The sequence below is a fragment of the Methylotuvimicrobium buryatense 5G genome, assembly GCF_000341735.1.
In the GTDB taxonomy this organism is placed as follows: domain Bacteria; phylum Pseudomonadota; class Gammaproteobacteria; order Methylococcales; family Methylomonadaceae; genus Methylotuvimicrobium; species Methylotuvimicrobium buryatense.
In genome coordinates, this window is the sequence record NZ_KB455575.1 from 230539 (window position 1) to 288209 (window position 57671).

Annotated in this window: 50 protein-coding genes, 1 tRNA gene, 1 pseudogene and 1 CRISPR repeat array; of the genes and pseudogenes, 39 read left to right on the plus strand and 13 right to left on the minus strand. The window is 47.3% G+C overall.

Features of this window, described 5'->3' with window-relative positions:
- Positions 1-154: 154 nt before the first annotated feature.
- From METBU_RS23040 to METBU_RS0101110, 7 genes are all read left to right on the plus strand, one after another.
- Positions 155-1312 carry a tetratricopeptide repeat protein gene (locus METBU_RS23040; protein ID WP_017838862.1) on the plus strand — a complete coding sequence of 386 codons (1158 nt, stop codon included), beginning with the start codon at positions 155-157 and terminating at the stop codon, positions 1310-1312.
- The gene (locus tag METBU_RS0101085; protein ID WP_017838863.1) at positions 1312-2061 is read left to right on the plus strand and encodes a J domain-containing protein; all 750 of its coding nucleotides are present in this window, start codon (positions 1312-1314) and stop codon (positions 2059-2061) included. Before METBU_RS23040 ends, METBU_RS0101085 begins: the two co-directional genes overlap by 1 nt.
- Positions 2062-2085: 24 nt before the next feature.
- Positions 2086-2841, plus strand: a complete 756-nt coding sequence (locus METBU_RS0101090; protein WP_014148785.1) for an ATP-binding protein — start codon at positions 2086-2088, stop codon at positions 2839-2841.
- 88 nt (positions 2842-2929) lie between these two features.
- Positions 2930-3175: a hypothetical protein gene (locus METBU_RS0101095; RefSeq protein ID WP_144053568.1), complete on the plus strand. Its 246-nt coding sequence runs from the start codon at positions 2930-2932 to the stop codon at positions 3173-3175.
- Between the two features lie 401 nt (positions 3176-3576).
- Entirely contained in the window at positions 3577-4524 is a 948-nt protein-coding gene (locus tag METBU_RS0101100; protein ID WP_138767182.1) for a hypothetical protein, read from the plus strand.
- Entirely contained in the window at positions 4521-4676 is a 156-nt protein-coding gene (locus METBU_RS27875; protein ID WP_017838866.1) for a hypothetical protein, read from the plus strand. The genes METBU_RS0101100 and METBU_RS27875 overlap by 4 nt, the downstream gene beginning before the upstream one ends.
- A 355-nt stretch (positions 4677-5031) precedes the next feature.
- Positions 5032-5913, plus strand: coding sequence for a three-Cys-motif partner protein TcmP (locus tag METBU_RS0101110; RefSeq protein WP_017838867.1), 882 nt, complete (start codon positions 5032-5034; stop codon positions 5911-5913).
- Here the strand turns inward: METBU_RS0101110 and METBU_RS0101115 are convergent.
- A complete protein-coding gene (locus tag METBU_RS0101115; RefSeq protein ID WP_017838868.1) occupies positions 5897-6637 on the minus strand; it encodes a DUF5131 family protein in 741 nt (246 codons plus the stop codon). The genes METBU_RS0101110 and METBU_RS0101115 overlap by 17 nt on opposite strands.
- Before the next feature lie 330 nt (positions 6638-6967).
- Between METBU_RS0101115 and METBU_RS0101120 the strand changes: the two genes are divergently transcribed.
- A complete protein-coding gene (locus tag METBU_RS0101120; RefSeq protein WP_017838869.1) occupies positions 6968-7210 on the plus strand; it encodes a ribbon-helix-helix domain-containing protein in 243 nt (80 codons plus the stop codon).
- Positions 7195-7533 (plus strand): type II toxin-antitoxin system PemK/MazF family toxin, encoded by a 339-nt coding sequence (locus tag METBU_RS0101125; RefSeq protein WP_017838870.1) that lies wholly within the window; start codon positions 7195-7197, stop codon positions 7531-7533. The genes METBU_RS0101120 and METBU_RS0101125 overlap by 16 nt, the downstream gene beginning before the upstream one ends.
- Before the next feature lie 471 nt (positions 7534-8004).
- Here the strand turns inward: METBU_RS0101125 and METBU_RS0101130 are convergent, their stop codons facing one another.
- A complete protein-coding gene (locus METBU_RS0101130; RefSeq protein WP_017838871.1) occupies positions 8005-8706 on the minus strand; it encodes a ComF family protein in 702 nt (233 codons plus the stop codon).
- A gap of 120 nt (positions 8707-8826) precedes the next feature.
- Here METBU_RS0101130 and bioB point away from each other — a divergent pair, with 120 nt between their 5' ends.
- The 10 genes from bioB to METBU_RS0101185 all read left to right on the plus strand — a co-directional run bounded on the left by bioB (position 8827) and on the right by METBU_RS0101185 (position 19095).
- Positions 8827-9807: a biotin synthase BioB gene (gene bioB, locus METBU_RS0101140; RefSeq protein ID WP_017838873.1), complete on the plus strand. Its 981-nt coding sequence runs from the start codon at positions 8827-8829 to the stop codon at positions 9805-9807.
- Positions 9804-10967, plus strand: coding sequence for an 8-amino-7-oxononanoate synthase (gene bioF, locus METBU_RS0101145; protein WP_017838874.1), 1164 nt, complete (start codon positions 9804-9806; stop codon positions 10965-10967). The genes bioB and bioF overlap by 4 nt, the downstream gene beginning before the upstream one ends.
- Positions 10964-11728: a pimeloyl-ACP methyl ester esterase BioH gene (gene bioH, locus METBU_RS0101150; RefSeq protein WP_017838875.1), complete on the plus strand. Its 765-nt coding sequence runs from the start codon at positions 10964-10966 to the stop codon at positions 11726-11728. Before bioF ends, bioH begins: the two co-directional genes overlap by 4 nt.
- Positions 11725-12525 (plus strand): malonyl-ACP O-methyltransferase BioC, encoded by an 801-nt coding sequence (gene bioC, locus METBU_RS0101155; RefSeq protein ID WP_017838876.1) that lies wholly within the window; start codon positions 11725-11727, stop codon positions 12523-12525. The genes bioH and bioC overlap by 4 nt, the downstream gene beginning before the upstream one ends.
- A complete protein-coding gene (bioD, locus tag METBU_RS0101160) occupies positions 12518-13183 on the plus strand; it encodes a dethiobiotin synthase (RefSeq protein WP_017838877.1) in 666 nt (221 codons plus the stop codon). Before bioC ends, bioD begins: the two co-directional genes overlap by 8 nt.
- 171 nt (positions 13184-13354) lie before the next feature.
- Positions 13355-13750: a bacteriohemerythrin gene (locus METBU_RS0101165; RefSeq protein WP_014148778.1), complete on the plus strand. Its 396-nt coding sequence runs from the start codon at positions 13355-13357 to the stop codon at positions 13748-13750.
- Between the two features lie 732 nt (positions 13751-14482).
- Positions 14483-15652, plus strand: a complete 1170-nt coding sequence (gene coxB / locus METBU_RS23045) for a cytochrome c oxidase subunit II (protein WP_017838878.1) — start codon at positions 14483-14485, stop codon at positions 15650-15652.
- A gap of 52 nt (positions 15653-15704) precedes the next feature.
- Positions 15705-17321, plus strand: a complete 1617-nt coding sequence (gene ctaD / locus METBU_RS0101175) for a cytochrome c oxidase subunit I (RefSeq protein ID WP_017838879.1) — start codon at positions 15705-15707, stop codon at positions 17319-17321.
- Positions 17322-17667: 346 nt separating this feature from the next.
- Complete coding sequence (locus METBU_RS0101180; protein ID WP_017838880.1) at positions 17668-18219, plus strand: cytochrome c oxidase assembly protein; 552 nt, start codon at positions 17668-17670, stop codon at positions 18217-18219.
- A 9-nt stretch (positions 18220-18228) separates the two neighbouring features.
- Positions 18229-19095 (plus strand): cytochrome c oxidase subunit 3, encoded by an 867-nt coding sequence (locus METBU_RS0101185; protein ID WP_017838881.1) that lies wholly within the window; start codon positions 18229-18231, stop codon positions 19093-19095.
- A 198-nt stretch (positions 19096-19293) separates the two neighbouring features.
- Here the strand turns inward: METBU_RS0101185 and METBU_RS0101190 are convergent, their stop codons facing one another.
- The gene (locus METBU_RS0101190) at positions 19294-19551 is read right to left on the minus strand and encodes a twin transmembrane helix small protein (RefSeq protein ID WP_017838882.1); all 258 of its coding nucleotides are present in this window, start codon (positions 19549-19551) and stop codon (positions 19294-19296) included.
- An 80-nt stretch (positions 19552-19631) separates the two neighbouring features.
- Here METBU_RS0101190 and METBU_RS0101195 point away from each other — a divergent pair, with 80 nt between their 5' ends.
- From METBU_RS0101195 to rpoH, 6 genes are all read left to right on the plus strand, one after another.
- Positions 19632-20369, plus strand: a complete 738-nt coding sequence (locus METBU_RS0101195) for an SURF1 family protein (RefSeq protein ID WP_017838883.1) — start codon at positions 19632-19634, stop codon at positions 20367-20369.
- Positions 20362-20958, plus strand: coding sequence for a hypothetical protein (locus METBU_RS0101200; RefSeq protein WP_017838884.1), 597 nt, complete (start codon positions 20362-20364; stop codon positions 20956-20958). The genes METBU_RS0101195 and METBU_RS0101200 overlap by 8 nt, the downstream gene beginning before the upstream one ends.
- 3 nt (positions 20959-20961) lie before the next feature.
- Positions 20962-22962: a signal recognition particle-docking protein FtsY gene (ftsY, locus tag METBU_RS0101205; RefSeq protein WP_026129960.1), complete on the plus strand. Its 2001-nt coding sequence runs from the start codon at positions 20962-20964 to the stop codon at positions 22960-22962.
- Between the two features lie 4 nt (positions 22963-22966).
- A complete protein-coding gene (gene ftsE, locus METBU_RS0101210) occupies positions 22967-23623 on the plus strand; it encodes a cell division ATP-binding protein FtsE (RefSeq protein ID WP_017838885.1) in 657 nt (218 codons plus the stop codon).
- A gap of 93 nt (positions 23624-23716) precedes the next feature.
- Positions 23717-24634 carry a permease-like cell division protein FtsX gene (ftsX, locus tag METBU_RS0101215; protein ID WP_235726364.1) on the plus strand — a complete coding sequence of 306 codons (918 nt, stop codon included), beginning with the start codon at positions 23717-23719 and terminating at the stop codon, positions 24632-24634.
- A gap of 186 nt (positions 24635-24820) precedes the next feature.
- Positions 24821-25687: an RNA polymerase sigma factor RpoH gene (gene rpoH / locus METBU_RS0101220; RefSeq protein WP_017838887.1), complete on the plus strand. Its 867-nt coding sequence runs from the start codon at positions 24821-24823 to the stop codon at positions 25685-25687.
- A 525-nt stretch (positions 25688-26212) separates the two neighbouring features.
- Here rpoH and METBU_RS0101225 read toward each other — a convergent pair.
- Complete coding sequence (locus METBU_RS0101225; protein WP_017838888.1) at positions 26213-26785, minus strand: DNA-3-methyladenine glycosylase I; 573 nt, start codon at positions 26783-26785, stop codon at positions 26213-26215.
- 45 nt (positions 26786-26830) lie between these two features.
- Entirely contained in the window at positions 26831-27697 is an 867-nt protein-coding gene (locus METBU_RS0101230) for a WYL domain-containing protein (protein ID WP_017838889.1), read from the minus strand.
- A 367-nt stretch (positions 27698-28064) separates the two neighbouring features.
- Here METBU_RS0101230 and cas1f point away from each other — a divergent pair, with 367 nt between their 5' ends.
- Positions 28065-29012, plus strand: coding sequence for a type I-F CRISPR-associated endonuclease Cas1f (gene cas1f / locus METBU_RS0101240; protein WP_017838891.1), 948 nt, complete (start codon positions 28065-28067; stop codon positions 29010-29012).
- Between the two features lie 56 nt (positions 29013-29068).
- Here the strand turns inward: cas1f and METBU_RS0101245 are convergent, their stop codons facing one another.
- Both METBU_RS0101245 and METBU_RS0101250 read right to left on the minus strand, forming a co-directional pair.
- Positions 29069-29479 (minus strand): type II toxin-antitoxin system VapC family toxin, encoded by a 411-nt coding sequence (locus tag METBU_RS0101245; protein WP_017838892.1) that lies wholly within the window; start codon positions 29477-29479, stop codon positions 29069-29071.
- Positions 29476-29706, minus strand: coding sequence for an antitoxin (locus METBU_RS0101250; protein WP_017838893.1), 231 nt, complete (start codon positions 29704-29706; stop codon positions 29476-29478). The genes METBU_RS0101245 and METBU_RS0101250 overlap by 4 nt, the downstream gene beginning before the upstream one ends.
- A 78-nt stretch (positions 29707-29784) precedes the next feature.
- On the opposite strand from METBU_RS0101250, the gene METBU_RS0101255 reads away from it, so the two are divergent.
- From METBU_RS0101255 to METBU_RS23055, 6 genes are all read left to right on the plus strand, one after another.
- Positions 29785-32751 (plus strand): CRISPR-associated endonuclease Cas3'', encoded by a 2967-nt coding sequence (locus tag METBU_RS0101255; RefSeq protein WP_017838894.1) that lies wholly within the window; start codon positions 29785-29787, stop codon positions 32749-32751.
- A 66-nt stretch (positions 32752-32817) separates the two neighbouring features.
- Entirely contained in the window at positions 32818-33810 is a 993-nt protein-coding gene (cas7fv, locus tag METBU_RS0101260; RefSeq protein ID WP_017838895.1) for a type I-Fv CRISPR-associated protein Cas7fv, read from the plus strand.
- Positions 33811-33813: 3 nt separating this feature from the next.
- Positions 33814-35049, plus strand: a complete 1236-nt coding sequence (cas5fv, locus tag METBU_RS0101265; RefSeq protein ID WP_017838896.1) for a type I-Fv CRISPR-associated protein Cas5fv — start codon at positions 33814-33816, stop codon at positions 35047-35049.
- Positions 35049-35600 (plus strand): type I-F CRISPR-associated endoribonuclease Cas6/Csy4, encoded by a 552-nt coding sequence (gene cas6f / locus METBU_RS0101270; RefSeq protein ID WP_017838897.1) that lies wholly within the window; start codon positions 35049-35051, stop codon positions 35598-35600. Before cas5fv ends, cas6f begins: the two co-directional genes overlap by 1 nt.
- Positions 35601-35854: 254 nt before the next feature.
- A complete protein-coding gene (locus METBU_RS0101280) occupies positions 35855-36271 on the plus strand; it encodes a TA system antitoxin ParD family protein (RefSeq protein WP_017838899.1) in 417 nt (138 codons plus the stop codon).
- Positions 36272-37181: 910 nt separating this feature from the next.
- A CRISPR array of direct repeats spans positions 37182-41171; the repeat unit is 28 nt; unit sequence GTTCACTGCCGCACAGGCAGCTTAGAAA.
- Positions 41172-41688: 517 nt separating this feature from the next.
- Positions 41689-42711: a L,D-transpeptidase family protein gene (locus METBU_RS23055; protein WP_017838900.1), complete on the plus strand. Its 1023-nt coding sequence runs from the start codon at positions 41689-41691 to the stop codon at positions 42709-42711.
- A gap of 10 nt (positions 42712-42721) precedes the next feature.
- On the opposite strand, the pseudogene METBU_RS23060 reads toward METBU_RS23055, so the two are convergent.
- Positions 42722-43583, minus strand: a pseudogene (locus tag METBU_RS23060) (IS1595 family transposase).
- Between the two features lie 367 nt (positions 43584-43950).
- A complete protein-coding gene (locus tag METBU_RS0101300) occupies positions 43951-44313 on the minus strand; it encodes a DUF2024 family protein (RefSeq protein ID WP_328285765.1) in 363 nt (120 codons plus the stop codon).
- Between the two features lie 99 nt (positions 44314-44412).
- Between METBU_RS0101300 and METBU_RS0101305 the strand changes: the two genes are divergently transcribed.
- From METBU_RS0101305 to METBU_RS0101320, 4 genes are all read left to right on the plus strand, one after another.
- Positions 44413-44973 (plus strand): MarR family winged helix-turn-helix transcriptional regulator, encoded by a 561-nt coding sequence (locus tag METBU_RS0101305; RefSeq protein WP_017838903.1) that lies wholly within the window; start codon positions 44413-44415, stop codon positions 44971-44973.
- Between the two features lie 1427 nt (positions 44974-46400).
- Positions 46401-46574 carry a hypothetical protein gene (locus METBU_RS27880; RefSeq protein ID WP_017838904.1) on the plus strand — a complete coding sequence of 58 codons (174 nt, stop codon included), beginning with the start codon at positions 46401-46403 and terminating at the stop codon, positions 46572-46574.
- A gap of 63 nt (positions 46575-46637) precedes the next feature.
- Positions 46638-47000: a hypothetical protein gene (locus METBU_RS0101315; protein ID WP_017838905.1), complete on the plus strand. Its 363-nt coding sequence runs from the start codon at positions 46638-46640 to the stop codon at positions 46998-47000.
- A 114-nt stretch (positions 47001-47114) separates the two neighbouring features.
- A complete protein-coding gene (locus tag METBU_RS0101320) occupies positions 47115-48887 on the plus strand; it encodes an SLC13 family permease (RefSeq protein ID WP_017838906.1) in 1773 nt (590 codons plus the stop codon).
- 776 nt (positions 48888-49663) lie between these two features.
- On the opposite strand, the gene METBU_RS0101325 is transcribed toward METBU_RS0101320, so the two are convergent.
- On the minus strand, positions 49664-50317 hold the full coding sequence (locus METBU_RS0101325; RefSeq protein ID WP_017838907.1) for a class I SAM-dependent methyltransferase: 654 nt from the start codon (positions 50315-50317) through the stop codon (positions 49664-49666).
- A 558-nt stretch (positions 50318-50875) separates the two neighbouring features.
- Here METBU_RS0101325 and METBU_RS0101330 point away from each other — a divergent pair.
- A tRNA-Asp gene (locus METBU_RS0101330) sits at positions 50876-50952 on the plus strand.
- An 8-nt stretch (positions 50953-50960) separates the two neighbouring features.
- On the opposite strand, the gene METBU_RS0101335 is transcribed toward METBU_RS0101330, so the two are convergent.
- Both METBU_RS0101335 and METBU_RS0101340 read right to left on the minus strand, forming a co-directional pair.
- A complete protein-coding gene (locus tag METBU_RS0101335) occupies positions 50961-51725 on the minus strand; it encodes a Nif3-like dinuclear metal center hexameric protein (protein WP_017838908.1) in 765 nt (254 codons plus the stop codon).
- A gap of 3 nt (positions 51726-51728) precedes the next feature.
- Positions 51729-52235 (minus strand): NUDIX hydrolase, encoded by a 507-nt coding sequence (locus tag METBU_RS0101340; RefSeq protein ID WP_017838909.1) that lies wholly within the window; start codon positions 52233-52235, stop codon positions 51729-51731.
- Between the two features lie 607 nt (positions 52236-52842).
- On the opposite strand from METBU_RS0101340, the gene METBU_RS0101350 reads away from it, so the two are divergent.
- Together METBU_RS0101350 and METBU_RS0101355 are read left to right on the plus strand one after the other, a co-directional pair.
- Positions 52843-53775 carry a LysR family transcriptional regulator gene (locus METBU_RS0101350; RefSeq protein WP_017838911.1) on the plus strand — a complete coding sequence of 311 codons (933 nt, stop codon included), beginning with the start codon at positions 52843-52845 and terminating at the stop codon, positions 53773-53775.
- A gap of 323 nt (positions 53776-54098) precedes the next feature.
- Positions 54099-54689, plus strand: coding sequence for a TetR/AcrR family transcriptional regulator (locus tag METBU_RS0101355; RefSeq protein WP_017838912.1), 591 nt, complete (start codon positions 54099-54101; stop codon positions 54687-54689).
- Positions 54690-54889: 200 nt separating this feature from the next.
- Here the strand turns inward: METBU_RS0101355 and METBU_RS0101360 are convergent, their stop codons facing one another.
- Positions 54890-57028, minus strand: a complete 2139-nt coding sequence (locus METBU_RS0101360; RefSeq protein WP_017838913.1) for an AMP-binding protein — start codon at positions 57026-57028, stop codon at positions 54890-54892.
- Positions 57029-57671 lie beyond the last annotated feature (643 nt).

Here is a 57671-nt window from a genome sequence, read left to right on the forward strand (position 1 = left end):
GGGGCAGGCTAAAAATTACGCCCGAATTGCCGTTTTTTTCAACGAGATCTAAATACTTAGTGCAACCACATTTTAAGCTCGGTACACTCCGATATTGCCAACTTTACGAACGACTCAAGTTTTCTAATCATGAAGTACTATCAAGGAAATAGACATGGCTGAACGATTGCCCTCCGTCAGCGTGCAGCGCAATCTCTCTTCCCCTTTTTCGTCATCGACAAGCATGGTCGGACGCGGATTGGAGGCCATCCGTAACCCTCGACCCAATGACCCAGCGGTTAATTCGGACGAGCGTTACCGCTTAGCTCGCGACAGTTATAATCGCATTACCGATGACGGCAATGAAATCCGATTTAACTGCGATGCGACGGCTACAGTCATAAACGGCAATGAAAGCGAATCGCTGCGGCCCTTGTTTTCGATGAGGCAGCAGCTGAAACAAGATTTCTCGACGTTCCAAGAATTAGCCGATCAAGATTACGGTAAGGCCTATTTTCCGCTTGCGAGAATGTATTTGGGCGGACAAGGGATTCCTCGAAATGCCGAAAAAGCCGAATATTATATGCGCATGGCGTTCAACTGGTGTACGTCTCATCAAGCGCTTGCCGATCCGGAAATTTGGATGGACCTGGCCGAAATGTACGGTAATGGTTTTGGCATTGAACAGAATCCGGTTCAGTCATTGTCATGGTGCCGAAAGGCTGCCGAAGCAGGTTTGGCCTGCGCTCAATATAATTTAGGTTTAAAAAACGAATATGGACTAGGCGTCAGGCAAGATGCAATTCAGGCCGTTTTTTGGTACCGCAAATCGGCCGATCAAGGCTATGCCGGAGCGCAATGCAACCTTGGGTTGAATTACGAATGCGGTTACGGGGTCGAGCAAGATACAGTGCAGGCGGCATTCTGGTACCGCCGTGCCGCCGAACAAGGCTACGTTTATGCGCAAATCGAGCTGGGGGCGCTCTACGAGTTCGGTGTAGGTGTGGCGCGAGATGGCGAGCAAGCAGCGTTTTGGTACCGAAAAGCGGCCGAACAAGGTCATCCTTATGCGCAAGATTTTTTAGGCGAATTGTATTGGGCCGGTTTGGGAGTGGCGCAAGATTATGAAAAAGCCGTGTTTTGGTATCGACAAGCCGCCGAACAAGGCGCGCCGAGAGCGCAAGATATGCTGCATCGAGTTTATCCGAACGGTCCGGTGGTTGAAGCCGTTGATCAGCAAGCCTTGTATTGGTATCGCAAGATTGCCGGTCGCGGGCATGTGAAAACGCAAGAATTTCTGTCGAGATTCGGCATCAATTGGAAGAATCGTTAATGCTACCGGAAGAACAAGAACTCAAGCGCTTGGAGTGTGAAGAAACCGAGCTTGAAGAGCAGGTCGCATCCGCTGAGTTGGCGTTGGAAACGTTAAAAACCGAAATGTCGCAGTTTCATTACCGCTACTACCGCTTGGTGGGGTATTTGTATGTCGAAATGGATGAGTTGGGTGCCAGAATTACATCGGAAGAGGCCGAGCGCTATCCCGACAATATCGAGTTGCAAGCGCGGGCCCATGACGCCGAGCAGCAGGCGCGGCGATCGGCCGAAGAAGCCGGTTTAACCGAAAATCAGGCGCCGCCGGCCAAAATTACGCCGGAAATCAAACAAGCCTACCGTAAAGCGACTAAGCTGATGCATCCCGACCGCGCCACCAACGAGATCGAACGTGAACGCCGCACAATCATGATGGCCCGAGTCAATCGTGCCTACGAGGCCGGCGATTTGGCGGCAATCGAACAATTGGTTATCGATTTCGGCGAAGATTCGGAAGCCGTCGAAGGTAGCGATACCGGCGCGCGCTTGGTCAAAGTGATTCGCCGTATCGCACAATTGCGCCGGCGTTTGTCCGAGGCCGAACAGGAACTCAGCGAACAAAAGCAAACGGAATTATACGAATTGATGAGCACGGTCGGCGAGGCCGAAGCGAGCGGCGAAGACCCGCTCGGCGACTTGGCCAGGCAATTGACCCGGCATATCAACGAGCGCAAGGTTCGTTTGGAATTGCTTTGCCAACCGGCGAGTTAAGCGCTAATTGAAGGAGGGACGGTCATGATCGATTGGAATCAAACTCACGCCGCTATTTGGCGGCGGCGGAAAGAATGTCTGCGGCCGGTCAAGCAACTGGATGCGATTCGACTCGATGATTTGCTCGGTATCGATCGGCAAAAGCAATGCTTGATCGACAATACCGAGCGCTTTTTAGCGGGAAAACCGGCCAATAACGCCTTGCTTTGGGGCGCGCGAGGTACCGGTAAATCGTCGTTGATCAAGGCCTTGCTCAATGAATACAAGGATCGGGGTCTGCGGGTCATTGAAGTGGACAAACAAGATTTGATCGATCTGCCCGAAATCGTCGACGACATTCGCGAACAAGAGCAGCGTTTCATCGTCTATTGCGACGACCTTTCCTTCGAAGCCGATAACGGCTTGTATACCGCATTGAAGAGCGTCATGGAAGGTTCCATCGAATTGCCGCCGGAAAATGTATTGCTCTATGCCACATCGAACCGGCGCCATCTGATGCCGGAACAGATGCGCGACAATCTCGACACCCGCTTGGTCGACGGCGAAGTTCATTATTCCGATGCGGTCGAACAAAAAATATCGCTTTCCGACCGCTTCGGCTTGTGGTTGTCGTTTTACCCGCCGAATACCGAAACTTTTCTGGAAATCGTCGATAGTCTGTTCACCAGTTACGACGGCGACAGCGAACAACTCCATCAAAAAGCCCTGGAGTTTGCCAAGCTCAGGGCATCGAAAAGCGGCCGAACCGCAAAGCAGTTTTACAATGCCTATAGCGAATGACAGGGCATTCGCCCTAGTTTTTCGGGTTCCGGCTTCATGCCGGATGATGCTACAGGATGGATTATTAAAGAAGCAACTTGAGCGATTTATGAGAATAGAACTCGACAGCAGAGAGAAAGAGCTTATTCATAAGTATTGGTACGTCGTTCCTAAAAACATAAAGTCGCAATTGGTTAATAAACGGCGTAAAACCGTTGATATTGAACCGGATGAACTTAAAGATTTGATCGGCTATTTGTCGCTAGAGTGCAATCATTGTAACAGCAATAGTTTGGCTTTCGAGCTTGATGAGCTATGCGAGAAGCTTGAATACTACGATCATTACAGGCATTAAGCATTAAGATCGGGTGGCTTGTATTTGACGTTCAGATCTTTTTGTTCTTGAGCGGAAGGGGTTTGCGGCTTCGGGGTCTTGCATCAAACATTTTTAGCCATTCGTTATAGATGCAAATTGTTTAAATTTGATTAGCGATGACCAACCGCTATCATGCCCTAGAAAAGGGTTCGGTTTGCTTTTGTTATCGCATGCCATCAGCCAAAAAGTAATCCCCCTTTTTTTCGCCCCTTTCCCTTTCCCTGTCGTTGAATGTTGGGCTTTAGGTGTTAGCCTTGCTTAATCAAGTACTTAGGCGCTTAAGGTGGCGCTTATGGGGGAATCCGGAAGTGCCATAGTATTTCGTCCATATGCAGTAAAATGAGAACGCCAAGTTGTTGATATTAGACATATTACTTGTAGTGGCTGTATTGATTTTGATATATGTTCTTAGAAAGCCGATTTTTAAAAAACTGGTCAAGGCATATTTAGCCGTCATTAGAAGTTTTCTATACAAGATACTCGTAAAACCTGTTGTCTTGGCCTTGCCAAGTGCGGTGTTAGCAATCTACAAAATAGACTCTGCGAAAAACGCTATGCCGCCAATCATTATAGAAAAAATTGATGCGCATATAGTTATTATTGTATTTGGGCTTGTTATTGTTCCAATACTGTCCAGTTTTGAAGATTTCATAGACTCCAAGTCTTCAAAGTATGATGACAACATTTCAACAGAGGGGCTTTTTCTTCTACTATCTGCACTCGATTCACCAGTCGATAAAAAGATGGATAGATTTCTTACGGCGCTGAACAAAAGTACTTGCGCAACCAGTCCTGGAAAAATTTTTAACAAAATTACAGAACCCGAAAAACAGCTTGCCGAGATCACAAGAGCCATTCATATTTTATTAGAAGGACTGTACAAAATCGAAAACAAAGACAAAGTCGATATCGTAACCGTTGTCTTCCGAATGAAGAACAATCGATCGAGAGACGTATGGAGCTATTATCCTGAATCACAAATACCAGAGTCAGATCTCATTAGCGACCAAAAATCTTTAGCGTCATATTCAGCCAAAAACAAGAGAATGACTATAATTTCTGATATCAAAGCCGAAAAAAAGAAAAAGAACCGCAAAATCTCAGAATATTGCAATTTAGAAGAAGGGTCGGCAATTTGCTATCCCATAAATACAGGTCACACAAAAGAAATCCCTCTTGTCATAAGAATTACCGCAAACAAACAGTTTTTCGATGAAGAAAAACGAGAAATATATATAAAGGTACTGGAAGTTTTTAAAAAGAGAATATTAATAGAATATGCGCTTAGCGAATTAAAAGATCGCGCGACCGATAAGGCAAATATATGAAAAAATTAACAAGACAATCGATCCCAGTCCTCGTCGAACTAGGGAACAGCAGCAAAGAGCAATTAAAAAAAGAAGCCGCACAGTGGGTTGCACAGGCCAAAAAAGATTCAAAAAATTGGAATAAAGCATTTAATCGTCATCCGGCAAAGTAAAACGAAAACAATCCTCCGGCAAAGCAACAACAAGCGCGCCAAGATTTTTCGCGAAAGCTGAAATGGGGTCCGTCCGATTTCAGCAGCGAAAAATGACTTGGCGATTATTGCCTTCGGCGGCCCCGATTCGCCCTGCGTCCGTGCCACTACGCCACATCATCGTAAACTCGATGCGGCTCCGTAGCACTCCCACAAATGGCTTTACGCCGTGTCGCGATGCCTTGTATTTTGCCTCCGCCTGCGCTATTCGCGCAGACTCCGGCAAAACACCCGGCGCTACGGCTATCGGGGACTAAAAATCTTCACTTCGCTAACGCTCCGTTTCCAAGATTTTCAGCGGAGGAAGGAGAGCAAAATGCACATACCCACTTCCCCGCCAAACAACGATCATTACTTTGGCGGCTCATGGACGGAAATTAAGCTGGATATTTTGAGGAAATACTTGCAGTTTTACACCACGGCATTGAAAAAGCAGAATTTCGAATTGCTTTATATAGACGCCTTTGCCGGATCCGGAAGCCGATCTGAGAACATTCCCGAAGCGCCATTTTTTAACGAATCCGCACAAAAACTAACCTATGACGGCTCGGCAAAAATAGCCCTTGATATCGACCCGGCATTCGATCGTTACCTGTTCGTCGAAAAAGACGCCACCCGTTGCCAAGCCCTAAACAGCCTAAAACAAGCCCATCCTGAACGACACATTCAAATCGACAATAACGATGCCAATCAAGTCATACAGACCCTAGCCAAGAAACCGATTTGGGACAAAAACAAATACCGGGGCGTTATTTTCTTAGATCCTTATGGAAATCAAATCGAATGGAGATCCCTTGAAGCCATCGCATCGACCAAAGCCTTCGATGTTTGGCTGCTCTTTCCATTAAGCGGCGTTTACCGGCAAACGCCGCGAGACTATCGAAAACTGGAAGACTACAAAAAAGACAACCTGAACAAGCTGTTCGGCACCGACGAATGGGAAACTGCCTTTTACCCGTCATCCAATCAAACGCACTTGTTCGACGAAGAGGTAAAGCACCGGATCCCCGTCAAAGAAATCGAGCAATGGATCAAAGCGCGACTGAAGACTTGCTTTCCCTATGTTTTCGATCCGCTCCCACTGCCCCAAAAAGGCGCTCAACTGTTCTCGTTGTTTTTTTGCGTCTCGAACGATTCCGGAAAAGCGATCGGGCTGGCGTTAAAGGCCGCAAATCATCTGCTTAAGCAGCATGAATAGGATACTGATCCCAGGTCTTGCCTTGTAATAATCGGCCGTTATTTTTTTTATTACGCTTGACGCCATCGTCGCCCCACATTCCCCATTGCTTAAAGAAAAAAGCAACCCCGGCGCGCTCGCATTGATTTTTGATCGACAACACCCAATGCTCACTCATGGGCCTGGCATTCGCGCCGCTTTCGCCGCCGACGATTACCCAATGAATGCCGCCGATATCCATAACGCCCAAATCTTCCAGGAGCGGTTCGCAAGACAAAAACCGAACCGCCGCATCGATGCGCTTCAGCACCTCTATTCTCGGTAGACCGTACCGCTTGTCCTCCACGCTCACCCCAAGCCAGGCATTGCGCGGTACCGGCCGCGCGGCGAAATAGTCGGCCATCCTTTCCGCGCGCTTAGTCAATATCTGATACGTATGCTGCGGGGTTTGCTCAATGACGGCGAATACCCGATCAAGATAATTGTAAGGAATTTGCTCGTGAAACAAATCGCTCATACTGTTTACGAAATAGAGCGTCGGCTTCTTACGGTGTAACGGTTGATCGAGCCTATTCGGCATCAACGACAACGCGAAACCGTTGTCATACCCAGGCGCGCGCATCGCCTGAAGACGCAGCGCCATCACTTCGGCATAACAATGCTTGCATCCGGGACTGATCTTCGTGCACCCCGTCGTCGGATTCCACGTCTGCTCGGTCCATTCAATAGGTGTTTTATTACTCATAACCTCCTCCTGCTGCGGTAATTGATCACACTGTTTGGGCATCGATAGTCTCAGTCTAGCACCAAACTCGCCCGAAGAAACCCCCAAACGGCAGCAAATGCCGGCCACGCCTGGAACGAGAGGGGTCATGAAGATAGGGGGCAGGTCTTTAATTTTGCACTTATTGAATTGAAAACCGGAACAGGTGTTTATGTGTTTCACTAATTGGGGTCAGTGTAAAAAAATGCCTAGCTGATCGTCGCGCCCCTTACTTTAACGTTAACCGCATCGCCTTGCCACTTTCTCATCTCGGGAGTATGATAATCCATCATACCGTTAAGGGTAATGATCATGAGTCAGATGAAAGTAGCAATAACCATTGAGGAAGGGGTTCTCGCCAAGGTCGATGCCCTGGTGAAGCGCAAAGTATTTAGCAATCGTAGCCGCGCCATCCAGGAGGCTGTGCTAGAGAAGTTGGAGCGCCTTGAGCGCAATCGCTTGGCCGAGGAATGTGCCAAGCTGGATCCTGCTTTCGAGAAGGCCATGGCTGACGAAGGATTGTCTGAGGATCTGGATGCATGGCCAAAATACTGAGAGGCGAGATTCGCTGGGCTGATCTCAATCCTACGATAGGTCGGGAGCAGTCTGGCGAGCGCCCGGTTCTTATCCTAAGCCAAGATATATTCAACGAGCGCTCTGGTACTGTCATAGCGATGGCACTTACAAGTCAAGAGCAGAAAGCGGGCTTTCCGCTTACACACGAAGTTCTTGCCTCAAAGCTGCCAAAGCGTTCATGGGTGAAAATCAGTCAGATTCGTACGCTCTCAACTGAGCGTATCGGCAAGAAGATCGGGAATCTCGCACCGGATGAGCTTGCGCATGTAATCGAAGGTTTGAATGATATTATCGGCGGTTAATAAACTGTAACTTTGCTATGCCCCAGGTTATTCAATTCTTCGGTGAGCAAGACAGATGGAAACAGAACAACATACAAAGATGGTTTCGCCTTTGGAACTTAATCTAGGTAATCGAGTAATGACTACTTCAGCAAGACCTTTAACTGACGTTACAAATAAAGCCCTCCATGTTGAAAACACCCACCAATTCCGGAAGCGCTAAAAACTCAAAGTGAATCGTAGGGTACGCTACGCCTACCTAATGCCAGCACAAGGCAATACATGAGGTCTCATTAAACTGCTGGTGGGGTTGCTGTGGTACGCACAGCGTAGCCTAAACTCTTCAAGTTTCAACATTGGCGTAGTATTCATTTTTTCAACTATATTAACGCGAACATAGCCTTTTTCAAAAGGGGAGATATGTTACCAAGCGTTTTAAAGTACAGTTAGCTGAATAATTACAACCTTTTGTCTTTAAAAAATCGCGTTTTCTCATGCCCGTGCGCAAACCCAAACGTCGACCCGGGCCGCACCGGCTTTTTTTAGCGCTCGCGCCAGTTCGGAAACGGTCGTGCCGGTGGTCATTACGTCATCGACGATCGCAATATGATCGAATCTTAACGGTCCGTTGACGGTAAATGCGTTTCTCATGTTTTTACGCCGTTCTTTGGCGGGCAAATCGATTTGGTGTGGCGTATTACGGCTGCGAATGCAACAGTCGAGATCAATCGGTATCGCTAGTTCGCGGCTTAGCGTGCGGGCGATTTCGATCGATTGATTAAAGCCGCGTTCCCGGTAGCGGCGAGGGTGCAACGGCACCGGCACCAGGCAATCGGGCATTTCGGCGGATATTTTCAAGTAGTCCGCCATCAACAATCCTAGCAGTCGCGCATTTTTGAATTGGCGGCGAAATTTCAATCCTGAGATTAAAAAACGGATAACGCTTTGATGTTTAAAAGGCGCATGCGTTTCGTCGAAGCCGGGCATGCGTTTTTGACAATCGCCGCATAATATCGGCCCGGTTGGCGCGTGTACGAAAGGAATGCCGCAGCGGTAACAGCAATAAGGGTTAGTGACCAGTAACGCCGCGCAAGGCTGACAAATATCCCTCGAAGCCTGTCCCTGATTGCCGCATAAAATGCAGGTGGGCGGCAATAAGTAATTCTGTATAATATCGAGCCAGTTGTTTACCATTATAAAGCGGTCAGGTTGACAAGCGGTGCGTCATTGAAAAAGATCGGTACCGGGTGCAGCTCGAATCCGACAAAAGCCTGATCGATATCGCTCAATTTTTATAATCCGGAGATTAACAGAATGTCAGCAAACCCAGCAATAAGCACGATTCGCCACGACTGGCGCACTGAGGAGGTTCAAGCCTTATTCGCGTTGCCTTTCAACGATTTGATATTTCGTGCCCAATCGATTCATCGCGAACATTTCGACCCGAACGAGATTCAGATTAGTAGCTTATTGAGCATTAAAACCGGATCGTGTTCGGAAGATTGCGCTTATTGCCCGCAAAGCGCGCGTTATGATGCGGATTTGCAACCGGAAGCCTTGATGCCGGTCGATGACGTGTTAAAGGCGGCGCGGCGCGCAAAAGACGAAGGCGCTTCTCGGTTCTGCATGGGCGCGGCCTGGCGACAACCGAAAGACAAAGATGTCGCGCGCGTCGTCGAAATGATTCAAGGCGTTAAAGCGTTAGGCATGGAAACCTGTGTGACCCTGGGTATGTTGACCGACACTCAAACCGCGACGCTCAAGGATGCCGGTCTCGATTATTACAATCATAATCTGGATACTTCGGAAGATTATTATTCGGAAATCATCACGACCCGTACCTATCAAGACCGTCTCGACACCTTGGCGAGGGTTCGGGATGCCGGTATCAATGTCTGTTGCGGCGGCATTGTCGGCATGGGCGAGAGCGAACAAGACAGAGCGAAACTGTTGATCGAATTGGCTAATTTACCGAAGCATCCGGAAAGTGTGCCGATCAACATGCTGGTTCAGGTCGAGGGTACGCCGCTGAACGGTACCGAAAAATTGGATCCCATCGTATTTGTTAGAACGATTGCGGTCGCGCGTATCCTAATGCCGACTTCCCGCGTGCGTTTGTCGGCCGGCCGTAATGCTATGAGCGACGAAATGCAGGCTCTATGTTTTCTCGCCGGCGCCAATTCGATTTTCTACGGTGAAAAACTGTTAACGACCGACAATCCGATGACCAATCAAGATCTAGCGTTATTCGAACGCTTAGGCGTGCGTTCCGGCGGGTCTTGTCACGTTCAATGATCGGTATCGAATCCGGGCTGGATGCCGAGCTCGAGCGCTTGGCGCGCGAAGATTTGTACCGGACGCGCCGAGTCGTCGAATCCGCTCAAGGCGTCGAATTACAGTGCGGCGGACGAAAGCTGATTAATTTTTGCAGCAACGATTATCTCGGCTTGGCCAATCACCCTGCGGTCGTCAAGGCCTTTCAAGACGGCGCGGCTCGTTACGGCGTGGGCAGCGGCTCCGCGCACTTGATTTGCGGTCACGGCCGCGCGCATCATGCCTTGGAAGAAGAACTTGCGGAGTTCACCGGCCGCGACCGTGCACTACTGTTTTCGACCGGTTACATGGCCAATATCGGCGTCATTTCGGCGCTGACGGGTAGGGGAGATACGGTTTTCGAAGACCGGTTGAATCATGCCTCTTTATTGGATGGCGGTTTGTTATCGGGCGCGCGCTTTAAGCGTTACCGCCATGCCGACGCGGAAGGTTTGCTCGACAGTTTGAGCCGTACCGAAGGGCGGGCGATGATCGTAACCGACGGCGTGTTCAGCATGGATGGAGATTTGGCGCCGCTCGACGTCCTGTCGCAAATCGCGAAAGATCAGGACACCTGCTTAATGGTCGACGATGCGCACGGTTTGGGCGTGATCGGCGACAAAGGGCGGGGAATCGTCGAGCATTTCGGCTTGACGCAACAACAGGTGCCGATTTTGGTCGGAACGCTCGGCAAGGCTTTCGGTACCTTTGGAGCCTTTGTCGCCGGCTCCGAGACGCTGATCGAGACTTTGATTCAAAAGGCTCGAACCTATATCTACACGACCGCATTGCCGCCCGCCGTCGCCGAAGCAACCCGTGCTGCTTTGAATATCCTTATCGAAGATCAGTGGCGCAGGGAAAATTTAAACGATTTGGTGCGACGTTTTCGCCGAGGCGCCGAACAGCTCGGTTTTCCGTTGATGCCCTCGAATTCGGCGATTCAGCCTATCCTGATCGGCGATAGTCGAAGGGCGGTCGAAATCGGCAAGCGTTTGCTCGATGACGGGTTTTGGGTCGGTGCAATTCGGCCGCCCACCGTTCCGCAAGGCAGCGCTCGGCTGCGCGTGACTTTTTCGGCGCTACACGACGAGCAACAAGTCGATCGTTTGCTCGAATCCTTGGCAAAATCTATATCGCAATGACTATTCATTATCAAGTTTACGGCGATGGGGAGCCTGTCGTCTTGGTCCATGGTTGGGCGATGCATTCGGGCATTTGGCGCAATTTTGCCGAGCAATTGGCGCAAACCCGCCGCGTCGTTTGCGTCGATTTGCCGGGGCATGGCTTAAGCGCCGAAATACCCGAGTTCACGCTCGAGTCGGTATGCGAGCAGTTGAGCAAAATTGTCGATAGTAAAGCTTGCTGGATCGGTTGGTCGTTGGGCGGGTCGGTGGCCTTGGCAATGGCTAGGTTGTTTCCGGAAGCCGTCTCGTCGGTCGTTTTGCTGGCCAGCAATCCTTGTTTTGTCGAAAATGCGGATTGGCCGGGTATGCCGGAAAATCAGCTCGATCTATTCGCCGAGAATCTCAGCGCCGATTGCGAATCGACGCTATTGCGTTTCTTGTCATTGCAAATCAATGGTTTGCCAGAGTTTAGGAAATTGTCTAAAAAACTCGCGGCCGTGCTTCGCGAATCCCGCATGCCGACGGAAAAAACGCTGCAGGGCGGCTTAGCTGTTTTAAAGCAGACCGATTTAAGGTCGGCGCTTGCCGATCTTCGCGTACCGGTCGCGGCGATGTTGGGCGAAAAAGATACCTTGGTTCCGGTTGGCATCGGCGAAGCAATGCGGGTAATCAATCCGGACCTGCATTTGAGCGTGATTAAAAATGCCGGGCATGCGCCGTTTTTATCGCATCGACCGGAATTGATCGAGAGTCTTATCGATTTTTGGGAGTCGAGGTGAGCGCGGTATTTGAACTGGATAAGACCAAGCTCAGAGAATCGTTCGGTTCGGCGAGTCTGTCTTATGATCGTGTTGCCGGTTTGCAAAGAACGGTTGGTTTAAATCTATTGCAAAGAGTAGCACCGGCACAATTGACGGGCACCGTTGTCGATTTGGGCTGCGGCACAGGATTTTTGACTAAATCCTTGCTCGATGCCGAAAATGTCGAGCGAATTGTTGCGCTCGACATTGCCTTGCCGATGCTGCATGCGGCAAGGCAAAAGCTCGGCGATACCAGTCGTTTGCATTATGTTTGCGGCGATGCGGAAAGCCCGCCGTTAAATACGAACTCGGTCGATACGGTGGTTTCCAATCTGGCCTTGCAATGGTGCCGCGATTTAACGGCGGTTTTCTGTGGTCTGCATCGTATTCTCAAGGCGGACGGCGAATTGGTATTTTCGACCTTCGGTCCGCATACGCTCTGCGAGTTAAAACAGGCTTGGGCCGCAGTCGACGACTATCATCATGTCAACGAGTTTTACCGCGAAACGGAAATAAGGCGTTGCCTGGCCGATGCCGGATTTAAGGAAATAGCGGTGCAATCCGAAATTTATCGGCCGGTTTACGGTTCCGTATTGGCTTTAATGAAAGAGCTTAAATCGATGGGGGCACATAATGTGTCTTCCGGACGTAATAAAAGGCTAACGACAAAACAGGAAATGACAAGCATGATCGAGGCTTATCCGCTTAATGATGCCAATATTGGGGCGACATTTGAGGTTTTTATCGTTTCGGCGAGAGTAGAAAACAATGACTAAAGGGCTATTTATAACCGGCACAGATACGGGTGTCGGAAAAACCTGGGCGACGGTCGCGTTGATGCGTCATTTCAAAAATCAAGGGCATACGGTTATCGGCATGAAGCCGGTCGCCTCGGGTTGTCTCGAAATCGACGGCAAACTGAGAAACGAAGATGCGCTGCTATTACAGCAAAACGCCTCGATACCGGTGCAATACGAATGGGTTAACCCTTACGCCTATCGCATGCCGGTTTCGCCGCATTTGGCTGGAGCAGAGCATCCGCCGGTTTTGGATGATATATGTTCGATTTTTCAAACACTGCAACAAAATGCCGATATCGTTTTGGTCGAAGGCGTCGGCGGTTGGCGGGTTCCGTTGAATGCCGACTCCGATGTCTCCGATTTGGCGCGCGTACTGGGCTTGCCGGTAGTCATCGTGGTGGCGATAAGACTGGGTTGTATCAATCATGCAAGATTAACTTATGAGTCGATTGTGCAGTCCGGACAAGCTTGCGCCGGTTGGATAGCCGTTTGCTCCGATAACAACATGCTGCTGCGCGAGGAAAATATCGCCACGATTAAGGCAATGATCGACGCACCGTTGCTAGGAGTATTTCCTTTTATGCCCGAACCCGACTTCGATGATCTGTCGGCGGCATTCGAGAAAACCCTATAAAAAATATTGAAATTAAGTTCCAAATAAACCATAATTCTTTTGCGGTTATTTCGGCATGCAAAACAGTTTGCAATGCAAGGGGAGGGCGAATGCGCCGCATTCTCATAATTCAAAGCCTTGACGAGTGAAAAGGCTCAAACAAGGCAATTAATCAACACAGGAGAGGAAATTATGGCTTTAATCACTTGGACGGCAGATCAATTCGGCACCAATGTCGGTTTTGCCGACGATGAACATAAAGTTTTGTTCGACAAACTCAATAAACTTTACGATTTGGCGACAGGCGGGGCGGAAAGATCCGCAATCGGCGCGCAACTCGATGATTTAATTGCCTATGTCGTAGGGCATTTCGCGCATGAAGAAAAAGAAATGGAAGCGGCCGGTTTTGCCGGTTTGGCGGCACATAAAGCCGAACACGAGGCCTTAGTGGGAACTTGCGCCGATCTACAAAAAAAATTCCATGCCGGCGAAGCCGATGTAACCGATGAAGTGGGGCAAATGGTTAAGAGTTGGTTGGAAAGTCACATTCCGACTTTCGATAGAGGCTATGCTGCCGTTTTGAGTTAATTGATCACGCTCTTTCCCAAGCTCCAGCTTGGGAAAGACACCCCGGAAGCTCCAGCTTCCTGAACAGGTTGGAGCTTGGGTAACAGCATATTTTAGTTTTTGCGACTACGGCTGGCCCCTGCTCGGATACTTGGCTTCGGCAAGCTGAAGCATCTTGCTAATCAGAAATGGTTAAGAGTTGGTTGGAAAGTCACATTCCGATTTTCGATAGAGGCTATGCTGCCGTTTTGAGTTAATTGATGAAAAAATGAATTGAGGATTTTTCAACAAAGAGTCGGCATTTTTTCCAAGATTTTCGGTACGGTTGTGGTTTAAATTGACGGTTGAAGTCACTGTCGATGAAGACTGTCAGTTCGGGGCGATTAGTGAAAATGCAGACCATCGAAGCCCGTGAAGGAGGAGTCACGGGCTTTTTTGTGCGCGTTAGTTTTAAGGCATCGGCAAAGCTCTTCTGGCTTACCGTCGCATCATGGGTTAAAATTCTCGTTTTTTAAAATAGCTATTATAAAAACAGGGAAATTAGTGAATGTTGATTTGCTTTGAACCCCGGCTAAGAGTAGCTGATCAGCGAGAGAAACTTTTTCTCTATTTCATTGACTTAGGATAGGGTGCTTGCCGTTAGAAAGCCAAACTGAACAAGTCTTGATTTTAAAACAGACTGGCGCTGATGACGTTACTAAAAATTTATCAATTGCATACAAGAGTTTCTAACTACCACCGGGAGGCTGCTCCGTGAAGAAAACCAAGCAACTGTTCGCAAGCCTGTTCTTGATGTCCTTGGGACTAGGGACTGCACAGGCCGAATATACCCTGAATCTGAGGCAAGGCGTAACTCAGATCAGTCAAGAAGTCTACGATTTGCATATGTTGATTTTATGGATATGCGTGTTAATCGGTATTGCTGTCTTCGGCACAATGTTCTACTCGATTTATCACCATCGCAAATCGAAAGGGCATGTCGCATCTCAATTTCATGAGAGCACCAAAGTCGAAATTATCTGGACGATTATTCCGACTTTGATTTTAATCGGTATGGCGATTCCGGCCACAAAAACGATGCTCGATTTGGACGATGTTCAAGATGCGGATATGTCGATCAAAGTCACCGGTTGGCAATGGAAATGGGAATATGAATACCTGGATAACGGCATTCACTTTTTCAGTTCCCTGGACGAAGCCAGCAATAGAGCGCGACAGCTGGGTTCCGGTATCGATCCGAGGTCCGTGCCTCATTACTTGCTTAATGTTGATCATCCGTTGGTTGTTCCGGTCAATACGAAAATCCGCTTTTTATTCACCGCGGCCGATGTGCTGCATTCCTGGTGGGTGCCTGATCTCGGTTGGAAGAAGGATACGATCCCCGGATTTATCAACGAAGCTTGGACATACGTTGAAAAACCAGGAACTTATCGCGGGCAATGCGCAGAACTCTGCGGAAAGGATCATGGTTTTATGCCGATCGTCGTGATCGCGATGGAGCAAGGGGACTACGATGCATGGGTTGAATCTCAGAAGGCGGGGGCCGAAGTCGAAAAACAACAGGCGGATAAGGAATGGACCACAGACGAGTTGATGGCTAAGGGCGAAACCGTTTATGCCAATAACTGCGCTTCCTGTCATATGGCCGACGGTGCCGGCATGGAAGGCACATTCCCGGCTTTGACCGGTAGTTCTGTCGTCACGGGCGATATCGATGCTCAAATCGAGCTAATGTATAACGGGAAAGGAATGATGCCGGCATTTGGACAAATGCTGAGCGAAACCGAATTTGCCGCAGTCGTCACCTATACCCGCAATGCCTTAGGTAACTCGGTGGGCGATTCGGTTCAACCCGCTGCGATAAAGTCATTAAAATCATCCGCACCGACGGATGAAGAGGAAGATGAGGATGATGAAGAGTAATGCTTAACTTTATTCAAATTCTAATCTTTTTAAAATTTATAGAGGTAACAATATGTCTGCGGTAGTAGCTGAACATGACGATCATCACGATCATCACGACCATGGTCCGGAAAAGGGGCTGTTAAGATGGATCATTACCACAAATCACAAGGACATCGGTACATTGTACTTGGTGTTTGCTTTAGCGATGTTTTTTCTAGGCGGCGCGATGGCTTTGGTTATCCGCGCGGAGTTGTTCGAACCGGGATTGCAGTTTGTTGAGCCCCAGTTCTTCAACTCCATGACGACAATGCACGCGCTGATCATGGTATTCGGCGCGGTCATGCCTGCATTTGTTGGATTAGCCAACTGGATGATCCCATTAATGATCGGTGCGCCCGATATGGCGTTACCACGTATGAACAACATGAGTTTCTGGCTACTCGTGGCCGGTGCATTGATGCTCGCGAGCACTTTGTTCATGGAAGGCGGTGCCCCAGCCTCGGGTTGGACCTTGTATCCCCCATTGGTGTTGCAAACCGGCGCCGCGCTACCGTTCGCGATCTTCTCTGTGCATTTGCTCGGTATTTCATCGATCATGGGCGCGATCAACATCATCGCGACGATCTTCAATATGCGCGCACCCGGCATGACGCTGATGAAAATGCCATTGTTCGTATGGACCTGGTTGATCACTGCATTTCTGCTGATTGCGATCATGCCGGTTTTCGCCGGTGCGGTGACTATGCTATTGACCGACCGTTTCTTCGATACCAGTTTCTTCGATGCAGCCGGCGGCGGCGATCCTGTCCTTTATCAACACATTTTCTGGTTCTTCGGTCATCCGGAAGTTTATGTAATGATTCTGCCGACCTTCGGTGTCGCTTCGACAATCATTCCTGTCTTTGCGCGTAAACCGTTGTTCGGTTACAGCTCGATGGTCTATGCGACCGCATCGATTGCATTTTTATCGTTCATCGTATGGGCTCACCACATGTTTACGGTCGGTATGCCGGTCGCCGGAGAGCTTTATTTCATGTATGCAACGATGCTGATTGCGATTCCGACCGGCGTCAAAGTTTTCAACTGGACCGCGACCATGTGGAAAGGATCGATGACCTTCGAAACACCGATGCTTTTTTCGATTGCATTCGTCGTGTTGTTTACGATGGGCGGTTTCACCGGATTGATGATGTCAGTCGCGCCTTCGGATTTCCAATATCACGACACCTATTTCATCGTTGCGCATTTCCATTACACGCTGGTTCCGGCTTCTATCTTTATATTGATGGCGGCAGGTTACTTCTGGCTGCCGAAATGGACCGGCAATATGTATGACGAAAAATTGGGACAACTGCATTTCTGGTTGTCGGCGATTTCGGTCAATGTATTGTTCTTCCCTCAGCATTTCTTAGGCTTAGCCGGGATGCCGCGTCGTATTCCTGACTATGCGGTGCAATTCGCCGATTGGAACATGGTATCGAGTATCGGTGCATTCGTTTTCGGATTCAGTCAGTTGTTGTTCTTGTATATTGTTATCAAAACGATCAGAGGCGGTACCGGCGAAGAAGTCACCAGCGAAGTTTGGGAAGATGCATCTAAACACAGCTTGGAATGGACACTGCCTTCTCCATTGCCATACCATACATTCACAACGCCGCCGAAAGAAATACCAACCGAGCATTTCTAAGCGGGCTTCGGTTGGTTGTATACCCTTTGCTTGTCAAATTTCGGTGCCGGGGTGCCCGTCAAAGGACGCCGTAAATACGTCCATGTAGGCTCTATGATAGCATCCATGCTATCAAAGCCTTTGCCGAACACCCCGGCACCTCCATAGGCAATGCCGAAATTTGAAGTGCGAAAGGTATAAACCGTTTCGGTACAGGGATAGACTTTTCTCAGAAACTTTGCCCGCTTGACGGCGGGCAAAGTGGTGGTGATATGAAGACGAAGACAAAGAATATTTTGACAGCAGTTGTGCTGGTCGCTGTCGCGGTCGCGATATACGTTTTTGCGGTTTTAAGAGCTATTTCGCAATGAATGATGATACGAAGCAAAAAAACAGAAAACTGGTTCGCAATTTAGTATTGATTGCAGTGGGCATGTTCGGTTTCGGTTATGTGCTGGTACCGATTTACGATGTATTTTGCGACATAACGGGTCTGAACGGCAAAACGGCCTCGGTTGCGGTAGCAGAAACGGCACGCGAAGTCGATGAAAGCCGTGAAGTGACTGTTGAATTTGTCACTTCGTTGAACCAAGCCGCGCCGATGGCATTTCGTGCCGAGACGTATAAAATGAAGGTGCATCCCGGACAATATTATACGGTTAACTTTTATGCCGAAAACCTTACCGATAAGCCGATGATTGCCCGGGCGATACCCAGTATTACGCCGGGTCAGGCTGCGGAATTTTTCACAAAGACGCAATGTTTTTGTTTTGACGAACAAAGTTTCGAAGCCCATGAATCTAAAACGATGCCGGTTCGTTTCGTCGTAGATCCGAAACTGCCTGAAAAGTACAAAACAATCACGCTTGCATACACATTTTTCGATAACACTGAATTAACAGCAAAAAAGCAAAAATAGGGGAAGGTTATGTCTACAAACGCTTATTACATTCCTCATAAGGCGACCTGGCCGATTATCGGTACGGTTGGTCTTATGATGACTCTGGCAGGATTTGCCAATTTGTTAAATGGCTCCTCGATCGGCCCTGCGATGATGATTATGGGTTTCGTCGTGTTTATTATCATGCTGGCCGGCTGGTTTACGCTTCAGTCCGTTGAAAGCGAATCGGGAATGTACAGCACTCAAGTCGGTATTTCCTACCGTATGGGAATGATGTGGTTCATTTTTTCGGAAGTCATGTTCTTTGCCGTATTCTTCGGAACCTTATGGTATACGCGAAACCTTTCAGTGCCTTGGCTTGGCGGTTTTGGTGACGGTCCCGGACGTGCGACTCATGAAACCTTGTGGCCGGCATTCGAAGCGATGTGGCCGACTAACGGTCCGGGTGAAATCGGCGGCGAATACGAACCGATGGGGGCTTGGGGTTTGCCGTTTTTAAACACACTGATTTTGTTGACAAGCGGCGTCACTTGTACTTGGGCGCATCATGGTTTACTGGCAAAAAACCGCGATCAACTTATTAAAGGTCTGATTGCAACGGTTGCGTTGGGTTTTCTGTTCGTCGGATTTCAAGCAATAGAATATCACGAAGCCTATACCGAAATGGGCTTGACCTTAGGTTCAGGTATTTACGGGTCGACATTCTTTATGCTAACCGGCTTCCATGGGTTCCACGTTTGTGTCGGTGCGATTATTCTTTCTGTGGTATTGTTCCGCAGCTGGAAAGGTCATTTTAAACCGGAGAATCATTTCGCATTCGAAGCGGCCGCCTGGTACTGGCATTTTGTCGATGTCGTTTGGTTGGGATTATTTGTCTTCGTTTACATGATGTAAGTCGATAACAGGGCATCAAATTAAAGCGCTGCCTGCCAGGTAGCGCTTTTTTTTTGTCGTTTGATTTGACGGAAAGGCGGGCTGGATTGGCTTTGCGGGACGGGTTATTTAACCATCCCTAGTGTTTCGAATTGGTTTTGCTACGGTCGAAACGCTTAGGACAGGCTTACAAACCCCGTCCTGCTTGAGAGATGGGTTTTATTGGCTTTGTTCCGCTTGGGGCGGTTTTTTTGCATGAATGGCCGAGCCGATACCGTGAGGTTTTAATAAGCCGAAGGCCATCGCCAGAAACAATAAAATGAATAACACGATTGATAATGAAATTCGGACTGTTAATGCTTTGACGGCTTTATCCGACCGGTCTTCCGGTTTGCGGACAACGATATGATAAAGTGCGGAGCCCAGGCTGATAAGGATTGCAGCAAACGCAATAATGAAGATAGTTTTAATAAGCATAAAAAGTCTAAAAGCGATCGGTGATAATCGGGTATTCTCAACGATTAATCGACGCTTGCCAATAGGACAATCCAAAAACCATGACGATCAAAATCGGTCTTTGTAATCTTAGACTCACATTAATTCCATCAATCGCCTATGTGTTGTTGATGGCGCTACTGATTTCGCTAGGAAATTGGCAATTATCCAGATCTTCGGAAAAAGCCGACTATCTGGCCGTGCAGGAGAAACAAAGCCAATTACCTCCGTTGTCGTTAACATCGGAGTTGCCGGCCGATGCCGCGAGTATTCGTTATCGAACTGTCGAATTAACCGGGCGTTACGATACCGAGCGTCAATTTTTGCTGGATAATCGAATTAGACACGGAAAAGCCGGTTATTTCGTGATGACGCCGCTGTTGCCGGAAAACTCCAATACGGCAGTCTTAGTTAATCGGGGATGGATTGAAGCGGGTCGCGATCGACAAACGCTGCCTGATATTACCTTGCAAGAAAGCAAGGTTACCATCCAAGGACGAATCAATACTTTTCCTGATGTCGGTTATCATCTGGAAGGCGCGGAGATTCCGACCGATACTTGGCCGTCTCTCGTGCAACTGATCGACAGCAACGTTATTGCTGAGAAACTGGGTTATCCGTTGGCCGATTATCAAATTGAACTACACCCAGCCGAGGATCAAGGTTATTTGCGGGAATGGCATATCGCGACTGTCATACCGCCTGAAAAGCATGTGGCCTATGCGGTGCAATGGTATGGCTTGGCTTTAACTTTAACGGCTTTATTTATATGGTACGCGTGCAAAACAAAACATGAATAATCAACAGAAAAAAAATCGCAACCTAATTCTGATTATTTTCGGAATGTCGATCATCCCGTTTCTTTTTGCGTGGTATTTAAAAGAACATCCCAATCTACTTAAAGGCGCAACCAATCATGGCGAATTGATTATTCCGCCGTTACTGACCGAGCGCCTCGATCTAATCGGTATCGATTCATTCTCGGCCGAAAATATTGACGAATTAAAAGGCCGCTGGGTTTTAATCAATGTGGTGCCTGATGCGGATTGCGATCAAACCTGCCTTGATGCCGTTTATAAATCCAAACAACTCTTATTGATGATGGGCAAGGAGTTAACTCGTATCCGTAGAACAGTGATATTGCTGAATCCCGATGCCGAACAGCATATAAAGACGTGGTGGCAGGACGACGACCGGCTGTTAAAGACTCGCCCCAGTTCGGACTTGCAGAAGCAAATGACTAAGCTCAACGGAACCGGGATCGCGAACGGTATGCTGTTGATCATGGATCCATTGGGCAATATCATGATGCGTTATCAGCCCGGATTTAACCCTTATGATGTAAAGAGCGATCTCAGAAAATTACTTAGTGTTTCGCAAATCGGATAAACCATGTTTAGAAAAATTACCTTTGTTTCCGCCTTTTTGGCTTTATTGCTTATCGTAGCCGGTTCCGTCGTCAAGTTGACCGGAGCAGATTTGGCATGCCCGGACTGGCCTGAATGCTACGGTCAATGGTTTATCGCCGATAGTGCCGAGTTTAAAGCTTCGGCCGAACAGCTTTATCCGGGAAAAGCGGTCGATGTAGGTAAAGCTTGGCAAGAAATGGCGCGACGCTATGTATTCGGCTTATCGATGTTGACCGTCGTGCTGTTGGCATTGATCGCATGGCGCCAGAAGTATCAACGTTCCGTGGCGACAACTGGCGCGGTGGCGCTGCTTATCGTGGCGGCTGCGCAAGTATGCACGGCCGTCAAAGCGGTCGAATTGAATGCGATGCCGATTATAGTCATTGCTCAGGCATTGCTTGGCTTTATCCAGTTCTGGCTATTGAGTTGGCTATTTTTACGATTAAATCCTGCCTTAAATAAACTGGATCGAATAAGCGGTCCCATCTGGCTAGCCGGTTTCGCCGGCTTGTTGGTGTTGGTGCAAACCCTATCCGGTTTATGGGTTAACGCCAATCATGCGGGACAAGTCTGCAGCGGTTTTCCCCAGTGTAACGGGCAATGGTGGCCGCAAGCCGATTACCGTGCCGCGTTGAATATATTCAATGGTCTTGTCACCGGTTATCAAGGGATTTTATCCTACGACGCACAGGTGGCTGCCCATTGGTTGCATAGAGTCTTTGCCCTGCCGATTTTTGTTGTTTTAACTTGGCTGGTGCTGCGAGCCACTTCGGTTAACTGCGCCAAACCGGTCAGAAAAGCCGGCATGATGCTAAGTATTTTATTATTCGTGCAAATCGGCTTTAGCGTTATTGCGGCAAAATACGGACTACCGGCATGGTCGGCCATTGTGCATAATTTTGTTTCGGCAATATTGATGCTGCCGTTGCTCGCGATCGCCGTTTATAGCCGTTACGGATATGCGGGCGAAGTGTTGGCCGGCGAAACGGTCGAGCGTCCTGTCGCCGAGTTTGAAGCTGCCGAAGCAGTAATCGAAGTCGGCTATGTCGAGCCGGAACCGGAATCGCTGGCGCGCCGCCTTAAATCGCAGCTGCAAAAAACTCGGTCCGGCCTTAGCGGATTGATGGCAACGATTCCCATTGGTCAAAAAGCCATCGACGATGATTTGCTTGAGGAAATCGAAGCCCGATTATTGATGGCCGATATCGGTTTCGAAGCGACGACAGCAATCATTCGGCGATTGACCGATAGTCTCGAACGGCATCAATTAAACGACGGGGAAGCATTGGAAAATGCGCTGAAACAAGAATTATTGGCTATTCTTAAGCCTTGTAACCACCCCCTACAGATTCCCGAACAAGATAAGCCGTTCGTGATTTTGGTAGTCGGCGTCAACGGTGCCGGCAAAACTACGACGATCGGTAAAATGGCCAAGCGCTTTCAATCTCAAGGCCATAGCGTGATGCTGGCTGCGGGCGACACCTTCAGGGCAGCGGCAGTCGAACAGTTGCAAACCTGGGGTGAACGCAACAACATTCATGTCGTCGCACAGCACACCGGCGCCGACTCTGCCTCGGTGATTTATGACGGTGTGCAATCGGCGCAAGCTAAAGGTATCGACGTATTGATTGCCGATACCGCAGGACGTTTACACACCAAGTCCAATCTGATGGACGAACTGAAAAAGGTTAAACGCATTATCGGAAAGCTCGATGAAACCGCGCCGCACGAGGTTTTGTTGGTTTTAGATGCGGGAACCGGACAAAATGCGCTGTCTCAGGCGAAACAATTTAACGAAACTGTAGCATTGACCGGGATCGCATTAACCAAATTGGACGGCACCGCGAAGGGCGGCGTTATTTTTGCGTTGGCTAAGCAATTCAGCGTGCCGATTCGTTTTATCGGTATCGGTGAAGGGATCGACGATTTGCAGGATTTCGATGCGGAACAGTTTGTCGACGCCTTATTTGCCAAAGATCAATAGGATTATGCTCAAATTCGATCATGTCAGTAAACGTTATCCCGATGCCGGCGATGCATTGCTGGATGTCACGTTTCATCTACAGCGCGGAGAATTCGCTTTTTTGACCGGCCATTCCGGAGCCGGTAAAAGCACTTTGTTAAAGTTGATAGCGGTCATGGAAAGATGTTCGCGCGGTCAAGTTTTGTTGGACGGGCAAAATCTGAACACGGCGTCCGATCGGCAAATACCCTATATACGGAGGAAGCTGGGCTTAATATTTCAGGATTATAAATTGCTGCAAGATAGAACCGTTTTCGACAATGTCGCATTGCCGTTGGTGGTGGCGGGTTACAGTCATTTTGATATCGGTCGGCGTGTTCGAGCTGCGCTCGATAAGGTCGGCTTGCTTGGTAAAGAAAAAAAGCTGCCGCAGACTTTGTCCGGCGGCGAACAGCAGCGCGTCGGTATTGCCCGCGCCGTTATAAACAAACCGCCTTTGATTCTCGCCGACGAGCCTACCGGTAATTTAGATCCGGAATTGTCGTCCGAGATTATGAAATTATTTGAAGATTTTCAACAAGTCGGCGTAACGGTATTGATTGCCACGCATGATATCGCTTTGGTTGAGCGAATGGGACATCGTGTATTGCAATTGGATCATGGCCGCCTGGTCGCAAGTTAACAGATGAAAAAGCCGAATATCAACCACAGAAGACCGCAACCCCGACAGAAAAAGGAAGTTCGACGAAAAGTTGTTTCCGGTAAGCTAAGTGTTATGCTGCAGGCTTACCTGGATATTCATGCGCAAGCCTTGTTTTCCAGTCTAGGCCGATTGGCGCGCGCGCCGGTGACATCGCTGATGACCGTCAGCGTATTATCCATTGCAATTTCGTTGGCTGCCGGATTTTATCTGTTGGTCGCCAATATTCAACAATTAACCGGCGGGCTCGAAGATAGCAATCAAATTTCGTTGTTTTTAAAAGATCAAGTCACCGATGATGCCGGCGTAAAGTTAGCCGAGAAAATTAAAACATTCGTTCATGTACAGGATGCCAAGGTCATTACGAAAAACCAAGGGCTCGCCGAATTTCGCGAATATAGCGGTTTCGGCGACGCACTGAAAGCACTGGATAAAAACCCCTTGCCGACCGTTATTCAGGTTATGCCGGAACATAGCCTCGAAGAAGGGCCGCAACTTGACGAATTGTTTAAAAACTTAACGGATTTACAAGAAGTCGATTTTGCACAATTGGATATGCAATGGGTCAAACGCTTGTATTCGATCATGGAACTGGCGGATCGTGGCGTTACGCTGCTCAGTTTCATATTGGCCCTGGCCGTATTATTCATTACCGGGAATACGATAAGACTGGAATTACACAATCGGCGTGACGAAGTTATTATCGCTAAGCTGGTTGGCGCGACCAACCGGTTTATTCAAAGGCCTTTTCTGTATACCGGTTTTTGGTTGGGTTTTAGTTCCGGCATTTTGGCTTGGATTGCTGTGACGGTCATGCTTTTTATACTACAACAGCCGATCGATCGATTGTCGGGTCTTTATGACGGCGTATTTTCGATGCGCTATTTGAGTTTCGGAGAAATGATGTCGTTAGTTGCGATTTCTTCACTGCTTGGAGTAGCTGCTGCCTGGGCGGTGCTTTGCTATCAATTAAGACTGACCAAGCCCGAATAAACTGAGAGTAAGTTTCAGTCCTTGAATCCAAGAAGTTATTTATCGCGAAATCCCTAGAGAATCAGAGTCGCTCCGAGCCCTATCGATAATGAATGGACTCACAAAACAATGCGGAACTTATAAAAATTTTAGCACTCATAACGCGAGAGTGCTAAAATCGAGAAAATCAAAAAATGAGGGGAAATCATGAGTAACGCATTAGCCTTTGCCTTACCAACCAATCTTTCCGTAGGAACATTCGACGCTTATTTGAATGCGGTCGCGCAAACGCCGACTTTGTCGCACGACCACGAACGCAAACTGGCGCTTCGCTATCGCGATGAAGGCGACTTGGAAGCAGCGAAGGAACTGGTTATGTCGAATCTTCGTTTTGTTGTTCATGTCGCGCGTGGATACAGCGGTTACGGACTGCCGTTGCCCGACATCATTCAAGAAGGCAACGTCGGTTTAATGAAAGCCGTCAAACGCTTCGATCCTGATGTCGGGGTTCGCTTAGTGACCTTTGCCGTACATTGGATCAGAGCGGAAATCCATGAATATGTCATCAAAAACTGGCGTATCGTAAAAATTGCAACAACCAAATCGCAGCGTAAACTGTTTTTCAATTTACGCAAATCGAAAAGCGACCTAGGCTGGTTGTCGCACGACGAAGCAAAAGCTGTCGCCGACGATTTAGGCGTTGATCTCAAAACCGTTTATGAAATGGAAAAGCGTATGGACAGTTCGGATATGGCTTTCGACATGCCGCATGACGAGCCATCCGACGAAAGCACTTACGCCTTTCCAGTCAGTTACTTAGAGCAACATAACGCAGACCCGGCTGATCTGCTGGAAAACGAGCAATGGCAAGGTTATGAAGAAAACATGCTAAGCGAAGCAATGGCGGAACTCGACGAGCGTAGTCTCGACATTCTCAATAGCCGCTGGCTAAGCGAAGAAAAAGCGACATTGCATGATTTAGCTGCACGCTACAACGTTTCAGCCGAGCGCATCCGGCAGCTGGAAAAAAACGCCATGAACAAGCTGAAAGCCGCATTCGTGCTGGAAGCATAATACGCCGGGCACTACACGCGTGGCGGGTTGTTCAACCCGCCCCAAACGTTTTCCGGTTTCCATAATCCTCCGTGAGAATCCATATTTTGGCAGGACGGGGTTTTATAACCCCGTCCGAAACGTTTCAACCGTGGCCGAAGCAAGCCGAAACGCTTAGTCCAAACCGAAACGTTGGGGACGGGTTAAATAACCCGCTCCGCAGGAATATACCTGACGTGCAAAAAGAAGCGCCCGATTGCTAGAAGATTGCCACGTTGTGTGAAAGGCTATTGGGGGTTTAGTGTTAGCGGCTTCGATAGCCGCGACGAAGGCGTCGCTTACACAACGATTGTAATCCCTTGTGGGAGCGATCCCCTGATCGCGATTTCGAAGCCACGAGAGTTAGGTGGCAATAAGGGGTATCGAGGCCACATTAGCTAAAAGACAGCAAGACAGAGTATCTACCGCTTAAGTATTACGACGAGTGGTCCTCCGTGGGAATCCATAAGAGTAGGAAATAATCACCTTCTCGTAACCGGAAGTCTATCAATCCGAAATCCGCGCAATCTCCCCATAACGGAAACAATCGACGGTATGATCGTTAACCATGCCGACGGCCTGCATGAACGCATAGCAAATCGTCGAGCCGACGAATTTAAAACCGCGTCTTTTCAATTCCTTACTGAGCCGATCCGATAAAGGCGTATTCGCCGGCAACTCGGCGTGCGTCCGCCACGCGTTTTGGACTGGCCGGCCGTCGACAAAATCCCATAGAAACGCATCGAAACTCCCGGTTTCTTCTTTGACGTTCAAAAAAGCGCGAGCATTGGTCACAGCGGCATTCACTTTGAGCCGGTTGCGTATGATGCCCGGATTCGCCAGCAACTCCGAAATTTTTGCCTCATCATAGCCGGCCACCGATACCGGATCGAAATTGTCGAACGCCGCCCTGAAATGGTCGCGTTTTTTTAAAATCGTCGACCAACTCAAGCCCGCCTGGGCGCCCTCCAAAACCAAAAACTCGAACAACAGACGGTCGTCATGCACCGGCACGCCCCATTCGCGGTCGTGATAGTCCTCTTCAAGCGGGCTGGACAAAGCCCATCGGCATTTGTTCATGTCAAATGAAAGATATGCTTAGATTTCAAGGAAGGATACCGTGCGTTAAAAAAAGATAAAGTCCTTGATCTCATCGCGATTCAAAAGCACGATTTGCTGCTCCATCGCTTCCCGATGCAGATCGTCCTTGCCGATTCGCATACTCAAAAGAAAATACGACAACAAGGCAGCCCGAATTTGAGTAACGCATTTACCGTCGACCATCCCGAAATCGCGCTCGATCACGCTTTTTTGCGCATCGTTCAACCCCGGATGCGGACCGATTTCGACAGTCAACCACTTGTTCCACAAAGTGTCTGTAAAAGGGGGCTCGTCAGCCTTACCCAAAATAGAGACGCGATGAATACGTGCCAGAACGAAATCGCGGTAGTCGTTGTGAGTTACGCTAAAAGACCGAACGTGCCAACGCAAACCGTCGAACACCAAAGTATGAGGATTGATTTGCAAAGTCTTAGGCTCAGGACTGGACAACGATTGATATGAAATCTCCAGCTCGAATTTAAAACGCACCGCCTGCACAATGCCGCGCAAGACTCGCGCATCGATTTGCCGTGCCAACGGATTGACAATTTCAACGGTTGGAAGGTTACCGACTAATGCGATCAGGGTTTCGTAACCGTTTTGTTGCTGTAATTTTAAAACCTGTAACAGCTCGCCGGTCGTTCCATCCATGAAACCCGGTTTAAACGAATCGTCGACCACATAGCGTTTCAAATACTTATCGTAACGAATATTTCCCGGACACAACGATTGATAAAGCGTCAAATCCTTCGATGCCTGTACTCGACTAATGCCGAAATAATTAATCAACGTACCGGTCGAAATTTCACCGCTCCAAAACACCGTTGCTTCCAGCAAAGTTAATCGATGACGCTGTTCCCACTTTAAATTCGGTTGCAAGAGATTACCCATGGTGTTAGAGTCATGAAAACTAAATTTATATGTTTATTGTGGAATGGTTAAGAATTCTATCAGTAGCTTAGCAGTTAACAAAGATTAGAGCGGAGAAGAGATAAAAAATTTCTTTTCGAATACAAGTAATGGTTATTAACAATGATATTCGATAGGCGATAGCATGTTTATATACCTGTCGTAGATCAAAATTCGGCGTCTGTGGGTGTCCGCCAAAGGACGCCGTGAATACGTCCCTGTAGGCTCTATGCCAGCTCCATGCTGGCAAAGCCTTTGTCGGACACCCAGGCGCCTCCTTTGGCACTGCCGAAATTTAAAGTGCGAAAGGTATAGATACGAATTTGACTGGCATAGTAGGTACTTAACAATGGAACAACTCACCGATCTAAAAGCGATATTGCACTCCAAACGCGCCAATATTTACTACCTGGAAAAATGCCGGGTCATGCAAAAGGATGGCCGCGTACTCTATCTGACAGAAGCCAAGGAAGAAAAACAATACTGGAATATTCCGATCGCGAATACCACCGTCATCTTGCTCGGTACCGGTACCTCGATCACACAAGCTGCTGCTCGCATGTTAGCTTCGGCCGGGGTACTGATCGGTTTTTGCGGAGGCGGAGGTACGCCGTTGTTAATGGGCAATGAAATCGAATGGCTAACGCCGCAAAGCGAATACCGGCCCACGGAGTATGTACAAGGCTGGCTTTCCTTTTGGTTTGATGCACAAAAGCGTTTGGAAGTCGCCAAGCAGTTTCAACACGGACGCATCGACTATTTGCGCCGTATATGGGGTAAAGACAAGGATCTTAAAACCGAAGGATTCGACAGCGGAGACGAGGACATAGCAGGCGCGTTAGCCAATTGCGCCGCGAAAATAGACAATGCCAAAAACGTCACCGAATTATTGGTCGGTGAGGCGCAACTGACCAAAAGCCTGTACAAAGCCGCTGTCAAACGCACCCAACTCGGCGATTTTAGCCGCAATGCCGAAAGCGTCGACGACGCTAATATCTTTCTAAACCACGGTAACTACCTGGCCTACGGCTTGGGCGCCACCACGCTATGGGTGCTCGGCATCCCGCACGGTTTTGCAGTGATGCACGGCAAAACCCGGCGCGGCGCATTGGTATTCGACGTCGCCGATCTAGTCAAAGATACCTTGATCTTGCCGTGGGCCTTCATCAGCGCCAAGGAAAAAACAACCGAACAGGAATTCCGCCAGCAAATCCTGCAAAAATTTACCGAACATAAAGCGCTGGATTTTATGTTTGACACTGTTAAGGATATCGCCTTGCAGGGAGATAAGGCATGAGTTTAGCGGGTCGAACCATTCCTACGCGTCCGCGTGAAAACGCTCAAAGCTTAAAATCACTCAACCCAATTTTCAAGCCGCAAGCCATCAATACGTCTAAACTCCCTTGTGTTATTAGTGACCAATGTCAAATCCAAAGCAACTGCGTGAGCGGCGATCCAAAGGTCATTGCCCCCAATCAGACAACCTTTTCTTTCCAAGTCACTGCGAATAGAAGCATAAACCTCCGCAACCTCAACCAGCATAGGTTGCACCGGCAAACGAGCAGCCAGCAGTTGGACATTCATGATGGCCGCTTCTTTTTCTCGGCTTTTCAATGCGCCCGAAAACAACTCACCATAGGTAATCATCGAAATCACTACCTCGCCATGCCGCAATTGCCTGAACCTCTCTGCTATGCAAGCCGGACGGCGTTTTTTAAGATAAATACAAATATCCGTATCCAGCATGAAACGAGCCGGCATCATTCAAAATCCCGATCCTGTGGTGGAGGGTCAATCCGTTTTTCCGCCATAAAATCATCTGAGAAGCCGGCGAAAATGTCCATCACATCCGCAAGATTATCCGGTTTTTTGCGTAATACTACCTCATCTCCGCGTCGAAAAATCTCTACCTCATCCGCATCAAACTGGAATTCTTTGGGAATCCGCACCGCTTGCGAATTGCCGCTTTTAAAAACGCGCGTTGTCGTCATAAAACACCTCATGTATATATCGCATGTGTTTACATTAGCACTAAGCCGGTATAGACACAATTATTTGGAGATCCCATCATGATGGTCACCTTCATTTGCGAATGCGAGAAAAAAGCGCTGAACCGCACTCGCCGCGTCCTCGACGCCTTCGCCAACCGCATCGGCAGCCGCACCTGGCAAACCGTGATCACCGAGGAAGGCTTACAAGCGGTGAAAAAGCTACTGAGAAAAAGCGCGACCAAGAATACGGCTGTGGCGTGTCATTGGATACGGAGTAGGAGCCGGAGCGAGTTGCAGTGGGTTGTGGGTAACCAATATAAATTCAATGACCAAGGCATTGTACCGGTCAATTACACCAATCAGCTTAATGTATTAAAGATGGATGAATTAGACGTGAATATTGAAGAATATTTTGCAAATACGAAAAAACAACCCTTGGCTCAACATCTTTTCGCTGTCGGTTATGTTGCTTACAAACTTTGTTTGCAATTAACAAATAATGAAACCATGGCCAAAACCGCATTTATTACGGGTTGCTGGCATGATATGGGCAAAGTGGATGATGTGTTTGCTGACTGGTTGATCAAGGAGTTAAAAAAGAAAGGTATTCTTAATCAGGAAGTGCCAGAGAGCGGTCAACATGTCGATAGTAAAGCGAAGAATTATCCGCGCCACAATGAAATCTCACTACTGTTATTTTATCTTCTCAACAAACAAACGTTTGCCAATTCCCAATCGAAAAAATACACCGAACACGCCATCTATTGGCATCATGATAAATGGTTTCGAGGGGTAGAGAAAAATGGCGACTATATCAGCTTTAGCCTAGATATGGTCTACAACAAAATGATTGAAAAGGTTGGAGTCGATAAATTCAACACGTTATTGCAATTAGTCAGAACATTGACCCAGCAAATCAATATTATCGCAGAGAATTATTCCGAAGATGACAACCTGCTAATAAATCACGCAAACTCAAATATTGATGAGGATAAGTTAGCTGAGATAGAGGATGCACATTTGCCGAAATATAAAAAATACACGACAAAACTTAACGTCGAGGCATATCAAGATAATATTCTAGAGAATGCTAAATGCAATATAGTTCGTACTGTCGTTGTCACTGCCGACAGGTTGGTGTCTTCTTTGAGTGCCGATCAGCTTACAGCGCATTTGGAAGAACAAACACTAGATGCAGTAGCTGAAACAGCATTGCTAAATGATCGTGGATTAACGGTGGCAATTTCCCATTGTTTAGAACAGTTTAATATTAAATATCCCGATAGTGACCGTAATAAACAACAAACTCAAGCTGCACTTGAATTATCCGATGATGAAGTCATGATTGGTGTACTTAAAGGCCCGGCAGGTTGTGGTAAAACCAAAATAGCATTGGAATGGGCTGTAAACACTTATGCGCGTAAAATTATTTGGGTTTGTCCTAGAGTGCAGGTGTGCCAAGGGATGCTAACCGACCTGACAAGCAAGGAATATTTGCCTGAAACTAAAATCGAAATTTGTACCGGTGAATTTAAAACCTTGTATCAATACGGCAAGTCAATTACCACACCAGACAATCAGGAGTTTTCGGGCGACATTGTTATCACCACCATCGACCAAATACTCAATACCATAACTACCCATCGCAAAGTCACCGGATTGGTGCAATATATGAACGCCCATGTCGTGTTTGATGAGTATCACGAATACATTAATATGCCGGGTTTCAATCTATTGTTTGCCGAATTGGTTGCCTGTAAACGACTCCAAGAACGGAAAAATAATTGCTTGCTTGTTTCCGCTACCCCGAATCCCTATTTTGTCAAAGAACTGTTGGGACTCAACCAGGATGATATGGTTGGCATAGAGAGTTTTAATCGAAGCCAATACAAAATTGAATTTGTTCCTCCTTTTGATGAAGGCGATGAAGCCAATAATCCGCTGTATCAAACCCAGCCGGACAATACCTTTATTATCAGTAACACAGCCATAACCGCGCAAAGAGGTTTTATCAGAAACCAGGCTAAGGAAAAGGCTTTACTGTTCCATTCTAAGTACAAAAAACTGGATAAAGAAGTATTGTTTAAAAAAGTTTTTGAAACCTTCAAATATCGAGGCACAAAAGACTATGCTGTGTTACGCGCCGGCCCCATCGTTCAGGCATCGTTGAATATCAGTTGCGACCGGATGATGACGGAAATAACCCACGCTGAAAACTGGCTGCAGCGTTTAGGGCGACTTGATCGTTTTGGTGAAAACTCTGATCCTAATGTTTATATAACTGCAGTTCCCGAAAGTTTGGCCAATGGCAAACAAAGTGGTGCCTGCGCTCGCTTTTTAAATCAATCCAATTGTTTGCAAAGCACGAAAGCATGGCATAGCTTCTTAGTCGATAAAATTACGGAAAAGCCAATAATGTCCATTGCAGAGATTTATCAAATTTATCAGGATTTTTATGACGATCCAGTCGTACAAAAAGCTGTTGAACAAGACATGTTAGCGGCATTGAAAAAAAGCGTCGATCTCATCAATGCCAAAATCATGGATCCGGTTGCATTTCCTAACAAAAATAAAACCAAAGTTGATAAACCCAAAATCAAGAAAAACTCATTGCGTGGTGAAAATCGTTTCGTGCAAATGGCCGTGTGGAATATTGGTAATGGCAAAGAGGAGTTTCCCAATGAATATGCTTATGATGAAGCGGATACCCAAGGCCATTTGACCCTTGAGGTAAAAACGATATGTGGCAACGATGACAGTGAGAAAGACTTATTGGCCTTCATGACTAAAAAACATCACAACATCAATGATAATGCCGAAAAATATGGTGTTACAGATCGAACTAAATATAAAGATAAAATATACCTGAGTAGCTCTAAAGTATCTGAAACTCCTATTTATTTAAGCTATATCCCAGCCGACTTAAAGCAATTGGAAACTCGGCCACACCCTTATGCCATCTATTATGCAGTGGGCAAATTTCAGCCCATAGGCGCGCTTTCTCGTGATCAAATCACTACATTTAATGAGCTTGCACTTGAATAAGAGAGTATAGATTATTTTTTAAAAATTAATTAATTTATCAACCACCTTAAAGATAAGGAGAAAATCATGGAAAAAGTAACAGGTATCAAAAGCGTCGATTTTAAAATTAAGGCGTTAGGGTACGGCGTAGTCAACTGGAACGGATCTCCAAATTTAACAATTATCGATGATGGGAAATACAAAAACGTAACAAATCACAGTATGCCTAAACTACGAGGCTACTCAAATATAAAAGAATATGATGATAACGGAGTAGGCAAATTTTATCATCACCCGGAAGCCGTAGATTTTTCAAAGGTTCAGTTATATATCAGTCAAAATTGTATCCGCCATCATTTATTTAGAGGAGAACCATATAATCTGAATTCACCAAAATTGATAACAGACACAATCGACTTGCTTTGTTCTCTAACTGGTCTAATTCGCGGCTATGTCATTCCAAAAAATGAAAATAAACGTACCAGTCCCTTGTTAATTACTGACTTTGTTGACCAATTGAGAAATGGCAACTACGAACAAATGGGGCGATCAGGCAGCAAGGAAAAAGGAGAGACAAAATCAGGCAAGGATGCCAGTAATGCGTTATTTTCCAAAACAACATTCGGTGAAACAAAATATGAGGCATATGGTTCTATCAGCATAGAATTATTGCAGTTTATTCCGCTTTGTGCGGATTTCGGGAGACAAGCAATGATCGTCAACAATGACCAGGAGGGGCAAGGTGTCGCTGAAAAATTGGAAGCTTATATCCAATCACTGAGCGGTAATAAAGACGTTAAAGCGACTTACCATCATAACTACGTCAGAAAAGGAGCTATTTTTGACGAGGGTGAACAAGGCGTACTGCTAAATGATGCGGCTTGTGATGTTTTGGTGAATCAAACTTTGGAACTAATAGAAAATCTGAGCATTCGCCAGGCTAAAGGGTATATGTATGTTGACTCGGTTAAAGTCGATTACAACAGTGGAACAGGAAAAGACATGATGCGTATCAAACAGGGTGGCGATACCATAGATAAAAAAACTGACTCGTATGCGGTTTACTATGAGGGAAGATAAATTATGCGCATTTCAATTGAATTTGATTCTTGCTGGCAAACCGGATTTTTAGGCGATGATTTAAAAAAACCGATTATTCATAGTAAAAATGCTAATAAACATGACTTAAAAGGTTATAAGCAAAAATTTGTTGCAACATCAAAAGAAAGGGGTGAAAAACCAACGCCTATTACAAAAAATACTGTGCTAGGAATTTTGTGCCGCTTAGTGGGTGATCAAAGAAAACTTTATCAAGCAAGAAACAGCGAGAACTATTATTTTGCAGACATTGAGCCACAAGTTTCTTTTTCGCTAAGCCGTATTAATCAAACATCGCAGGAACTGATATATTTGACCAATAAATCGGATGACCGTTGTGCGCAATCAACTTTCTTGGGCGTATTATCTTCCGATAATCCTTGGTTTTTTTCAGACGTCTCCTCCAAACTCTGGTCGGTGTTGTTTTTAAACAAAGAACAGTTGCTTGATTTTATTTTGAATAATGAAGTTGAAAATACGGAAGTAGATTGTTCTCCAAAAAACTTGATCTCCAGAATTGAAGATATTTCCAACATAAAAGTGGAAACAGGTTCTGTGTTAATGACTAAGAAGAGGCTGATTTTTGATAAAACTAAAGAAATTGAAAAAAAGGAAAACCTCTTAGAAACGACTCTTGAAAAGGCAAAAGTCAAATCACCTAATTCGCAAAGCCAAATTGTTAAGCACGAAATCAAAATAAAAGAAATCAACGAGGAAATTCTTCAATTGAAGGAAGCATTTTTACAAATTGAAGTTGATGCTGAGATAAATGAACAGGATTTAAAAATTGCCAATGTCATTAGATATCTAACAAACAAATTCCCGGGCAATGAGTATTTGACTAACGATGTTATTTATCCGTTAAGCTTATATGCAGCGGCTTTATATATACAAGCCGAACGATTATCAAAAATTCGTAATGATTTAGAATTTTTAAAGGATAAAAAAGGCGAAATTTATATTCAAGGCTTTTCCAAAAGAGGTTTTAATGGTATTCGTGACTGGTTAAATCGGATGGCAGGAGGAAGAAAAAAAGCCGTAGGAACGCCTTGTATTGTCCAAAAGCAATCGGGGGTATTAGATATAAACATTAATGTAAGCAGAGAAAGAGCCGAACAAATTAGAAATGACATTGAAAATGCCGGAGTATCGAGCTTTTATCTTGGTAAAAAAGGGTTGGCTTATGTGGCTCGTATTGACCCTAGGGAGGTAAAATCCTAATGGATTATTTTATTGATATTCAAATAAAACCCGATGCTGAAATTCGGGAAAACGTATTACTCAATAAGGTATACACCAAACTGCACAAAGCATTATACGATCTAAAGTCTACAGACATAGGCGTCAGTTTTCCTGAATACAAATTAAAACTGGGTTCTGTGATTCGTATTCATGCTGTGGAAAAGCGACTAGAAGCGCTGCAGCAAGGCGGATGGTTAGGTGGCTTGATCGGCTATTGTGCAATTTCTCTAGTCCAATCAATACCCGACCAAGTTCAATATCGCACTGTTTCGCGTATCCAGAGCTCCATGTCACCGGCAAAGCTCAAACGTTTAATCAAGCGTGGGTCTATCCGGGAAAGTGAAATTAAGCAATACAAAGCCAAGATGTTCCAAAAAGGATTGGACAACCCATTTCTGGAATTAGAAAGTGGTTCTAATGGACATTTGCACAGGCGCTATCTTGCGTTTAGCGAGTTGATGGATAAACCCATGCAGGGAGAATTTGACCAATTCGGTTTGAGTAAAACAGCAACGATACCGTGGTTCTAAATTATCAGTTCTTGTTCCCATGCTTGAGGGTAAGAGTTAAACAAAGCAGCAACCAAAACAACGACCATCGTTATCCATTATTAATCGCTACGGAAAAAACCGATGTAGAACCTAGCATGGCTGCATTCAGTTATTACGGATTGAGTAATGACTGTTCCGTGCCGCTTTTTTGAAGAATTAACGTATAAATCATTTGGATCGACTGTAGCAAATAGCTACAATCGATCTGATTAATTTGCTTAATGAGGTGCATAATGGCTAAAGCAGCATCGCCGATTCGTTTGCAGAAGGAATTGATGAGTGCGGCGGAATTAGCAGGAAAACGTTTTCATCGGAGCACTGCCGAGCAAATCGAATATTGGGCTGAAATGGGGCGCAATGTTTCAGTGCTGGTAGACCCGGATGATTTGGCGGCAATCGCAGCCGGCGTGGTAAAACTCGAATTGGTTCCGGTATACGGCAAGCCGGTCGATCCGGCTACGGTCTTTCAAACGCTTGAGGACGAACGCGCTGCGGGAAGCTTGGCCCAGCGTGTTACAAACAGTCCGGCAACCTATCAAGCGTCTATCGATCACCCCGGCTGTCTGGAACAAATCGACAGTACTGGTCGAATCAGGGTCGGCAAGTTTATTGACGGCGAATTTGTCGAAATCACTAAAACCTTGTCTTAATGGCCAAGAAACAGCTATGGCTGCTTGCGGGTGGCAATGGAGCCGGGAAAAGCACGTTTTATCATACGCAGCTGGCAAGGCTCGGCATTCCATTCGTTAATGCCGATATTTTGGCTAACTAACTTTATTCCCTTGCATCGGAAGCGCACAGTTACGATGCGGCAAGGATTGCCGCGCAACTGCGTTCGCAATTGTTGTCGGAAGGGCGCATTTTGCTTTGAAACCGTATTCTCACACTCCTCGAAGATCGATTTTGTCGCCCAAGCAAAAGCATTGGGCTACAAAATTATTTTGGTCTTAATCCATTTAGATAACGTATCGCTCAATCAAGCGAGGATTTACCAGCGGGTCAGCGAAGGAGGGCATTCCGTTCCCGACGAAAAAGTACGAAGCCGAGTACCCAGGTTGTTAAAGCTTATTAAGCAAACCTTACCGCTATGCGATCAATGCGGCTACTCACTTAACGCGGGATAGTTTAAGGTTAATCCGTTCGTGGTGAGCCTGTCGAACCATGAGCGGATTAACCTTCCCCCTTCGACAGGGCTATCCTGAGCGCAGCCGAAGGGCTTAGGGCGAACGGTTAATTCTTAGTGCTTTTGTCCCTCTTTAAGTGGGAAGCCATCAATGCTATCTGTTGGATAATTCCCGTGCGGACAACCCGTTTAAACAAGTTGCAATTGTTCGGAACGGGAAAGCCAATTTAAAGCTGAACTCAATTCCGGAATGGACAAAGGAGTTATTGGCGCATTAATTGCTTTATACTGAAAATTAAGCGATTAGACCCAAAAATTTTAGGTTCTTTAACAATATAGAAAAATCAAATAGTTATAAAGCAACGAAAAATAATGGTTAAAACGGTTATTTGCGGATAAGTAGCTGTTGCCATTATTTTTTTGCGCTTTATACTACAGTTCACTGCCGCACAGGCAGCTTAGAAAGCTTTGATTTCGTCAATGGCGGTTTGTTCGCTGTTCACTGCCGCACAGGCAGCTTAGAAAATGAGATACAGGAAAGAAAACATGGCGGGATTGTTCACTGCCGCACAGGCAGCTTAGAAAAAGTCGATCTTGCTAGACCACGTTGTTGGGGCGTTCACTGCCGCACAGGCAGCTTAGAAAACTTTTTTGTTGCGATATTTACTCGACTTTGTGTTCACTGCCGCACAGGCAGCTTAGAAAGCGCTCTTAGTGTGCGATATCGTGCTTATGCCGTTCACTGCCGCACAGGCAGCTTAGAAAGCTTTATGTCGATTCATAATTCTTCCGGCATAGTTCACTGCCGCACAGGCAGCTTAGAAATCTTCAATCAATCGTCTTGCGTCAGACCACTGGTTCACTGCCGCACAGGCAGCTTAGAAAATTCTGTTTCGCTTTTCTTCTCACCGTTTTTAGTTCACTGCCGCACAGGCAGCTTAGAAAGTTGTAGTCACGAAGCCGAACCAGCGTTGTTAGTTCACTGCCGCACAGGCAGCTTAGAAACAAAGCTAGTAATGTCTGAACCGCTGGACATTGTTCACTGCCGCACAGGCAGCTTAGAAATTTGATGTCGAGCAGCGACATCAGGCCGCGGAGTTCACTGCCGCACAGGCAGCTTAGAAAAGGTCTTTAGCGGTATGCTCGGGCGGAGGCGGGTTCACTGCCGCACAGGCAGCTTAGAAAGTAAGTAATTTCAAGCGCTCGAACCGTGCCGAGTTCACTGCCGCACAGGCAGCTTAGAAAGATCCGACAATACCGGAATGCTCTTTGGGTGGGTTCACTGCCGCACAGGCAGCTTAGAAAAAAATCGCACAGCGCGACACCGGACAAGCCGTGTTCACTGCCGCACAGGCAGCTTAGAAATCTTTTTATGGTTGCGCCTCTGATGGGTTAGCGTTCACTGCCGCACAGGCAGCTTAGAAAAGTCCCGGAACGCCCAGCAGCCTGCTCCCGCAGTTCACTGCCGCACAGGCAGCTTAGAAAGCTTTACAGTATGAACATTGTTGACCGTGACAGTTCACTGCCGCACAGGCAGCTTAGAAAATTAGTTAGCACGCTCTTGAGTCGGCAAACTAGTTCACTGCCGCACAGGCAGCTTAGAAAAATCAAAAGCCGCGTTCGGTGAAAACTCGATCGTTCACTGCCGCACAGGCAGCTTAGAAATAACCCAACCCGCGAGATACCTATGCCTAAAGGTTCACTGCCGCACAGGCAGCTTAGAAACAGCGCTTCGCGGAAGAAAATTTAAATAATTTGTTCACTGCCGCACAGGCAGCTTAGAAAGTATAACGACAAAAAACGCGGCATGAAGGTTGGTTCACTGCCGCACAGGCAGCTTAGAAAGTTTATGAGCAACTCACCGTGCTTTGCTCTCCGTTCACTGCCGCACAGGCAGCTTAGAAAACCTAATAATCCAGATCCTGACCCTGGGCCTAGTTCACTGCCGCACAGGCAGCTTAGAAATATATTGTCGCGAGCCGCTGCCCGCTTCTCGTGTTCACTGCCGCACAGGCAGCTTAGAAAGATCCTGACGACGGCTAACAATGCGATTGCTGGTTCACTGCCGCACAGGCAGCTTAGAAATTATCCGGCAAACCCTCGCACAACAGCGCAAAGTTCACTGCCGCACAGGCAGCTTAGAAAATTGGCGGCTAACGATTGGCTCGTGATTAGCGGTTCACTGCCGCACAGGCAGCTTAGAAAAAATTGTTTATTTTGAGTCTAAAGATGTGTCGGTTCACTGCCGCACAGGCAGCTTAGAAATTGTGTTTTGCCACTTTGAGCAGGACCGACAAGTTCACTGCCGCACAGGCAGCTTAGAAAAACAACACGAAGATAGGCAGCAGCACCAACAAGTTCACTGCCGCACAGGCAGCTTAGAAAGGTGCCCCACGGCGTAGTCTCATCCTTTGGCAGTTCACTGCCGCACAGGCAGCTTAGAAAAGACGGCTTGATTACGTCGACGGTATACCGTGGTTCACTGCCGCACAGGCAGCTTAGAAATAAATTAAATGCACCGGCGGTGATGCCAATCGGTTCACTGCCGCACAGGCAGCTTAGAAATATTCATATCAACGCCGCAAATACGCGGCATCGTTCACTGCCGCACAGGCAGCTTAGAAAAGAAATCAACCGAGAATGCCAAGAATGCGCCCGTTCACTGCCGCACAGGCAGCTTAGAAAGTTCTAAAGTCCTCATCCATCGCGAGTATTGGGTTCACTGCCGCACAGGCAGCTTAGAAAGCAAACTATTTCAGTTGATCTACTCAACAATCGTTCACTGCCGCACAGGCAGCTTAGAAAGTCAGGCAGGAATGGCGGAACAATAGTCGGTAGTTCACTGCCGCACAGGCAGCTTAGAAAGTTATGATGTCCTCCGGAATGTTGAATGCTGGGTTCACTGCCGCACAGGCAGCTTAGAAAAAGAGGCTCCGCCCGAAACGGCGGTGTTTTCGGTTCACTGCCGCACAGGCAGCTTAGAAACTATAACGCAATGCCCACTTGCTGCGCCCACAGTTCACTGCCGCACAGGCAGCTTAGAAATGAGTCGTGCGTCGATGCGTTTGTCGGGCATCGTTCACTGCCGCACAGGCAGCTTAGAAATTTGACATGCGGCAGCAGTTCGATAAATCCAAGTTCACTGCCGCACAGGCAGCTTAGAAAGTTTCCTCCCAGCAACTACCCCGGCCAATAGCGTTCACTGCCGCACAGGCAGCTTAGAAACGTCTAGCATCGACACGCGGCCGGTCGGCGACGTTCACTGCCGCACAGGCAGCTTAGAAACTTTCTTCATGTCAGCCCTTGAGAGGGCATTGGTTCACTGCCGCACAGGCAGCTTAGAAAGTCGACCGTCGCGCAGCTGCGTCCAATGCGTTGTTCACTGCCGCACAGGCAGCTTAGAAATTGAACTTCAAACGGGGTGGCTTCTATTTGGAGTTCACTGCCGCACAGGCAGCTTAGAAAGACACAGCGCAATGCATACGCCTCCTGGTCGCGTTCACTGCCGCACAGGCAGCTTAGAAACATTGTTTTATCAATTACCGGATGTTTCAGTTTGTTCACTGCCGCACAGGCAGCTTAGAAAATGGGGTAGAAGTTCTGCACGAGTTCGTAAACGTTCACTGCCGCACAGGCAGCTTAGAAATTGGCCCTGGCATAGACGGCGTGGCGGTAATGGTTCACTGCCGCACAGGCAGCTTAGAAATTTTAAAATGACTTTATTGAGTCTAATTTTTGGTTCACTGCCGCACAGGCAGCTTAGAAAGATGATTTCTTGCAAGTTAGAAAAGCCAAGCGGTTCACTGCCGCACAGGCAGCTTAGAAAGTCAGACACATAGAAACCGCCATCTACCGCCGGTTCACTGCCGCACAGGCAGCTTAGAAATAGCCTCTTTATTTGCGGTATCAAGAAAACGGGTTCACTGCCGCACAGGCAGCTTAGAAACACGCGGAACCGTTTGAAGCGGGTAATCTTCGGGTTCACTGCCGCACAGGCAGCTTAGAAAACTGGTATTACAAAATTTACATGCCTAACCGTGTTCACTGCCGCACAGGCAGCTTAGAAATCTATGTGACGACAACGACCCTGACGTTCCGAGTTCACTGCCGCACAGGCAGCTTAGAAATCTTCTGACCTGGACTTGACCCAGGCTTTAGAGTTCACTGCCGCACAGGCAGCTTAGAAAACATCGACGGCGACATCACCGTGCACTACTCCGTTCACTGCCGCACAGGCAGCTTAGAAAGGTATTAAATGCGCCGGCGGTGATGCCGACCGGTTCACTGCCGCACAGGCAGCTTAGAAAGGAGGCTTTAGCGGTCTCGATATCGACCTGTTGTTCACTGCCGCACAGGCAGCTTAGAAAATTGATTCTATAGCCGAATATTTCATAATTCGGTTCACTGCCGCACAGGCAGCTTAGAAATGTGACTCAAAGAGCCGCAAAGTCCTAACTGGTTTACTCATAAGCGCCAACTTAGTGCCTATTCTGTGGTGTGTTTATGGCTTTATTCGTCATGTCGGTATGGGTGTCGATATCCAGGTTACATGGATGCTAAGCTACGCATTGCCATCCGTGGCACTGGATTCCGCCAATCCCTGGCGGAATGACACGTTCCTTCCTTAAGTTGGCGCTTATGACCAGTTTGCTTCCTTGCGCAGCCAAGTAAACGCTCTTTGGAGAATTGTCGAAAGAAGTCGATTCCACATAAAAAAATGGAAGAAAATAGTATGAATCTAGTTGAAATAAAATGATTTTTTTTAATCCTTTGGTAGAATACGCGCCGATCGTCTTTGCGCCGTTATCGTTTTAAGTTAGATAGGCCGTTTGCGTTTTAATACAGATTTATTTAAAGCGTTCGGTGTAATGATTGAGTGATTTCGCCGGGTGCTTAATTCGGCAATTTTGTAGATATCCTTTTGCTGTTGAGATAGTTATTTTAATGAATACGCGCGTATTATTCGCTTTGTTGGTTGTGGGTTTCTTGGGTAGTGCTCATGCTGTAACTTATCCTTGGCCGGAAGATCCTAACGATAATGTGGTTACCGAACATGCCGACGGTTTTCCTTTTACTCGTGCTAACCAGGATGAGACTTTGTTAGATATAGCACGACGATTTTCGTTGGGTCAGGTGGAAATTGTGCGTCTGAATCAAGATGTGGATCGTTGGTCGGTCAAACAAGATGAGGTTGTGCGTTTGCCTAATCGCCGCGTGCTACCCGATACGCCGCATGAAGGCATTGTGCTCAATATCGCCGAATATCGCATGTATTATTATCCGCCGGCTCAAGCAGGTATGCCCCGTACGGTAATGTCGTTTGCTCATGGCGTCGGGCGACAGGATTGGCAGACGCCGTTGGGTTTAACCAAGGTCGTCAAAAAAGTTAAAGACCCGTCTTGGTATCCTCCTGAGTCGATTCGTCGGGAACATGCGGCGATGGGCGATCCGTTGCCGACCGTGGTGCCTCCGGGACCGCATAATCCTTTGGGAGCTTATGCCTTGCATTTGGCTTTGAAGGGGGAGTATCGGATTCACGGTACCGATATCGATAAGATTTACGGTATCGGTATGCAAATTACTCACGGCTGTGTTCGCATGTATCCCGAAGATATCGAACAATTATATCATTCGGTTTCAGTCGGCACGCCCGTGCGAATCGTACAACAACAGATAAAAATGGGTTGGCTCGATAATCAACTCTATATCGAGGCGCATCCAGATTTAGAAGGTGTTGAAACAACTCTCGAACAGCGCCTCGATACAGCAATGCAGCTCATTGCCAAAGCGAATAACGGGGTGATTCCAGAGGTGAATGAAGCAGTTTTGAAAAAAGCGCTTACTGTTCTCGATGGCGACCCTGTACCGATTTTTGAACGTTTGCCGGATATGCCCGATTTTGAGGAAGAAGTCGGTTTGAGAGAAGCGGCGGTTGAATCAACTTATCACGTAACTACTCGGCCATAAAATAACCTGATTAGCAAGATGATGCTTCAGCTTGCCGAAGCCAAGTGTCCGAGCGAGGTCCAGTCGTAGCCTCAGCCACGGTAAGACGCATAGTAATGGTATCGAGTCGGAAGCGTCGGTTAAAGCGGTATGCGAACGCACCATCGTTGCGGGTGCCGTATTTTGCGAAGTCGAAAGCATGGTAGGCGCCGCCTAGACTGGTTTTGAGATTGCCCAGCACAGTATTGATCCAACAGAATTCCGGCAGGTATTTGGATTTCCGACCACCGGCGATGACCACCTGGTGTTAGCAATCGGCATCGGTCACCCCGGCAAAACAAGCCAAGCCGTCGGATAGCACGATACAACCGGGACTGAGCGAAAGCGCCGCGACAAATGGCGCCTTATTTTCCGAACCGCGCCCGGTCTTGCCGCCAATCAGTTCGCCACCGAGATAAGCGTCGACCACCTGGACGTCGCCGTACAAGGTGTAGCGGGCCTCCCGTTCGATCATCGCTTGCATCAGTTTCTGTTGGATCAGCCAAGCGGTAGGGTAACTGACGCCCAACTGCCGATTCAAAGCCAGGGCGGACAAACCGGTCTTAGCCTGACTGATTAAGTAGATTGCTAGAAACCAGACCGTCAGTTTAAGGTGGATGCTCTGGAATAAAGTGCCCGCAATCAGCAACGTTTGTAACCGGCAGGACCGGCATTGGAAGGTTTTGCGTCCGCCTGATTTAAACACATAGTATTCGGCATGACCGCAGTCGGGGCAGCGAAAGCCTTGGGGCTAACGCGACTTTTCCAGACTAGGTTCACATTGCGCTTCGGTGCCGAATTGCGCTAAAAAAGTCAAGCAGTGACAGGCCTGCTTGAAACTGGATTTTATTCATGGTCCTGTACTGACTCCTGGGTAATTAAGCGGTCAGTATGCGCCATCTAACCAAGAATACCCTGGTTTTTGGGCTTTAGCTGAAGAAGCTTGCTAATCAGGTTAACTTAATGTGCATCATGATTGAACTGCCGAATTTAGGATTCAAGCACATAGCCCGGATTGCGCTACGCTGTCTAGCCCCACCGGAAGCGGTTGGTAGCGATTTAGCAAAGGGGATCTGTGCTTAGCTTGATGTGTATGCCTCCAGTCCGCCTCAGGCAATGCCGAAATTTCAAGTGTGAAGGGTATACAATAATAGGTTAATGTTATAATTCGCTGCTAGTCCGTGCCTTCTTGAGCGAAATGGTCGATATCCGGATTTCGCTTTAAGCCGGGCATCCTTCCAATTTGTAAATTGCGTAACCTTGCTTGTCGATTTGTTTTCTTAATTCCGGCGGCGCCTCAGTGCTATGGCAAAACATGCAATTCGTTTGGTTAACGATGGCATCGGGTTCGCCGATTTCGGCAAGCCATTCTTTGGCGAATGCCATGGCTTTATCCTGGTCTTTTTCATCAAGTACTACGTCAAAGTGCATTATCTTTCCTTTGGCGGTTTTAGCATAGGTATCGTATACGTGGGATATGGGCATAATGATTAAGTCCTCTAAAAAAGCCGGCGGAAAATCCGCCGGTATTAAAGTTCTCATACGAGGGATAGCAATGTCCTTCCTGGATCTGAAAAAAAGCATGACAGAAAGTCATTATTTGTTTCGAATCGAAACAAGTGTTAATGTATGATAATATCTCTGCAGTTGTCAACAGAGTTAATACTTAATTAGCCGATTGCCATGGAAACAGCCGATATTTACAAAGTCATTGAGCGCATGGCGGCCTTGATCCGGTCCGAAGAACGCAAAAGATGCACTGAACTAGGCATTCAGATCGTTCATTTGCAGGTTTTGGATTATTTGTCGCGATGCAATAAGTACAGCGATACGCCGGCGGCATTGACCCATTATCTGGGCATGACCAAAGGAACCGTTTCACAGACTTTATTGTTATTGGAAAGAAAAGGATTTATTCGGAAAGTTCCCGATCTTGCCGATAAACGCATGGTCCATCTGCAATTGGTTGCGGAGGGGTGGGATTTGCTGCGTCAAGCTTATCCGACCGACTTGTTCAATAAGGCGGCGGAATTTCTTGAAAAAAATTGTCCGGAGATCGGTGATACGCACTTCGTCGAAGCACTAACCGCGTTGCAAAAAGCACATAAGTCGCATTCTTTCGGGCTTTGCGGAACATGCAAATATTTTACGACCAAACCCGAAGGCTTCTTTTGCGGCCTAACCGGCGAACCGCTCACAAAATCCGATAGCGAAAAAATCTGTCAGGAACATACCGTCCCTTGAGGATTTGGCAAAAAATCGTTTTCCGATAAATTTTTCTGTGTCGACATTCGGGCGCTAAATGTGTGCTCGAGGTTGCCATCTGTAGCTCTGGATTCCGCCACAAATCCGTATGGAACGGATTCGCATTTACCCGAAGGGCTCCGGGCAGGATAGCCCGGAGTGACAAATCCGTATGGAACGGATTTGCATTTACCCGAAGGGCTCCGGGCAGGATAGCCCGGAGTGAATCCATGGCGGAATGACGCTTAAATTGGCACCTCTGTATTCATTCCCGCCTATCCCACACACTTTTTTACCCTCAAATTGGGAACCGCCGCCCTCATATTTCGCCTTTTGCTGACATTAGGTATGCGCAGCATACAATTCAATTCCTGATTACGAAGAACATTCAGCCGAATCGACAAAGGCCAAACGACCCGTCATACCGGCAGGGATTGCCGGTATCCAGTGTACAGGGACCGTACTCATGCGCCTTTGATACTTTGCCTAGTCGCATCCATGCAATCTGGCTCCCGGCAATCCCTTGCGGGACGGGTTATTTAACCCGTCCCCAACGTTTCGGTTTGCCCTTAACATTTCTGCTAACTTCGGCCAAAGTCAAAACGTTTAGGACGGGGTTGCAAACCCCGTCCTGCTAGGGACATGCTGGTTTTTGGGCTTTAGCTGAAGAAACTTGCTAATCAGGTAAATTTATAAGTGCTTCCGGTAGTGAGGGGTGTTTTCTTCTGCGGGACGGGTTATTTAACCCGTCCCCAACGTTTCGGTTTGTCCTAAACATTTCGGCTAACTTCGGCCAAAGTCAAAACGTTTAGGACGGGGTTGCAAACCCCGTCCTGCTAGGGACATGCTGATTTTTGGGCTTTAGCTGAAGAAACTTGCTAATCAGGTAAATTTATAAGTGCTTCCGGTAGTGAAGGGTGTTTTCAACTATTAGCGCATACAGAGTCTTCTCAAAGGTAATGCCGACAATTTCGCCTTCTTATCTAACGCAAAGATTTTCGGCAATCAATGCCGAAGAGTAAGTGTCGATAACAGCTGTTTCATTCCCATATCGGCTTCGACATTCGCGAGGCATCAGAAAAGTTAATTGGTATCGAATCGATAATTGATTGACTTTTTTCTCTATCGTTCTTATAGTTTCGAATCACTACTAACTAGAGCGAGTTGATAGCGACTTGCCGTTTTGGTAGCGATTGTATGTTGACGATGATAATAAAATCCAGCGGCTTGCATGAGCTGATCAGGGCCTGGCTAGGTCACTAATGCGGATAAAAGGATGTTTGTTAGATACTGGCGTAACGCATTGCGGAACTCATGATGGTCGTTTTTTAACGCTCATTGAAGACGATGGGATCTAAGCAATGGATAGGCTCCGGCGAGATGCATCGATCGACGACTTAACATAATTATAAGAGAGGTAAAAAACCATGACGATTGAAGAACCTAAAAAAGATAGATTTTGGCTTTATGTCGGCTGCGTGACGGCGGCTTTAGTCATTACTCTGGTATTGGTCAAAATGAACGAGGACGAAAAATTCGCGCCAATCAAAGAGCAACTCAAGGAAGAAGAAGCTTTGATGAATATTCGAGTCTTGAATTAAGCATTCAAGACGAACAAAAGGTTTATTTGCTCCATTATCCAAGAAAAAGCAGAGAATAAAGTTATGAAACTAAAGTTGATAAGCTTATTGATGACATTGTCCTTATACGCAGGCGGGTCGATGGCCACGGAATATATTTATCGAGATCTGATGGCCAATACATTGGCTTCGCCGAAATGCATGGACGAAAAAGAGGCAATCGCGAGCGCTTCGAAAGATTATAATATCAAGCGATTCAGTAAAAAATTCTGTCAAACTCAAGGCTACGGTTGGCACGTCGATAAAGTTAAAGATATCGGAAAAGCAGTTTGCGAAGCTTGTCCCGATACGTCTAAAACCGGCGTAACCTGTCATATGGAAGACGTTGTAGTGCAATGCAAACGTATCAAGCCTGGAAGCGTAGGCATGTTGCCCGGTAAAGGTTGATTCGCGCAACATCGAGCGCAAGCACAGGGAAGTGCTGAACATTAGATATTTGTTCTATAATAAGCCTCCTGTCCCAGGCGTACCAATCGCCTTCAATCATTTTTAGAGGAAACAATGGACTGGCAAGGTTGGCTTACTATCTTTTTGACGCTTGGGGTCTTAACTACCCTGGTTTTTTCACGCCTAACCCCAGATATCGTATTGATGGCCGCGCTGACCGTATTGAGCGTTTGCGGGGTTCTCGATGCCAAACAAGCGTTGTCAGGATTCAGTAACGAAGGGTTGATCACCGTTGCCGCCATGTTTATTATTGCTGCAGGCATAAGAGCATCCGGCGGAGTCGAATTGATTGTCAATCTCATGTTGGGTAATCCTAAAAGCCTTCGTAACGCCTTATTTCGTTTGGTGTTGCCTATCATTCCGCTGAGTGCTTTTCTCAATAACACGCCGGTTGTTGCAACAATGATTCCAGCAGTGACTCGCTGGTCCAAACGTATCGGAGTCAGTCCGTCAAAGCTCATGATTCCATTGAGCTACGCTGCCATATTAGGCGGCACGCTAACGCTAATCGGGACCAGTACGAATTTGGTTATCAATGGTCAATACCAAGTCTTGACCGGCAAAAGCGGCTTCGGATTGTTCGATATCACTCTGATCGGACTGCCGGTAGCTTTAGTCGGCATTCTGTTTATCGTGTTCGTGTTGCCGCTATTATTGCCGCAGCGGCAAAGCGCTTCCGAGCAATTCGCGGATAGAAAAAAGTTTACTTTCGAAGTGGCCGTGGCGATCAATGGCCCCTTGGAAGGTGTAACCATTGCCGAAGCCGGCTTAAGAAACCTCCACAAAATCTATTTAGCCGAAGTCGAACGCAATGGCAGTATCGTGACGGCCGTATCTTCGGAAGAAAAATTGCAAGGCGGCGACCGGCTGGTATTCGTCGGGGAAACCAGTGCTATTTTCGATATTTTAAGAACCAATGGTTTGGTGCCTTCCGATAATCAACATCCGGTCATCGAAAAAGACGCGCCGGAGCGATGTTTGGTTGAAGCGGTGGTTTCGCCGCATTGCGATAGCATCGGCACGACGATACGGGATTCCCAATTTAGAGATAGATACGGCGCCGTCGTGCTTGCCGTTGCCCGTGACGGCGAGCCCATTCAAGGTAATCTTGGGTCGATCGAGTTGCAGGCCGGCGATGTATTGTTACTGGAAGCACGCCCGGCTTTTGTCACACGTCAACGCGTGCAGCGCGATTTTTTGATGATTAACGACTTGGCGGAAACAAGACCTAATCACAGTCGAGCGAATTTATCCTGGGCCTTATTGCTAGGCGTTATTATTCTGGCAACGAGCGGCTTAACCAGTATGTTGAATGCCGCTTTGATCGGTGCCGGAGCGATGGTCGCGACCGGTTGCTGCAGCATCAACGAGGCGCGAAGAAGCCTGGATTTGACCGTAATAGTCACAATCGCGGCGAGTTTTGCTCTGGGTAATGCGTTACAAATCAGCGGCGCCGCCGATTTTATTGCCCGTCATGTGTTGTCCATTGCCGATGGTAACGCCTGGCTATTGTTGGGTCTGACTTACATTATCGTTTCCATAATGACCGAGGTTATTACCAATAACGCAGCGGCATTGCTGATGCTTCCGATCGTTTTGGCGATTACCGGAAATCTGGGCTTGAATCCGGAGCCTTTCGTATTTGCCACAATGATGGCAGCGTCGGCCAGTTTTGCAACGCCGATCGGTTATCAGACCAATTTGATGGTTTACGGGCCCGGCGGTTATCATTTCAAGGACTTTTTGAAAGTCGGGGTGCCGATGAATATCATCATTGCAATTACCTCGATAGGGCTGATTCCGTTCATTTGGCCGTTGTCGAATTAGGAATATCAACAAAATAGCTTCCTCCATAGGTACCGGCTTACTCCCTTTATACTCAAAAATTAGCTAACTTTAAGAAGGTATGGGGTGTGGCTAACGAGGATGTCAGCAGCAGGGGCAGATTTTTGCTCCTCGGCAATTGCTGAGTTACATGGATGTAATGAATGCAGAAAATGCAGGAGCATTTTTCTGTCCTGCATTGCCTTACTACACGCCATCCTTGGCGTAATGCAAAATCTGCATTCACACCATCCTTGGCGCTTAGCTGCCGTCAAGCGCTCATGGATGGGTTCACGGCGGTTCTCGATAGACACATCCCATAGCTTTTATTCTTAGACGGTTTTTCAATCAAAAGGGAGTAGTACTTATACCCATCGTACTTCAAATTTCGGCATTGACGCATGGAGGTGCCGGGGTGTTCGGTCGATTTTTGCTCCTGCAAAATCGACATTCACGCCATCTATGGCGCTCGCAAAGGCTTTGACAGCAGGGATGCTGTCACAGAGCCTACATGGACGTATTCAAGGCGTCCTTTGACGGACACCCCGGCGCCGAAATTTGACCAGCAAAGGGTATATTCTATGGTGCATTTGCGGCATTATTCGTCCTCTCGGCATGGATTGCCGCTATTCAAGTTATATGGATGTGAAGCTACGCATTGCCATCATGGAACTGGATTCCGCCAATCCCTGGCGGAATGACGCGTTTTTCCTTAAGTTGGTGCCTATATCGAACCCTCCGACATTTAAAGAACTTATCTCATGCTCGGGTCTTAGGGTTCAATTCAACCGGCTTAGTATCAAGACATCTCTGTCGATAAATTCGGTTCGGCACCGGTAACGGTCTGCAAGCCAGAGAAAAGTCTTGTCGGAAAAGAAACAAACGTGCGTCGGGTCGATTTTATAATGCCATTGCGCGAATGCCTGTCGGTCGATTACGCGCTTGGTCATGATAGCCAGAATGCCTTTGGGTTTTATCATGGAAAATAGCCGGCTGAATTCAAGGCCCGGTTCGGTAAAGTGTTCCACTACTTCGGTGCAGCTAATGAAATCGTATTGGTCTTGCAAAACCTCCGGATAATCGGCGTAAATCGGATCGTATAATGCCGTCGGGAATCCTTGTTCGTTTAGCATTAAGCTAAGGGCCGGGCCGGGGCCGCAGCCGAAATCGAGCCCGCTTGCTCCCGGTAACAAACGAGCGGAAAGCGGAATTGCAAGCCTCGACAAAAATTTCCGATAGCCTGTGTCATGGACATCGTTTTGATGATAATCGTAAACCGCTTTTTGTTTTTGCAAATCGAGTTGCTGGGCGGGCGGAACAAAGACCAGCGCGCAGGTCGAGCAAAGAAAGTAATCGCGTTGTTTATCGCTATGAAAATGTTCAATCTTCGATTCTGCGCAGAGCGGACAATATAGAGGATCGGCTGGTTTCATTTGACGTTGTATTTGTTAGCGGTGAACAGTTAGCAGTAAGCAGTGAATAGTGAATGTTTTCCGGTTGCCCGCATTTAGCTCAAAATAATTTGGAAATTGTTGATGATCATAAGTAATAAAACGCCAGCCCCGTAGGTACGCTATGCGTCACTGCCATTAAGTTAAGGGAAACCCGTCATTCCGCCATGGACTGGCGGAATCCAGTGCCATGGAGGGCAAGCTTTTAAGGTACCTTAGAGCTTGAATGCAAAAATTACTTATTTTTTATCACGGCTTAACTTAATGGCAGTGACGCAATGCGTACCCTGCCAATACTAACACAGGCCCTTATGTTTCGATCCGGGTAGGGAGGTGCTTAAAGGCATGGGGTACGCGCAGAGTACAAATTATGCGTAGCGATAAGTCGTCCTCCGTGGATAACTATGCCAGGGTTGCCGAAACAAGATCGGTATGTATTTCCACACTGAGGCAGAGGGACCGAAAAAAGGGTATTTTTTACAATCTGCGTTAATTTACTTGACGTGGCAGTGAAATCCTATATAATACGCGCTCTTCAACGGAGCGGTAGTTCAGTTGGTTAGAATACCGGCCTGTCACGCCGGGGGTCGCGGGTTCGAGTCCCGTCCGCTCCGCCAACAATTCCTCAGACAGGGTTATCGCTGTCGATATAACTGCATTTTATTTCGAAATGCAGTTCTGTTTTTCTCATCAATTCCTTGATTCCAAATCTCTCGGTTGCATGGTGTCCGCCTGCGAACATATGAATGCCGTGTTCTTGGCTGTCATGCCAGTCATGCTCGCTGATTTCTCCGGTTATATAGGCATCGAGTCCTTCATTTGCCGCCAACTTCCATTCGCGATTCGCGCCGCCGGTAATGATGCCGATAGAATGAATCGATTGATTTTCATTGGGCGACGCCAGAATAACCGGATGGTTCAGCACGGATTCCAATATTTGCCGTAGTTGCGACGCCGGCAGCGGCTTGTCCAAAGTTCCCTTGATGCCGGTCGCACAGCCCTTATAATCGCCGAAGGGTTCTTGCAGCATGCAGCCGATTAGTCTGCCTAACACCGCTGCATTACCGACTTCAGGATGGCCGTCCAAAGGCAAATGATAGGCGAACAGGTTCATATCGTTTCTAACTAAAGGCAATACACGATTGGCAAAAGAACCCGTCAGCGTGCGTGCGCCATGAAAGTCCCAAAATAGGCCGTGATGAACAACTAAGGCGTTGGCCTGTTGCTCGATGGCTTGGGAAATCGAATCGCGTGTTGCCGACACGGCAAAGGCAATTTTATCGATAGTTTCGGTACCTTCGATCTGTAAACCATTCGGGCCGTAATCTTTATAAGCATCAGGATTTAGCAGAGTACGATAAAAATCGTTTAATTGTTGACGGCTGATCATCGTTTAGTCCTTATTCAATATTTCATAGCGGCGCCAGAGCGTTTTAAAAGTCTCGGTTAACGTAGGGTCGTCGGCGTTAACCCCAGTGTCGATCTCCTTCGTATCAAACCATCGTCCTTCTTCGATTTCCTCGGCGGCTAGCGAAAACGGCCCGTTATGTCCGCAACGGTAGACTTGAATAAACTCCATGCCGGTGGCGGGTGTCGCAGATAATTTAAATAACGGGCTTAGCCGATCCACTTGAACTCCGAGTTCTTCATTGATTTCCCTTACAGCGCATGCGTCGTAATCTTCGCCGATATCGACGTGCCCGGCAGCCGAGCTATCCCATAATCCGGGGTTGATATCCTTGGTTAGAGAGCGTTTTTGTAAAAATAATAAATTAGAATCGTTAAAGACTAAAATATGAACAGCTCTATGAAGCAGTCGGTCGCGATGGATTATATTCCGAGCTGCGCTGCCGATTACGCGATCGTTTTCGTCTACGATCGATAAGAGTTCTTGATGCATGGCGAAAATGGATTTTGGCAAAGGCCCGTATAAAGCCTTTTCGAAGACAATAAGTCAACAGAAAAACAGTAAGTATACAGTCCCCCTCTTTGAAAAAGAGGGGTTAAGGGGGATTATACCTATCGCACTTCAAATTTCGGCATTAGCGTATGGAGGCGTCGGGGTGTTCGCAAAGGCTTTGGCGGCATGGATGCTGTCATAGAGCTTACATGGACGTATTCACGGCGTCCTTTGACGGGCAAAAGGGTATATGTAAATAAATCCCCCTCAATCCCCTCTTTTTCAAAGGGGAAGGCCGACAATTACGCCTGAATTGCGGTAATTTGCCAACGGCCGCTGAAAACTTACGAAAAACACGTATGCTAGAAGGGAAATAGGGAGAAATGGGATGAATCAGAAGACGTACGAAGCAGATTGAAACAAGCGCAATGGCTTAGTTTTTATCGCGAAGGGTTGGAAAATATAGAACTGAACCTCCCGGCCAATGACGATGCAAAAAACCGGGTGGTCCAACTATCTCCGGTTAAGAGTCTATCAGGACTAATCTTATTTGAAATAGCAAAAAAAGTTTATAAACTATAAACCATAAGTTTATAGTGGCGGCAATATGGATAAATTGAATAATATAAAAGTGTTTTGCAGAATTGTCGAATTGGGTACATTTGCAGCCGTTGCTCGCGAAATGAAAGTATCGGCAATGATGGTGAGCAAGTACATGGCGCAGCTCGAGGAGTCGCTCGGTGTAGCTTTGTTGAATAGAACGACCCGCAAGATTAGTTTAACCGAAGCCGGTGAGAGTTATTACGCGAGAAGCAAGCCTTTACTAGACGAATTCGCCGAGCTGGATGAAGATATGGCTGAATTGGGGCAAAATGTTAAAGGTGTCTTAAAAATTACCGCACCGATCGATTTCGGCGGAATTTATATGGTACCGGCGATCGATGCCTATCAAAGCGAACACCCGAATGTTAAAGTCATGATGTCGTTGCAAAACACGCATATTAATTTGAGCGAGGGTATTTATGATTTGTCGATATTGGTTTCCAACTCACTCGATCTAGGTGTTGTGGCCAGAAAGATTGCGGAAACTCGATTATGTACTTTCGCTTCGCCAGGCTATATAGCCAAATACGGCGAGCCGAGACGCATTGAAGACTTGAGTCGTCATCATTGCTTGCATTATATCGACACGCCTCATGAGGATTATTGGGTTTTTAATGTCGATGGCGAGGAAAAAAAATTACGCACCACTTGGCACTTCGCATCGAATAACGGCAGGGCATTGTGCCAGGCCGCGTCATTGGGTATGGGTATTACCCAGGCGCCCGAAATTTCGGTTGCCAATTACTTGGAGCAGGGTAAGTTAATAGAAATATTAAAAGATTACCGGATACCCTCGCTGTCTATTTATGCCACTTATATGCAAAGAAGATTTATTCCGGCGAAGATCACTACATTTGTGAATTTTTTGACTCGATATTTTGATTGGCAAATGAATGCAGGAGCGGTTAGGGCAAAAAAACGGGAGGCTGATGCGTAAGAATATCCCTGCTCGGGAATACATACGTTTGCGGAAGTTATTATGTAATGGTGCGCTCAAGCATGCCATGCATGGCACTGGATTCCGCCAGTTCATGGCGGAATGACGGGGCTTCTGGTTCCCGCAATGGAGTTCCGTAGGGTACGCTGTGCGTACCATGGTAGCCCCACCAATGCTAAACCAAGTCCTTACGGTTTGTACCGGGTAAGGTTCGGTGCTTAACGGCATGGAGGTACGCGTAGCGCACCCTACAATTTATGTTAACGACGAGCACTCTGTGTGGGAATGATCGGGATTCTATAATTTTTAAATCAGAGTCATTTATGGCAAGACGATATGAACACAGCCAGGAAGAGATCAAAGCAATGGTTTTGCAAGCTGCGAATAAAATTATTGTCGAACAGGGCGGGGCGGCTTTAAATGTTCGTAATATCGCGAAGAACATCGGCTATACCGTCGGTAGTATCTATATGGTTTTTGAAAACATGGCCGATTTGGTTCTTCATGTCAATGCGGAAACCTTGGACGAGATTGCCGGTGCGCTGAATAAAGTCGAGACGGGGTCGACGTCTCGAGATTTGGAGGAAATAGCCAAAGCTTATTTGAAATTTGCCAGTTTAAACTTTAATCGATGGTCGATGTTATTCGGCAACCGATTTGTCGAGAGCGGGCACTTTCCGGATTGGTATCGGGCAAAAATGAATCGACTGGAAGAAATTATTACAACGCAAATAGCTCGGCTGCATCCGGAAAATAACCCGCAACAAAACCAGCGCATCGGAAATGCATTGTGGGGAGGCATCCACGGCGTTTGTTTGTTGTCGATTAACGGCATGCCGAATAAGGAATCTTTACAAGAAGCAGAGGAAACATTGCGGGTTCTGGTTCGGGCTTTTGTTGGTGAGGAACGGTGAGTAGTGAACGTTAAGCAGAAAGCGGAAAGCAGAAAGCAGAAAGCAGAAATTAGTACTTGACAAGCGTATAAAATGCCTCACAATTCCGCTAACCGCTAACCGCTAACCGCTAACCGCTAACCGCTAACCGCTAACCGCTAACCGCTAACCGCTAACCGCTAACCGCTAACCGCTAACCGCTAACCGCTAACCGCTAACCGCTAACCGCCCTTAGCCAACTCCGTTGCCGCAGGATAATCGATCTTACCGCTCGCCAAAACCGGCACCTTATCGACAATCATTATCTTTTTCGGTAAAACGATTTTAGAGATGCCTTCGGCGACCGCTTCCAAATCGTGGGCCGATGCCGATTTTTGCGTGGTCAGCAAAATAATCTGCTCGCCTTTTTTCTCGTCGGGCAGAGTGACTGCAGCATGAAGCGCATCCGGCCAAGCCTTGGTCGCTAACTGTTCGACTACAGTCAACGAAACCATTTCGCCGGCGATTTTGGCGAAGCGCTTACTGCGTCCTTTGATCGTAATAAAACCCTCATCGTCGACATCGACGATATCGCCGGTATCGTACCAGCCTTCGCCGTAAATCGATTTCGGCGGCACCAATTGACCGGGGTTTTTTGCCAGCAAATAACCTTGCATGATGTTAGGCCCTTTGACATGCAGTTGTCCGCCTTGCTCGATACCCGGAACCGGCTCTAGTTTGTATTCCATTTTCGGCATGAAACGTCCCACCGTGCCGGCCTTGAATTCCATCGGCGTATTGACCGAAGTTACCGGGGCTGTTTCTGTGGCGCCGTAACCTTCGAGAATACGAATGCCGAACTTTTCCGACCAAATTTGCCGCGTGCTTTCCTGCAGTTTTTCGGCACCTGCCACGACATAGCGCATGTTATAAAAATCGTAAGCATGGGCTTTTTTTGCATAGGCGGCTAAAAACGTATTGGTGCCGAACATGATTGTCGCATTGATTTCGTAAGCCATCTCAGGGACGATTGCATAATGCAGAGGCGACGGATAAAAGAACGTGGTCATGCCGTTCAATATCGGCAGCATCGTGCCGACGGTAAAGCCGAACGAATGGAACATCGGCAGAAAATTAAGTACGACATCCTGCGCGTTAAAATTGATCCTCGCCTCCAATTGCTTGTGATTGGCTAGAATGTTGGCATGCGACAACACGACGCCTTTTGGCGTGCCTTCCGAGCCTGACGTAAATAAAATTACCGCCGGATCGTTATGGCTGAACTCGGTGTGCTTATACCAGATATTAGCGGTTTTGCATTTAATCAAGCCGGCTAGCTTTTTTAGCGGAGTGATTTGCTGAGCCAAGTCTTCGAGATAAAACAGATCGACCTGTTGGCTTAATCGATCGGCATCATCTTGCAGTCTTGCCAGTTCGATAAAACGGCGGGAAGTCAGCACGGTTTTGATTTTGGCAGTGGAGCAGGCCGATAGCATGCCGGCCGAGCCGGTCGAAAAATTTAGCATCGCCGGTGTGCGGCCGTATAGCTGCAGACTTAAAATCGTGCATAACGTTTTAGTCGAATTCGGTAACATAACACCGACATTTTCCCCTGTTGAGGTGATTTTTTTAAAGACTCCACCCAGACACAACGTGGCCGTGATCAATCGGTCGTAGGATAAAGGCTTGCGTTCAAGGTCCTCGGAGACTGTGTGTTTGCCGCCGTGAATACTGCGCGCTTCGAGCAAGGCGGAAAAAATACTTTGTTGATAATGGCTCGTTGCGAACATCATTTCCGCCATGATGTCGGCGAGAACTCGTCCGCAAAACTGACGGCGATGGCGACCCCGCAAGTCGTCAGGTGCTTTTATCGTAGTGGGGGGCAGAATTTGTATCGTAATCTTCGGGAAAAGGCGCAGTCTTACGATGTTACGCAATTTCGAGAAATGCGTGTATTCGGCGCCTTTAATCCTAATCGGTAAAACGGCTGCCTGCGATTTGTCGGCGACCATGCCTGGGCCGTCGTATATCTTCATGACCGAGCCGGTCACTGTGATGCGGCCCTCGGGAAAAATCACCGTTTTAGTGGGATTCTTTAAATGATTGATTAGCTCTTTTAGCGACATCGGATGGGTCGGGTCCATCGGAAACACTCTCGACAACTTCAAGAACGGTTTTAGCCACCAGCGCTCGGATATTTGCGTATTGATCGCGAAGGTAATATCGTCCGGTAAAAAAACACCGAGCAATAATGGGTCGAGAAACGAGGTGTGATTGGAAATGATCATTACGCGGGGGCCGGCTTTATGATAGTTATCGAGGCCTTTAAGTTCGACCTTGAAGATAAAAGTCAGTAGCCGATGCAAAAATGGTTTCAACATGATGCGCTTCCTCAAGCATTGTTATTTTTTTAATAGACTATAAAAATAGCATATTGTCCTCTCGAAATATTCGGGAATATGTCGAGAGTTAATTATTTTCCTGAATACTTACTTTGTAGCGCAAGTATACAGTTTATCTATAACGGCTAGCACAGGTGTAGGGTTCGCATCGCGCACCTGGATCGTGCTCTTGTCGGTTCGGCACCGTGGAAAGGTGCGCGATGCGTACCCTACGGCTTGTAGAAGTTATTTTGTGCATATTCCTTAAGTAAAAAAACGCGTCATTCCGCCAGGGATTGGCGGAATCCAGTGCCACGGATGGCAATGCGTAGCTTCACATCCATGTAACCAGGATATCGGCAATCCATACCGATATGACGAATAAAGCTCTGTAGGGTACGCTGTGCGTACCATGGCAACCCTCACCACCATTAACACAAGCCCTTATGGTTTGATTTGTGCGGGGATTCGGCGCTTAATGGCAGGAGGTACGCGCAGCGTACCCTACAATATTATGTATAACGGCGAGTGCAGAGCCCGGGAACCATTGGAGGAGTTATTTTTTACCGTATCCTAAGTTCCGCGATCGATTCAAACATGAGAAAAATCAAACCGACGGCGCTATAATGGCCCGATGAAAAAT

What these genes read in the sequence shown, in the direction of transcription:
- METBU_RS23040 (WP_017838862.1), top strand. Translation starts at nt 155, where the DNA reads ATGGCTGAACGATTGCCCTCCGTCAGCGTGCAGCGCAATCTCTCTTCC.
- METBU_RS0101085 (WP_017838863.1), top strand. Translation starts at nt 1,312, where the DNA reads ATGCTACCGGAAGAACAAGAACTCAAGCGCTTGGAGTGTGAAGAAACC.
- METBU_RS0101090 (WP_014148785.1), top strand. Translation starts at nt 2,086, where the DNA reads ATGATCGATTGGAATCAAACTCACGCCGCTATTTGGCGGCGGCGGAAA.
- METBU_RS0101095 (WP_144053568.1), top strand. Translation starts at nt 2,930, where the DNA reads ATGAGAATAGAACTCGACAGCAGAGAGAAAGAGCTTATTCATAAGTAT.
- METBU_RS27875 (WP_017838866.1), top strand. Translation starts at nt 4,521, where the DNA reads ATGAAAAAATTAACAAGACAATCGATCCCAGTCCTCGTCGAACTAGGG.
- METBU_RS0101110 (WP_017838867.1), top strand. Translation starts at nt 5,032, where the DNA reads ATGCACATACCCACTTCCCCGCCAAACAACGATCATTACTTTGGCGGC.
- METBU_RS0101115 (WP_017838868.1), bottom strand. Translation starts at nt 6,637, where the DNA reads ATGAGTAATAAAACACCTATTGAATGGACCGAGCAGACGTGGAATCCG.
- METBU_RS0101120 (WP_017838869.1), top strand. Translation starts at nt 6,968, where the DNA reads ATGAGTCAGATGAAAGTAGCAATAACCATTGAGGAAGGGGTTCTCGCC.
- METBU_RS0101125 (WP_017838870.1), top strand. Translation starts at nt 7,195, where the DNA reads ATGGCCAAAATACTGAGAGGCGAGATTCGCTGGGCTGATCTCAATCCT.
- METBU_RS0101130 (WP_017838871.1), bottom strand. Translation starts at nt 8,706, where the DNA reads ATGGTAAACAACTGGCTCGATATTATACAGAATTACTTATTGCCGCCC.
- bioB (WP_017838873.1), top strand. Translation starts at nt 8,827, where the DNA reads ATGTCAGCAAACCCAGCAATAAGCACGATTCGCCACGACTGGCGCACT.
- bioF (WP_017838874.1), top strand. Translation starts at nt 9,804, where the DNA reads ATGATCGGTATCGAATCCGGGCTGGATGCCGAGCTCGAGCGCTTGGCG.
- bioH (WP_017838875.1), top strand. Translation starts at nt 10,964, where the DNA reads ATGACTATTCATTATCAAGTTTACGGCGATGGGGAGCCTGTCGTCTTG.
- bioD (WP_017838877.1), top strand. Translation starts at nt 12,518, where the DNA reads ATGACTAAAGGGCTATTTATAACCGGCACAGATACGGGTGTCGGAAAA.
- METBU_RS0101165 (WP_014148778.1), top strand. Translation starts at nt 13,355, where the DNA reads ATGGCTTTAATCACTTGGACGGCAGATCAATTCGGCACCAATGTCGGT.
- ctaD (WP_017838879.1), top strand. Translation starts at nt 15,705, where the DNA reads ATGTCTGCGGTAGTAGCTGAACATGACGATCATCACGATCATCACGAC.
- METBU_RS0101180 (WP_017838880.1), top strand. Translation starts at nt 17,668, where the DNA reads ATGAATGATGATACGAAGCAAAAAAACAGAAAACTGGTTCGCAATTTA.
- METBU_RS0101185 (WP_017838881.1), top strand. Translation starts at nt 18,229, where the DNA reads ATGTCTACAAACGCTTATTACATTCCTCATAAGGCGACCTGGCCGATT.
- METBU_RS0101190 (WP_017838882.1), bottom strand. Translation starts at nt 19,551, where the DNA reads ATGCTTATTAAAACTATCTTCATTATTGCGTTTGCTGCAATCCTTATC.
- METBU_RS0101195 (WP_017838883.1), top strand. Translation starts at nt 19,632, where the DNA reads ATGACGATCAAAATCGGTCTTTGTAATCTTAGACTCACATTAATTCCA.
- METBU_RS0101200 (WP_017838884.1), top strand. Translation starts at nt 20,362, where the DNA reads ATGAATAATCAACAGAAAAAAAATCGCAACCTAATTCTGATTATTTTC.
- ftsY (WP_026129960.1), top strand. Translation starts at nt 20,962, where the DNA reads ATGTTTAGAAAAATTACCTTTGTTTCCGCCTTTTTGGCTTTATTGCTT.
- ftsE (WP_017838885.1), top strand. Translation starts at nt 22,967, where the DNA reads ATGCTCAAATTCGATCATGTCAGTAAACGTTATCCCGATGCCGGCGAT.
- ftsX (WP_235726364.1), top strand. Translation starts at nt 23,717, where the DNA reads ATGCTGCAGGCTTACCTGGATATTCATGCGCAAGCCTTGTTTTCCAGT.
- rpoH (WP_017838887.1), top strand. Translation starts at nt 24,821, where the DNA reads ATGAGTAACGCATTAGCCTTTGCCTTACCAACCAATCTTTCCGTAGGA.
- METBU_RS0101225 (WP_017838888.1), bottom strand. Translation starts at nt 26,785, where the DNA reads ATGAACAAATGCCGATGGGCTTTGTCCAGCCCGCTTGAAGAGGACTAT.
- METBU_RS0101230 (WP_017838889.1), bottom strand. Translation starts at nt 27,697, where the DNA reads ATGGGTAATCTCTTGCAACCGAATTTAAAGTGGGAACAGCGTCATCGA.
- cas1f (WP_017838891.1), top strand. Translation starts at nt 28,065, where the DNA reads ATGGAACAACTCACCGATCTAAAAGCGATATTGCACTCCAAACGCGCC.
- METBU_RS0101245 (WP_017838892.1), bottom strand. Translation starts at nt 29,479, where the DNA reads ATGATGCCGGCTCGTTTCATGCTGGATACGGATATTTGTATTTATCTT.
- METBU_RS0101250 (WP_017838893.1), bottom strand. Translation starts at nt 29,706, where the DNA reads ATGACGACAACGCGCGTTTTTAAAAGCGGCAATTCGCAAGCGGTGCGG.
- METBU_RS0101255 (WP_017838894.1), top strand. Translation starts at nt 29,785, where the DNA reads ATGATGGTCACCTTCATTTGCGAATGCGAGAAAAAAGCGCTGAACCGC.
- cas7fv (WP_017838895.1), top strand. Translation starts at nt 32,818, where the DNA reads ATGGAAAAAGTAACAGGTATCAAAAGCGTCGATTTTAAAATTAAGGCG.
- cas5fv (WP_017838896.1), top strand. Translation starts at nt 33,814, where the DNA reads ATGCGCATTTCAATTGAATTTGATTCTTGCTGGCAAACCGGATTTTTA.
- cas6f (WP_017838897.1), top strand. Translation starts at nt 35,049, where the DNA reads ATGGATTATTTTATTGATATTCAAATAAAACCCGATGCTGAAATTCGG.
- METBU_RS0101280 (WP_017838899.1), top strand. Translation starts at nt 35,855, where the DNA reads ATGGCTAAAGCAGCATCGCCGATTCGTTTGCAGAAGGAATTGATGAGT.
- METBU_RS23055 (WP_017838900.1), top strand. Translation starts at nt 41,689, where the DNA reads ATGAATACGCGCGTATTATTCGCTTTGTTGGTTGTGGGTTTCTTGGGT.
- METBU_RS0101300 (WP_328285765.1), bottom strand. Translation starts at nt 44,313, where the DNA reads ATGCTTTTTTTCAGATCCAGGAAGGACATTGCTATCCCTCGTATGAGA.
- METBU_RS0101305 (WP_017838903.1), top strand. Translation starts at nt 44,413, where the DNA reads ATGGAAACAGCCGATATTTACAAAGTCATTGAGCGCATGGCGGCCTTG.
- METBU_RS27880 (WP_017838904.1), top strand. Translation starts at nt 46,401, where the DNA reads ATGACGATTGAAGAACCTAAAAAAGATAGATTTTGGCTTTATGTCGGC.
- METBU_RS0101315 (WP_017838905.1), top strand. Translation starts at nt 46,638, where the DNA reads ATGAAACTAAAGTTGATAAGCTTATTGATGACATTGTCCTTATACGCA.
- METBU_RS0101320 (WP_017838906.1), top strand. Translation starts at nt 47,115, where the DNA reads ATGGACTGGCAAGGTTGGCTTACTATCTTTTTGACGCTTGGGGTCTTA.
- METBU_RS0101325 (WP_017838907.1), bottom strand. Translation starts at nt 50,317, where the DNA reads ATGAAACCAGCCGATCCTCTATATTGTCCGCTCTGCGCAGAATCGAAG.
- METBU_RS0101335 (WP_017838908.1), bottom strand. Translation starts at nt 51,725, where the DNA reads ATGATCAGCCGTCAACAATTAAACGATTTTTATCGTACTCTGCTAAAT.
- METBU_RS0101340 (WP_017838909.1), bottom strand. Translation starts at nt 52,235, where the DNA reads ATGCATCAAGAACTCTTATCGATCGTAGACGAAAACGATCGCGTAATC.
- METBU_RS0101350 (WP_017838911.1), top strand. Translation starts at nt 52,843, where the DNA reads ATGGATAAATTGAATAATATAAAAGTGTTTTGCAGAATTGTCGAATTG.
- METBU_RS0101355 (WP_017838912.1), top strand. Translation starts at nt 54,099, where the DNA reads ATGGCAAGACGATATGAACACAGCCAGGAAGAGATCAAAGCAATGGTT.
- METBU_RS0101360 (WP_017838913.1), bottom strand. Translation starts at nt 57,028, where the DNA reads ATGTTGAAACCATTTTTGCATCGGCTACTGACTTTTATCTTCAAGGTC.